Below are 56,195 nucleotides of genomic sequence, written 5' to 3' on the forward strand. Positions count from 1 at the left end.
CGGCGCCGGCGGCCGCGCCGTAGCGGTACTCGGCCCACGCCGCGGCGTCGGCGTCGTTGCCGACCCACAGGGGCCGCTGCAGGCGCGTCGCGAGGTCCTGGCGCAGCGTCGAGTTCCGCCAGGCCAGGTGCGGGCTGAACAGGACGGTGTCCCCGGTGCGGTCGAACCAGCCGGCCGCGCCCACGCCGACGCCGACCAGCGGCCCGCCGTGCCAGAGCGCCAGCTCCTCCACCACCGCGGCGATCGCGTTCTCGGTCTCCACCACCGAGGCCCCCGGGGTCGCCCGGCGCGCGGTCGCGAGGACCGTGCCGTCGGGGGCCACGACGCCGCCGGCCACCTTGGTGCCGCCGATGTCGATGCCCAGCGCGGGCAGCTCGGCGGCGTCGGAGGAGTCGGACACTCAGGCGATCTCGATGCGCTGGACGACCGGCTCCGCGGGAGCCTCCTGCTCGGGCTCGGGCTCGGGCCGCGGGGGCGTCGCCGACTCGGCGAACGACCGCAGCGCGGCCGACGCGGCATCCAGCAGGTCGGCCAGCGCCGCGGTGACCTCCGGGCGCTCGCCGCGGACCACGGCCGCGACCTGGCACACCGGGCACCAGGTGCAGTCGGCCGCGTGGGCGCCGGCGCCGTCCGCGGGGACCCGCCCCTGCCCGAGGGCGTCCCCGAGGCCGGCGGCCAGCCGGCGGGCCTGCTCCAGCCAGTCGGCGGGATCGCTCATGTCCTGCTCCCCTCGGCGGCCAGCAGGTCGGCCGGCCACTGCTGCGGATCGGGTGTGAAGGTGACCTCGAGCCGGGCTCCGGCCGTGCCGGCGTCGGCGAGGTGGCCGGCGGTGACCACGCAGCGGCGCAGCAGCGCGTCGAGCCGGATGGAGCGGCGGGCGCCGGCCACGGTCACCACGAGGTCGTCGCCCCAGCGGGTCAGGTCGAGCCCCTCGTGCCGGGCGAAGGGCAGCGGCAGCACCAGGCGCCGGCCGCCGTCCGCCCGCTCCGTGACCCGGCTCAGGGGCGCGGCGGGCACCGGCCCGTCCTCGCCGGGCAGCAGGGCCGCCAGCTCGTCGGCGTCCGCGGGCGCGGTCGCGGTCTCCTCGACGCGGCGCACCGGGGCCAGCTCGGCCAGCGCCGCGAGGACGGCGTCCTGCTCGGCCCGCCGGCGGGTCCACCACTCTCCCTCCCCGGCGGGCAGCACCCGGGTGAGGACGGCGGTCGGCCGCTGCCCGTGCAGGGCCAGGGCGGTGACCGCGGCGCGCAGGGCCGGCACGGCGTCGGGGCGCGGCGCGGCCACCAGCCGGACCTCGGTGGTGGCCGGGTCGCCGAGGTCCACGGCGGCGATGAGCTGCTCCAGCCCGGGCACCGCGGCCAGGGCGACGTCGACCGGCCCCCGCTTGGCGGTCCCGGCACGGACGGCGGCGGTGCGGACGGCGCCCAGCATGCGCAGCCGGGTGGGCAGGGCCTGGTCCAGCCACCAGCGCAGCGCGGCCGGCAGCCCGACCAGCGCCGTCCCGGAGGCCAGCGGGCCGGCGTCCACGACGACCGTGTCGGCCTCGTCGCCGGCGGCGGCGCGGCCCAGCCGGGCCAGCAGCGCGGGCTCGAAGCTCCCCGGCAGGGGCACCACGGAGCTCGCGGGGGGCAGCCCGAGGCCGGGCGCGGCCGCGGACAGCTCGCCGGCCACCGCGGCCCACAGGGACTCCAGGCCGGCCAGCGGCTCGACCAGGGCGACGGTCAGGTCGGGGACGTCGGTGGGCGCCGGCGCCGCACGGGTCAGCAGCAGCGTGCGGCTCCCGGCGCGCGCGGCGCGGACCGCGGTGGCCGCGGCCAGGGTGGAGGTGCCGGCCCCACCGAGCCCGGTGAGGAGGAGGGTGCGCACGCCGGCTCAGGCCTCGACGCGCTTCTTGAGCTCCTTGAGAGCCGTGTCGAGGATGACCTTCTCCGCCCGGCGCTTGAGCATGCCGATCATCGGCATGTTCACGTCCACCGCGATCGCGTACGTGACCTGCGTCCGGCCCGGCGCGATCTCGGTCAGGGTGTACGAGCCGTCCTGCCGCTTCATGAGCTTGCTCTGGACCAGGGACCAGGAGACGTGGCGGTCGCCGTCCCAGGTGTACTGGAGGACGTAGTCGTCGCTCAGCACGGTCGCGTCGATGACGAAGCGGACCTGGCGGGCGCGACCGTCGGGACCGGCCTCCACGACCTCCACCGTCTTCGCGGCGGCCACCCACTGGGGATAGGCCGGGAAGTCGGCGATGACCGCCATGACGTCGGACGCCGGCGCCTCGACGGTGATCGACTGGGTGGACTGGTCGGCCATGCGCAGCAGGCTAACCGCTCCGCCGTTCCCCGCAGGGGGTGACGCCGGGCAGCTCGTACTCACGGGTAGGGCGTCAACCGCTAGATTCGGGCAGGTACCGCGACCGGGGAGCCAGGCGACGGGGCCGGGCCCGGGCGGGGAGGAGAGGACCGAGCGTGCGCGAGTTCAGCGTCCCGGCGACCACCGAGGTCGGCCCCGACGAGGCCATCCCCGACCTGCTCGCCAGCAACGTGACCCAGCACGGCGGCGAGGTGGGGCTGCGGGTCCAGCGCGACGGCCGGTGGCAGGACGTCACCTGGCGGGAGTTCGGCGCGCAGGTCGCCGGCGTCGCCAAGGGCCTGGTCGCCTCCGGCGTCGCCCCCGGTGACCGCGTGGCCCTGCAGGCCAAGACCCGGTACGAGTGGACGGTCCTCGACTTCGCCATCTGGGCCGCCGGCGGGGTCGTCGTCCCGGTCTACGAGACCTCCAGCCCGGACCAGGTCGCCTGGATCCTGTCCGACTCCGGCGCCACGGCGGCCGTCGTCGAGCGGGCCGAGCACGCCGCGGCCGTCGAGTCGGTGCGGGACCAGGCGCCGGAGCTGGTCAACGTCTGGGTCATCGACGACGACGCCATCGGCACCCTCACCGCGGCCGGCGCCGACGTCCCCGACAGCGAGCTGGCGGCCCGCCGGGCGACGCTGACGTCGGCCAGCGCGGCGACGCTCATCTACACCAGCGGCACCACCGGCCGGCCCAAGGGCTGCGAGCTCACCCACGCCAACTTCCTGTTCGAGATCGGCAACGGGATGAGCCTGCTGAGCCGGCTGCTCAACGAGCAGGGCTCGCTGCTGCTGTTCATCCCGCTGGCGCACGTGCTGGCCCGCGTCCTGGAGGTCGGTGCGGTGAAGACCCGCACCGTCCTCGGGCACAGCCCCGACGTCTCGAACCTCGTGGCGGACCTCGGCGCGTTCCAGCCCACGTTCGTCCTCGCCGTCCCCCGGGTGTTCGAGAAGGTCTACAACCAGGCGAAGGCCAAGGCCGAGGGCGACGGCAAGGGCAAGATCTTCGACCGGGCGGCGCAGGTGGCCATCGACTGGTCCCGCGCCCAGGACTCCGGCCGTCCCGGCCTGGCGCTGCGCGCCCAGCACGCGCTGTTCGACCGGCTGGTCTACGGCAAGCTGCGGGCCGCGCTCGGCGGCCGCTGCCTGGGCGCGGTGTCCGGCGGTGCCCCGCTCGGCGAGCGGCTGGGCCACTTCTTCCGCGGCATCGGCGTCACCGTGTACGAGGGCTACGGGCTCACCGAGACCACCGCGGCCGCCTCGGTCAACCACGACGCCGCCTTCCGGATCGGCACCGTCGGCCGGCCCCTGCCCGGCGTGCAGGCCGCGATCGCCGACGACGGCGAGATCCTCATCCGCGGCGGCATCGTCATGCCCGGCTACTGGCGGAACGAGCAGGCCACGCGGGAGGCCATCGACGCCGACGGCTGGTTCCACACCGGCGACCTCGGCGACATCGACAGCGACGGCTTCATCCGGATCACCGGGCGCAAGAAGGAGATCCTGGTGACCGCGGGCGGCAAGAACGTCGCCCCGGCGGTGCTCGAGGACCGGCTGCGGGCCCACCGCCTGGTCAGCCAGTGCATCGTCGTCGGGGACCAGCGGCCGTTCATCGCCGCGCTGGTCACCCTCGACGAGGAGGCGCTGCCGACCTGGCTGGAGGCGAAGGGCAAGCCGGCCGGCACGACGGCCGCCGACCTCACCGACGACGCCGACGTCCTGGCCGAGATCGAGGCCGCGGTCGCCGAGGCCAACAAGGCGGTGTCCAAGGCCGAGGCGATCAAGAAGTTCCGCGTGCTCGGCGCCGACTTCACCGAGGCCAACGGCATGCTCACGCCCAGCCTGAAGCTCAAGCGGGCGGTGGTCATGAAGGAGTTCGACGTCGAGGTCGAGGCCCTCTACCAGAAGGACGCGGCGGCTCCCCACCCCTCCTGACGGGACGCTGCCGTCGGGGCGTCAGCCCTCGAGGAGGTCGGCGAAGGTCGCGGCGATGGTCGTCCACGACCACCGCTGCTCCACCACCGCGCGGCCGGCGGCGCCCATGGTCCGGGCCCGCTCGGGGTCGTCGAGCAGGCGGGTGACCGTCGCGCCGACGTCCTCCGGTGAGCGCGGGTCGGCGACGACGTGCCCGGTGACGCCGTCCTGCACCGTCTCCGGCGCCCCGCCCGAGGTGCCGGCGACGACCGGCAGGCCGCAGGCGGCGGCCTCGAGGTAGACCATGCCGAGGCCCTCGACGTCCAGGCCGCCCCGGCGGGTGCGGCACGGCATCGCGAACACGTCGCCGGCGGCGTAGTGCTCGGGCAGCTGGGCCGGCGGCACCGCGCCGGTGAGGACGACGGAGTGGCCCAGGCCCCGCTGCGCGATCGCCCGCCGCAACCGGCCCTCCAGGGGGCCGCCGCCGACGAGCAGCAGCCGCGCGCCGGGGTGGCGCGCCAGGACCCGCGGCCACGCGGCGACCAGCACGTCCTGGCCCTTGCGGGGCACCAGCCGCGACACGCAGACGACCACCGGCGCCTCGCCGAGCCCGTACCGCGCCCGGACCGCGCTGCCGTCGCCGGCGGGGCTGAAGTGGTCGACGTCCACCCCCGGAGACAGCTGCGCCATCCGGGTGACCCCGCCCAGCGCCGGGCCCAGCCGTCCGGCGGTGTAGGCGCTGATGTAGGTGAGGACGTCCAGACCCCGCGCGATGCGCCGCATCAGGCCCCGGGCGCCCGGGAGCGCCACCCAACCCGTCTCGTGACCGTGGGTCGCCCCGACCAGGTGGCGGACGCCGGCGGCGCGCAGGGCCGGGGCGAGCAGGCCCAGGGGGGCCGCGGCCCCGAAGAAGGCGGTGTCGCAGCCGTGGCGGGTGGCGAGGTCGGCCGCTGCCCGGGCGGTGGCGCGGGTGGGCAGCAGCATCCCGGTGGGCCGGCGCACCACCGGGTACGGCAGCGCCGCGTCGTACTCCTCCCAGCCGGGCGACCGGGAGGCCAGCACGACGAGGGACTCCGGGGGGCGGCGGGCCAGCAGGGCGGCGACGAAGGTCTGGATGCCGCCCTGGCGGGGCGGGAAGTCGTTGGTGACGACCAGCGTCCTCACCCGGCGTCCTCCAGCCGCTGCCAGTCCTGCGCGAAGGCGATCCGCTGCGGGCCGGTCGGGTGCGAGCCGAAGAACCACTGCCAGGCGGCCGGCGGCGCGGGGTCGGAGAGGTTGGCCGCGGCGAGCCGGTTCTGCATCGTGATGAAGGCCTGGGCGTCCCCGGTGAGGTCGAGGGCGTGCAGGTCGGCGCGGGCCTCGAGGTGCCGCGACACGACGTTCTGCACCGGGGTCGCGACCAGCGTGCCGACCGCGATGAGGAACAGCACCAGCGGAACGACCCGCGGATCGCCCGGCGACTCCGCGCCCGCCCGCCGCAGCAGCGGGGTCCAGGACAGCAGCCAGCCCAGCGCGGCCACCGCCGCAGCCGCACCGAGGGCGCCCATGAGGGTCCCGGTCAGGTAGTCGTCGGTGGCGACGTGGCCGAGCTCGTGTCCGACGATCGACTCGATCTCGGCGTCGGGCAGCCGGTCCAGCGTCGTGTCGTACAGGACGATCCGGCGGGTCGCCCCGAAGCCCGAGACGTAGGCGTTGAGCGCCGTCGTGCGCCGGGAGGCGTCGGCGACCAGCACGTCCTCGGCGGGGCTGCCGCTCTCCTCCGCGAGCGCCAGCAGGTCGGTGCGCAGCTGCCCCGCGGGCAGGGGCTGGAAGCTGTTGAACGCCGGCTCGACGACCACCGGGTAGAGGAACGTGCCCACCAGCACCAGGACGGCGGCACCCCCGGAGGCCCAGGCCCACCAGCTCCGCGGTGCGCGCCGGGCCAGCCAGACGAGGGCGAGGAGGAGCACGGCGGTCAGGGCCGCGTCGATGGCGGTGGAGACGGCGACGTCCCGGCCCCACAGCGGCCAGCTGCGCGTCGAGAGGCCGTACCGGTGCCGGACGACCTCGCCGTAGGCCGACAGGGGCAGGGTCACCAGCCGCCCGAGCAGCGACAGCACCAGCGTGCCGAGGAGGACCTGCCAGGCCCAACCCCCGCCCAGCGGCCGGGCGACCGCCCGGACCAGTCGCGCGCCGAGCGGCGTCAGCGCCAGGACCGCGGAGACGGTCAGGCCCAGCACGAGGGAGGCCAGCGACGCCGGCCGCAGTGCGGCAGCGAAGGACTCCGCGCGGTCGACGACGGCGGCGGGCACGCCCGCGCCGGGGCGGACCGGCGTCGCACCGCCGGTCGGCTCGGCCAGGACCGTCCACGGCGTCCGGAGGGCGATGACCAGGACGAGCGCCAGCCCCAACACACCCGCGACCAGCAGCGCGGCCCGGCGGGCGCTCACCCGGCCGATCCTAAGAGGACCCCCTGCCCCCCACCGCTCGCAGGCTCGCGGCGGGCCCCTGCAGAGGGCCAAGGGCCAAAGCGGGACCCCGTTCCCCACCCTTCGCAGGCTCACGGCGGGCCCCTGCAGAGGGCCAAGGGCCAAAGCGGGACCCCGTTCCCCACCCTTCGCAGGCTCACGGCGGGGCCCGGACCGGGCCAGGAGCCGAGGCGGGACCCTCTGCCCCCCACCGCTCGCAGGCTCACGGCGGGGCCCTGCAGGGAGTCCGTCCTCAGACGAGGCGGCGCATGGCGGTGATGCCGCCCATCGAGTCCACGCCCACGACCTTCACCGGCTGGCTGGACGTCGAGGCGTGCACCATCTGCCCGTTGCCGATGTACATCGCCACGTGGCTGACCGGGCTGAAGAAGAAGATCAGGTCTCCCGGCTGGAGGTCGGCGCGGGAGACCGCCCGGCCCATGGTCGACTGCATGCGGCTCGAGTGCGGGAGGCTGACGCCGGCCGCGGCATAGGCGTACTGGGTGAGCCCGGAGCAGTCGAAGGAGTTGGGGCCGCCGGCGCCCCAGACGTAGGGATCCCCGACCTGCGCCAGCGCCGTGTCGACGGCGGCCTGCGCGGCACCGCTGGCCGCGGGCGCCGGTGCCGCGGCGGCCACCGGCTGGCCGGAGTGGGCCGTCTGCACCTGCTGCTGCTGCGGAGCGGACAGGGCGGCGTACTGCCCCCGGTAGTCGGCGATGTCCGCCTCGAGCCCGGACTGGCGAGCGGTGACCTCGTCGAGGGCCCCGCGGGCGGCCGCCGCCGCAGCATCGGCGTCGGCCTGGGCCCGCTCGGCTGCGGTGGCCGACTCGGCGACCTGCGCCAGCACGTCGCCGGCGTGCCCGGCGAGAGCGTCGAGCGTGGCCAGCTGCGAGACGAAGTCGTCGGCCGAGTCGCTGGTCGTCATCAGGTCGAACTCGGACAGGCTCCCGCCGGTGAACGCCGCGCGGGCCACCTGGCGGATCTGGCCGTCCAGCGCGCCGAGCCGGGCGTCGGCCTCGGCGGCGACACGGTCCGCGTCGGCGGCGGCAGCCTCACGCTGGGCGAGGGTCTCCCGCGCCTCGTTGACCTGCTCGCTGACGACCTCCAGCTCGTGGCCGGCCCGGGCGACGAGCTGGGCGGCCTGCGCGGCGCTGCCCGCCTGCTCCGGATCGGCGGTGGCCGTCCCTGGCAGCAGGGTCAGGGCCAGGCTGGCGGTGGCTCCCACGACGAGCCCGCGGCCGAGGCGGCCGGCGGTGGTGGGGCGGCGGGAGGTGACCGGGAGGTCGGGGTGGAGCGGATCAGGGGCATGCCCCAGGGCAGGGTGAGGGGTCGCCACGGGCGGCGGCTCTCCGTTTCTTCCTCAGCGACCGCCTACCGAGTTAGCTGACGGGTTCGGGCTGGGAAGACGTGCCCTATCTCTGCGTGCCGGCGGGCCGGCGCGTGTGCTCCGGCGGACCGGCGCACGCGAGAACTCACCCCAGTGCTGCGGTGGGTCCCCGGTTCACCCTCGACGCCAGGGAGCGCGTCGGGCGATTCGGCGGTGACCGGCCGAGGCCACCTCTGTACGGGTGACGACCTCCCGGCCGGACCGGCTCACCGTACGGACGTGGTGCAGGTGTGACAAACGAGGGCCGCGTGGACTGTGGGAACTCCCACACCGGCCCGGCGCGCCGCCCCGCTCCCCGCGCGCCGCTCGCGGAGCGCCGGACGGGACCTGCCTGCGCCCGCTCACCCGGTGCGCCGCCGCCGGTCTCCGGTGCCGCGAGGCGAGGCCTGGTGGCGCAGCGGTGGCACCAGGCCGCCCTCGGCCAGCGCCCGCACGGCGCGGCGCTCGACCTCGTCGAACTCCACCACCACGCCGGGCGCCGGGACGACGACGTCCTCGGCGGTCTGGGCGCGCGCCGTCATGGGCACCACGGTGGGATCGGCCCCCTGCCAGCCCGGTGGCGCCCCCAGCAGCACGGTGACGACGCAGTCCGTGCAGCCGGTGCCGCGAGCGGTGCAGGTGTCGCAGTCGATGAACATCAACCCACTCCTCTGCTGACCGGCCCTGGTCGCGGGGGCCGTCCCTGGCCCCGACCGGTCTGAGCAGCACGCTAGGGACGGGCACCGACAGTTCCGGACGGTCGCGCACCGCGGGCCCCGGGGGATCCAGCGTCCGCCCGGCGCGCGTCCCCGGGACTGTCACTCCCCCGACCTAGCGTCCGCCCCGTGCCCTCTTCCCCCGCCCGGCCGGCCGGGATCGCCGCCGGGACAGTCGCACGAGCCGCCGCCGGGCTGCCGCGCTACGAGCAGGCCACCATCGAGGAGCTGGGCACCCCGCTGGCGGAGGTCACGTTCGTCGTCGTCGACCTGGAGACCACCGGGGGGTCTCCCAAGGACAACGCGATCACCGAGATCGGCGCGGTCAAGGTGCGCGGCGGAGCGGTCCTCGGCGAGTTCCAGACCCTGGTCGACCCGGGCCGCGAGATCCCGCCCTACATCAGCGTGCTCACCGGAATCACCACCACGATGGTCACCGCGGCCCCGCGCATCGGCGCGGTCCTGCCCGCCTTCCTCGAGTTTGCCCGCGGCGCGGTCCTCGTCGCCCACAACGCCCCCTTCGACCTCGGCTTCCTGAAGGCCGCGTGCGCGGAGAACGGCATCGCCTGGCCGGCCGCTGCCTCGGTCGACACCGCCGTCCTCGCCCGCCGGCTGCTCACGCGCGACGAGGTGCCCAACTGCAAGCTGGCCACCCTGGCGCCCTACTTCCGCGCCGCCAGCGAGCCCTGCCACCGCGCCCTGGCCGACGCGCGGGCCACCGTCGACGTGCTGCACGGGCTGTTCGAGCGGCTGGGCCCGCTCGGCGTCTCCACCCTGGAGGAGCTGACCGGCCTCACCCGCCAGGTCGACCCCGACCGGCTGCGCAAGCGGCACCTGGCCGACGGCGTCCCCTCCGGCCCGGGCGTGTACCTCTTCCGCGGGCCCCGCGACGAGCCGCTCTACGTCGGGACGTCGAGCGACCTGCGCAGCCGCGTCCGCAGCTACTTCGGTGCCGGCGAGCAGCGCAGCCGGATCACCGAGATGGTCGCCCTCGCGCAGCGGGTCGACACCATCTCCTGCGCCCACGACCTCGAGGCCGCCGTCCGGGAGCTGCGGCTGATCGCCGAGCACAAGCCGCGCTACAACCGCCGTTCCCGCTTCCCCGAACGCGCCCTGTGGGTCCGCCTCACCGAGGAGCCCTTCCCGCGGCTGTCGGTGGTCCGCCGGGTGCGCCCGGGGGCCGGGGTCTTCCTCGGGCCGTTCCCGGACCGGCGGGCGGCCGACGCGGCGGTGGCCGCCATCCACGAGTCCCTCCCGCTGCGCCAGTGCACCGGCCGGCTGTCGGTGCGGGTGCTCGGCACCGCCTGCGCACTGGCGGGCATGGGGCGCTGCGGAGCGCCCTGCACCGGCGCCCAGTCGGTCGACGAGTACGCCGGCATCGCCGACGTCCTGCGCGCGGCGGTCGCCTCCGACCCCCGGGCCCTGCTGGCACCGCTGCTGTCCCGGGTGGACCGGCTGGCCGCCGACGAGCGCTACGAGGACGCTGCCGTCCTCCGCGACCGCGTGGCGGTCCTCGTGCGGGCGGTGCGCCGCCGGCAGCGGCTCGAGTCGCTGGCGGCGGTCCCCGAACTGGTGCTGGCGCGGCCGGCCTTCGAGGGCGGCTGGCAGCTGTCCGTCGTCCGCCGGGGACGGCTGGTCGCCGCCGGCTGCGCCGAACGCGGGGCGTCGGTCCGGGCCACCCTCGAGGGGCTGTTCGCCACCGCCGAGACCCCGCTCGGTCCCGAGGACGAGCTGGCCGCGTCCGTGGACGAGACCGAGCTCGTGCTGCGCTGGATGGAGAAGCCGGGCACCCGGCTGGTGCAGGTGTCCGGCACGCTCGCCTGCCCGGCCCCGGGCACCGGCGGGTTCAGCGACTTCCTCGACCGCGTGGAGGCCGGCCGCCACGAGCGCGACCCGTTCGCCGACGGCCGCGCCCTCGGCACCCGCGCGCGTCCCGAGCGGATCACCCCGGGGCCGCACAGCACCTCCCGGCCACCCGTGGCCCGGCTAGCATCGCCGGCGTGATCACCGCCATCGTCATGATCGACGCGGCCACCGACTCGATCCCCGAGGTGGCCCAGGCCGTCGCCGACCTCGACGGGGTGAGCGAGGTGTACTCGGTCGCCGGCGACGTCGACCTGATCGCGGTGGTGCGGGTCCGCGAGTTCGAGCACATCGCCGACGTCGTGGCGGGGCGGATCAACAAGGTCCCCGGCGTCCTGGAGACCGACACCCACATCGCCTTCCGCGCCTACTCGCGGCACGACCTCGAGGCGGCGTTCTCCATCGGCTTCGACACCGCCGACTGAAGGAAGACCCCCTCCCCCCGCCAGGGGACCGTTCGGGGCGGGCCTAACCGCGGAGCGTCCGGCTGACGTCCACCCAGCGGTCCAGCAACTCCCCGGCCCGCCCGTCGTCCACGGCCCGGGCCGCCCGCTCCAGGCCCGCGGCCAGGGCGTCGTGCAGGCGCACGCTGCGCCGGTCGTAGGCGGCCAGGGCCGCGGCGGCGTTCAGCAGCACGGCGTCGCGCACGGGCCCCTGTTCCCCCTGCACGACGCGCCGGAAGACGTCGGCGTTGAACGCCGGGTCCCCGCCGCGCAGCGCGTCCTGCGGGGGCGGCGCGATGCCGAGCGCCGACGGGTCGACCCGGTCCGGTTCCACCTCGCCGTCGCGCACCACCCACACCTGCGAGGTCGTCGCGGTGGTGAGCTCATCGAGGCCGTCGTCGCCCCGGAAGACCAGGGCCCGCATGCCCCGTCGGGCCAGCACGGCGGCCATGACCGGCGCCATCCGCAGGTCGGCGCAGCCGACGGCGGCGGCCACCGGCCGGGCCGGGTTGCACAGCGGCCCGAGGAAGTTGAACACCGTCCCGATGCCCATCTCCTTGCGCGCCGGTCCCGCGAAGCGCATGCCGGGGTGGAACACCGGGGCGAAGAAGAAGCCGATGCCGGCCTCCTGCACGCAGCGGGCCACGCCCGCGGCAGGGAGGTCGATGACGACGCCGAGCGCCTCGAGCACGTCGGCCGCGCCGGAGGACGACGACGCGGCCCGCCCGCCGTGCTTGGCCACCGGCACGCCCGCCGCCGCGGTCACCACCGCGGCCATCGACGAGATGTTCACCGTGTGCGCGCCGTCCCCGCCGGTGCCGACGATGTCGACGCACTCCAGCGGCAGCCGCACCGGCGTCGCGCGGTCGAGCATCGCGGCCGCCAGGCCGGCGACCTCCTCCGCCGACTCCCCCTTGGCCCGCAGCGCGACGGCGAAGGCGGCGATCTGGGCGGCGGTCGCTTCCCCGGTCATCACCTCGCGCATCGCCCAGGCGGTGTCCTCGGCCGAGAGGTCCTCGCGGGCCAGGAGGCGGGTGTAGAGCGACGGCCAGGTCGGCCCGCCGGGAACGGTGCCCGCGCTCACGGCCGGACGGCCGGCCGCCGCCCCACGCGGTCGCGCAGCACGGCGGCGACGACGTCGGGGGCGGTGAGCGGGTCGACCGGGAAGGGCAGCGTGGCCTCGGCCCGCGACCAGTGGGCCAGCCAGCGGTCGGGCTGGCGGGCGATGAGCACGCAGACGGCCGGCCGGTCGGCGACCTCTTCCTCCAACTGCCGGCTGAGCGCCAGCCCGCCGGTCGGGCGCGCCTCGCCGTCCAGGATGCAGAGGTCCACGCCACCGCCGTCCACGGTCTCCACGACGTCCTCACCGGTGGCGCACTCGACCCAGGTGATCGGTCCGACGTCCCGCGCCGGGCGGCGCCCCACCGCGGTCCGGACGGCGGCCCGCACCTCCGGCCGGGAGCTGTAGACCAGGACGGTGGCCGGTGCGGCGTCGATCACGTGTCCTCCTCGCGGCGCGGGGTGCCCGGTGCGCCGGCCGGCGGCCCGCACACCCGGGCGAGCCTAGTGCCCGCGGGGGACGCCGCCGGGCACGCGCCGACACACGTCTCGGGCAGGTCACGGTGCCGCCACACCGGCCACCCGCGGTCGTGGCCGAGCGGGGGCCGATGCCATGATGGCCCCGTGACAACGGCTCCCGTCGCGAGCGGCACCTTCGACACCTCCCGGGTGCACTCCCTGACCCGACCGAACATGGTCAGCGTCGGCACGATCATCTGGCTCTCGAGCGAGCTGATGTTCTTCGCCGGGCTGTTCGCCATGTACTTCACCGCGCGCGCCCGCGCCACCGAGGGGTGGCCGCCGGAGCCGACGGAGTTGAACCTGCCGTACGCGCTGACGTTCACGATCATCCTGGTGGCCTCCTCGGTCACCTGTCAGCTCGGCGTCTTCGCCGCGGAGCAGGGCAACGTGTACGGCCTGCGCCGCTGGTTCACGATCACCTTCGTGATGGGCCTGACCTTCGTGCTCGGTCAGGCCTACGAGTACGTCCAGCTCGTGGAGGAGGGGACGTCGATCTCGTCGTCCACCTACGGGTCGGTCTTCTACCTGACGACGGGCTTCCACGGCCTCCACGTCATCGGTGGTCTCGTCGCGTTCGTCTACCTGCTCATCCGGTCCACCATGGGCCGTTTCACGCCGGCACAGGCGACCGCCGCGATCGTGGTCTCCTACTACTGGCACTTCGTCGACGTCGTGTGGATCGGGCTGTTCGCCACGATCTACCTGATCCGCTAGGGAACCGGTGTCCACCACGAACCCGCAGTCCGACGCCCCGTCCGCCGACGAGTCCTCCCGCGGCCCTCGCCGCTGGTCCCGCCGGGTGGTCGAGGGCAGCCCCGCTGCCGCGGCCCGGGCCCGCCGCCGCTCCAAGCACCGCCGCCGCGTCGTCAACGTCGCCGGCCTCATGGCCGCCCTCGTGCTGACCGGCGGTCTCTACTCCTTCCTGTCCCCGGCGTACGCCACGGACGAGGGGACGGGCGGCGAGTCCTCCGCCGAGGCCGCCGGCCGCGAGCTGTACGAGCGCAGCTGCATCACCTGCCACGGCGAGAACCTCGAGGGCGTCCCCAACCGCGGGCCCTCGCTCGTCGGCGTGGGCGAGGCGGCCGTCTACTTCCAGGTGCACACCGGGCGCATGCCGCTGGTCCGCCAGGAGGCCCAGGCGCCGGACAAGCCGGCGGTCTTCTCCGACGAGGAGATCGACCAGCTGATGGCCTACGTGCAGGCCAACGGCGGCGGCCCGACCCTGCCCTCCGGGGACCTGCGGGACGGCGACCTGGCCGAGGGCGGCGAGCTGTTCCGGCTCAACTGCGCGTCCTGCCACAACTTCGTCGGTGCGGGTGGCGCGCTGTCCTCCGGCAAGCGGGCCCCGAGCCTGAACGACGTCAGCGACATGGAGATCTACACCGCGATGCTCAGCGGACCGGAGAACATGCCGGTCTTCGGGGACAACCAGCTGACCCCCGACGAGAAGCGGGCGATCATCAACTACGTGCAGACCATCCAGGGTCAGGCCGACCCCGGCGGTGCCGGCGTGGGCCGCATGGGCCCGGTCGCCGAGGGCCTGGTCATCTGGGTCGTCGGCATGGCGGCCCTGCTGTTCGGGGTCTTCTGGATGGGGAGCAAGGCGTGACCGCCCTCCCGACCGACACAGCCCAGCGACCGCTGACCCTCAGCGTCGGCGAGGAGGAAGCGTGAGCGCGCGCGACACCCAGCCCGGATCGGCCGGCGGCGCGGACGTCGCCGGACCGCTCCACGGCGGTCCGGACGACGACTACACCCCCGAGCAGCTCGCGGCGCTGCCCCGCGAGGAGCTCGACCGCCTCGGCGCCCGGTACGACGGCGTGGAGATCCTGCACGTCGACCCGGGTCCCGAGCCGGGCTCGCCGATGGAGAAGCGCGCGGTCCGGCAGATCGGGCTCACCTTCGCCCTCGCCGGGGTGGCCGCGTTCGCCTTCGTGGTCGTCTACGTCGGCTCCGGCTGGTTCCTCCCCGACTGGCACTGGGACATCACCGAGGGCGGCTGGAGCGCGCTGTTCACGCCCATGCTCGGCGCGCTCATGGGCCTGTCCCTGGCCCTCGTCGGCGTCGGCCTGGTGCTCTACACCAAGAAGCTGCTGCCGCACGAGACGGCCGTCCAGGACAAGCACGACGGATCGCACTTCGACCGCGTGACCACCGGCGCCACGCTGGTCGGCGGCCTGCACAACAGCGGCCTGGCCCGGCGCAAGCTGATCACCCGCTCGCTGCTGTTCATGGGCGGTGGCCTGGGGCTCATGCTCGTCATGCCGCTGGGCGGGCTGATCCGGAACCCCAACACCGGCGACCCGCTGGGTACCACCAGCTGGGCCGACGGCGTGCGGCTGGTCCGCGACGACGGCACCCCGATCCGTCCCGGCGACCAGCAGCCCGGCTCCATCGAGACCGTCTTCCCGGCGGTCCCGGGCGGGAACCGGCAGTCCGACGCCGCCACCATGCTCTTCCGGCTCCGCCCGGAGCAGGTGGCGGTGGACCGCCCGCGCGAGGGCCAGGCCGACTTCGGTTACGGCGACTACGTGGCCTACTCGAAGATCTGCACCCACGCCGGCTGCCCGGTGTCGCTGTACGAGCAGGAGACCAGCCGGATCCTCTGCCCGTGCCACCAGTCGCAGTTCGACATCACCCAGGGCGCCAAGCCGGTCTTCGGCCCGGCGACCCGCCCGCTGCCGCAGCTGCCGATCACGGTCGACGACGAGGGCTACTTCGTCGCCCGCAGTGACTACATTGAGGCGGTAGGCCCCACCTACTGGAACCGGGAGCGCATCTGATGGCTCGCACCGCCACAGCGCCGGGTGTCCCCACCACGCGACTGGGCAAGGCCGCGCTCGAGGTCGACGACCGGCTCATCGTCGCCGGTCCGCTGCGCCGCACGCTCAACAAGGTCTTCCCCGACCACTGGTCGTTCCTGCTGGGCGAGATCGCGCTCTACGCGTTCATCATCCTGCTGCTGTCGGGCACCTACCTGACGTTCTTCTTCGACGCCTCCATGCGCGAGGTCGTCTACGACGGCTCCTACGCGCCGCTGCGCGGCGTGGAGATGTCGGCGGCCTACGACTCGACGCTGGAACTGTCGTTCGACGTCCGGGGCGGGCTGTTCATGCGGCAGCTGCACCACTGGGCGGCGCTGCTGTTCGTGGCCGCGATCGTCGTCCACCTGCTGCGCATCTTCTTCACCGGTGCGTTCCGGCGTCCCCGTGAGACCAACTGGCTGATCGGCATCGCCCTGCTGGTCCTGTCCTTCGCCATGGGCTTCACCGGCTACTCGATGCCCGACGACCTGCTGTCCGGCACCGGCCTCCGGATCGTCTCGGCGATCATCCTGTCGATCCCGGTCGTCGGAACGTGGGTGCACTGGGCGGTCTTCAACGGCGACTACGTCGGCGAGCACATCGTCGGGCGGATGTACATCGTCCACGTGCTCATCGTCCCGGCGATCATCCTGGCCCTGATCGCGGTGCACCTGCTGATCCTGGTCAAGCAGAAGCACACGCAGTTCCCCGGCCCCGGGCGCACCGAGCACAACGTGGTCGGCAACCGGCTCTTCCCCACCTTCGCGGGCAAGGCCACCGGCCTGCTCTTCATCGTGTTCGGCGTCTGCGCCGCGCTCGGTGGGCTCGTGCAGATCAACCCGGTCTGGCTGTGGGGGCCGTACAACCCGGCGCAGGTGTCGGCCGCGTCCCAGCCCGACTGGTACGTGATGTTCCTCGACGGCTCGACGCGTCTGTTCCCGGCCTGGGACCTCAACCTGCCCGGGAACTACCAGATCCCGGCGCTGTTCTGGCCCACCGTCGTGCTGCCCGGCATCATCTTCACGCTCATGGCGCTCTACCCGATGATCGAGCGGAAGCTGACCGGCGACACCGCGTCGCACCACCTGCTGCAGCGTCCGCGCGACGTCCCGGTGCGCACGTCGCTGGGCGTCATGGCGCTGACGTTCTACATCGTGCTGCTGCTCTCGGGCGGCAACGACGTCATCGCCGAGAAGTTCGACATCAGCCTCAACGCCATGACGTGGGCCGGCCGGATCGGCCTGATCATCCTGCCGCCGATCGCGTACGTGCTCACCTACCGGCTGTGCCTGGGCTTCCAGCAGCACGACCGCGAGGTGCTCGAGCACGGCATCGAGACCGGCGTCATCCGGCGGCTGCCCCACGGTGAGTTCATCGAGGTGCACCAGCCGCTGGGCCCGGTCGACGAGCACGGCCACGGCGCGCTGGCCTACGGCGGCGCTCCGGTGCCCAAGCGGATGAACCACGTCGGCGGCGCCCGCCGGGCCATCCGCGGGTTCTTCCGCCCGATCGAGCAGCCGGCGCAGGTCGAGCTCGAGCAGCGGCGCGAGGACCACGGTCAGGCCGCGGCGGAGACCGCGCGGGAGCTCACCTCCTCCGGTCGCCCGGCGGACGGCGGCCGGCCGCAGGAGCCGCGCGACTGATCCACCCGGCACCACGCCAGGAGGGCCCCGACGGAGCGATCCGTCGGGGCCCTCCTCGCGTGTAGGGGGACGGCGCGGCCCACGACCCCCCGGCGTCAGTCCAGGAAGCCCGCCAGGGCCGCGACGAACGCCCCCGGGTCGTCCAGCCAGGGGCAGTGCCCGGCGCCGGGCACCACGACCACCTCCCCGCGCGGGAACAACCGGGCGCAGTCGGCGGCGCGCACCGGGGGCAGCCCGACGTCCCACCCCCCGGCGACGACCAGGACCGGTGCGTCCAGCCGGGCCACGGTGGAGCGGACGTCGCCGGGGTCGAACGCCCCGGGCGCGTAGTACCGGGCCGCCGCCTCGTCGTTGCGCGCGCTCTCCCCGCGGGCGGAGTGCTCCCGGGTGTCGTCGTCCCAGCGGCCGTAGCTGAAGGGCGTGATCGCCGCCCAGTCCGCCTCGGTGGCGGTCCCCGCCCAAATCCGCTCGAAGGCGGCGAAGGCGTCGGCGAACCACGGCTCCCCGCGCCGCTGCTCCGCCAGCGCGCGGCGGTCCGCGTCGAGGACGTCCACGCCGAGCGCCCGCGGGCTCGGGGTGACCAGCGCGAGGCGGCCGACGCGGTCGGGGTGCCGAACGGCGTAGAGGAGGGCCAGCGTCCCGCCGGCCGAGTGCCCCGCGAGGTCCAGCCGGTCCAGCCCCAGGTGCCGGCGCAGCGCCGCCACGTCGCCCACCTGCCGGTCACACCGGTAGGTGGCGGGGTCGTCCGGTACGTCGGACCGGCCGGTGCCCCGCGGGTCGAGCAGCACGAGCGTGCGCCGTGCGGACAACCCGCCCAGGTCCCCGAGGTAGCCGCAGTCCTGCATCGGCCCGCCGGGCAGGACGACCAGGGGCGGCCCCTCCCCGACCAGCTGGTAGACGAGCCGGGTGCCGTCGGGGGCCTCGAACGTCTCCACGCCGGGAGCCTCGCACGGACGTGCAGCCGGAGCGCCCGGTCGACGGCGGATCCCTCGCGCCACCGGTGGGCGACACGGCGAGGGCCCCTCCCCGCTGAGCGGGGAGGGGCCCTCGACCGAGGCGGAGCCGGGCTCAGCTGTGCGCGTTCTGCCCCACGTAGTACTCGAACAGCAGCCCGCCGATGGTGATGAGCAGCGCAGCGGCCGCGAGCAGGATCAGCCACGCGTAGAAGAACGCCAGCGCCACACCCATCAGACCCGCGGAGGCCGCCAGCGCGAAGGGCCAGTAGCTGCTCGGGCTGAAGAAGCCGAGCTCACCGGCGCCGTCGGCGATGTCGGCGTCCTTGCGGTCCTCGGGACGGGCGTCGATGCGGCGCGAGATGAACCAGAAGAACCCGCCGATGAGCAGCGTCAGCCCGCCGGACAGCACCAGCGCCGTGGTGCCGATCGGCTCACGGGACCACACGCCGTACACGACCGCCGCGATGAGGCAGAACACCGCGATGCCGTTGAAGATGAGCGCCTCGACCTTCACGGCCGTCCCTCCTGCTGCGTGGTGTGGAGTGCGTGTGCGGGTCGCCGGTCAGCCATCGGCCTGCTGGGCGTCGTCCACGAGGTCCCAGGCCTGCGTGGACTGGGACTCCCCGGGCTGGCCGATGCTCTCCAGGGCGTCGAAGGTGCTCAGCCCGGACTCGCGCGCGGCGAGGTAGTCGTCGTAGTCCTCGGGCGAGACCGCGCGCACCTCGAAGTTCATGTACGCGTGGTAGGTGCCGCACAGCTCGGCGCAGCGCCCGACGAAGGCGCCCTCCTCGCGGACGGTCACCTCGAAGACGTTGTCCCGGCCGTTCTCGTTGCCCGGGATGACGTCGAGCTTGAAGAGGAACTCCGGCACCCAGAACGAGTGGATGACGTCGGCCGAGGCGAGCTCGAACCGGATGGTGCGATCGGTGGGCAGCACGAGGATCGGGATCTCCTCGCTGTTGCCGACGGTGTTGACCGGCTCGCCGTCGTCCCCGGTGGTCTCCGGGTAGACGAACTGCCAGTTCCACTTGAAGGCGTTGACCGCGATGGTGACGTCGGGGTCCTCGCTGCGGTCCTGGACGCGGTTCTGCACCGTCACCGTGAAGAAGAACAGGACGGCGATGATGATGAACGGGATGATCGTGTAGACGATCTCCAGCGGCAGGTTGTACGCCGTCTGCTTCGGGAGCTCGTCGCTGCGCTTCCGGTGGCGCACGACCGACCAGAGGATCAGGGCCCACACGCCGAAGCCGACCACCAGCGCGGCGATGACCGACCAGATCCAGAGGTTGCGCATGTCGACGGACTCGTCGGTGATGCCGTCGGGCCAGCCCCAACGCCAGAACTCGTTGTTCGGCGTGCACCCGGTGAGAGCGACCGCCCCCAGGAGACCGAGCGCGGCGACCCGCGCGAGCCTGCTGCCTCGAGCCACTGCTCGCTGCCTCCTCGTCCTCCGTCCGGACGTCCCGGACGGTCCTCCCGGCGACCGCCAGCCGGGGGCCCGGCAGACGGCTCCTGCGCCGACCACAGTCTGGGGCGAGACTAGCCGACCCCGCAGGGCGGCCGACCACCGGAGACGGGCCCCCGGCGGGTCGCGGCGCGGGCACCCTCGCGCAGCCCTCCCCCGGCCCCGCCGCCGCGCCGGAACAGGCCGGCCGCGGCGGTGAGCCGCCTCACCGGGGAGCCCGGACTCCGGGCTGCGCCGGTTACAGTCGGGGCCGTGTTCTCCCGGCTGCTGACCCCCCGGTGGGTGCTCGCGCACCTCGTGGTGGCGGCGCTGTTCGTCGCCACGTTCTTCCTCGGGTACTGGCAGCTGACCAAGGCCGAGGCCGGCGGCGGCGCGGTGAACTGGAGCTACGCCCTGCAGTGGCCGCTCTACGGCTTCCTGGGCCTGTGGTTCTACGTCAAGATGTGCCGCGAGGAGATGCACCGCGACCCCGACGCCGACGAGCCGGGCGCCTCCCTGGTGCTGTACCAGCGCCCCCGCATCGACACCACCGGCGATCCCGAGCTCGCCGCCTACAACGCCTACCTCGCCGAGCTGAACGAGAAGGCGCTGGGCCAGCGGGGGAACCGTGACCGCTGAACCGTCCGGCGGCACCAGCACGCTCCCCCGCGCCCTGGCCCGCCGCGTCGGCCAGGGCATCCCCGCCGCGCTGCTGCGGTACCGGGTCATGGCCTGGGTCGTCGGCGTGCTGCTGATCGCCCTGGTCCTGGTGGCCGTCCCGCTGAAGTACGCCGCCGACCTCGACCAGCCGGTCGCGGTCATCGGCACCCTGCACGGCTGGCTCTACTTCATCTTCTTCCTGGTCGCCTGCGACCTGGCCCTGCGTGCCCGGTGGACCCTCAAGGGCGCGGTCCTCGTGCTGCTGGCGGGCACCGTCCCGATCCTGTCCTTCGTCGCCGAGCGCATCGCCACCCGCAAGACCCGCGCCGGCGAGCGCGTCTGACCCCGTCCCGGCTCCGAGCCGGGACACGAACCGACCCCCCGGAGACCTGCGCCTCATGTGCGGCCTGCTGGCATACCTGTCCACCGACGCCGACCGGGTCGGCGACTCCCACGTCTCCGGTGTGCAGGAGGCACTGCACTGCCTCCACCACCGCGGCCCGGACGACACCGCCGTCTGGGCGGACTCGCGCGTCGTCCTCGGCTTCAACCGGCTGTCGATCATCGACGTCGAGGGCAGCCCCCAGCCGCTCCCCTACGCGCAGGACCGCTACCGCATCCTGTTCAACGGCGAGATCTACAACTACGTCGAGCTGCGCGAGGAGCTGGCCGCGGCCGGCGCGCAGCTGAGCACCCACGGCGACACCGAGACCATCGTCGCCGGATACCACCTGTGGGGGCAGGACGTCGTCCGCCGGCTGCGGGGGATGTTCTCGTTCGTCATCTGGGACACCGCGACCCGGACGGCGTTCGGCGCGCGCGACCCGTTCGGCATCAAGCCGCTGTTCACCGCCCGGCTGGCCGACGGCGGGCTGGTCTTCAGCTCCGAGAAGAAGGCCGTCCTCGAGATGCTCGGCGGCAGCGAGGCCGCGGGCGGGGTGGACCCCGCCTCGCTGCAGCACTACCTCACCCTCCAGTACGTGCCCGAGCCGGCCACGCTGCACCGCGGCATCCGGCGGATCGAGAGCGGCACCAGCTTCACGGTGGTGGACGGCGAGCTGCACACCAGCCGCTACTTCCACCCGACCTTCCGCCCGCAGCCGGTGCCGGCGGGACGGGAGCAGGAGCTCTACGACCGGATCGCGGCCGCCCTCGACGAGTCGGTGGCCAAGCACATGCGCGCCGACGTCACCGTCGGCTCGTTCCTGTCCAGCGGCATCGACTCGACCGCGATCGCGGCCCTGGCGCACCGCTACAACCCCGACCTGATGACCTTCACCGTCGGGTTCGAGCGCGAGTCGACGTCCGAGGTGGACATCGCCGCGGAGTCGGCGGCCACCCTCGGGGTGGCGCACGTGCCGGTGGTCATCACCGCCGAGCAGTTCGCGGCGGCGATCCCCGAGGTCGTCTGGTACCTCGACGACCCGGTCGCCGACCCCGCGCTCGTGCCGCTGTACTTCGTGGCCCGCGAGGCCCGCAAGCACGTCAAGGTGGTGCTCTCCGGCGAGGGCGCCGACGAGCTCTTCGGCGGCTACACGATCTACCGGGAGCCGCTGAGCCTGGCCTGGGCGCAGCGCTTCCCCGGGTTCGCCAAGCGCGGGATGGCGGCGCTGTCGCAGCGGCTGCCCGACGGGATGCGCGGCAAGGACCTGCTGCGGCGCGCCTCGATCCCGCTCGAGGAGCGGTACTACGGCAACGCCCGCAACTTCTCCGGGGCGGAGCTCGCGCAGCTGATGCGCGGGCACGACACCGACCTGTCCCACGTGACGGTCACCGAGGCGCTCTACCGGCAGACCCGCGAGGCCGGCTACGACGACGTCACGGCGATGCAGTACGTCGACCTGTTCACCTGGCTGCGCGGCGACATCCTGGTCAAGGCCGACAAGATGACCATGGCCAACTCGCTGGAGCTCCGGGTGCCCTTCCTGGACCCGGAGGTCTTCGCGCTGGCCAGCACCATCCCGCTGGACCAGCGGGTGCCGCGCGGGAGTGACGCGACCAAGTACGCGCTGCGCCGCGCCATGGAGCAGATCGTCCCGGCGCCCATCCTGAACCGGCGCAAGCTGGGCTTCCCGGTGCCGACGGCGGACTTCCTGGCCGGCCCGCTGCACCAGTGGGCCCGCGACATCGTCACCGACAGCCAGACCGACGAGTGGCTGGACCGCGGCCACGTCCTCGACCTGCTCGACCGCCTGCGCACGGCCGACGTGCCCAGCAAGCGGATCGCCCGCCAGGTGTGGGAGGTGCTGGTCTTCATGGTCTGGCACGGGATCTTCGTCGAGCAGCGGATCAAGCCCGACATCCCCGAGACGGTCTACCCCGTTCGGCTCTGAACGCGACGGTGCCCCGGTCCCTCAGAGGAGGGACCGGGGCACCGTCGCGTCGACCCCCTGCAGGGGGTCTCCTCCCTCAGTGGAAGGAGTCGCCGCACGCGCAGGAGCCGCCTGCGTTCGGGTTGTCGATCGTGAAGCCCTGCTTCTCGATGGTGTCGACGAAGTCGATCGTCGCGCCGCCGAGGTAGGGCCCGCTCATCCGGTCCACGATGACCTCGACGCCGCCGTACTCGTACGTCTGGTCGCCGTCGAGGAACCGCTCGTCGAAGAAGAGCTGGTAGCGCAGGCCCGAGCAGCCGCCGGGCTGGACGGCGATGCGCAGCCGCAGGTCGTCGCGGCCCTCCTGGTCCAGCAGCGCCTTCACCTTGGCGGCAGCCGGGTCGCTCAGGATGACGCCGGTCGTTCCGGTGTCCTGCACCGTCATGTCTGTAGTCCTCCCACGTTCGAGGGTGCCGGGAGCGGCACGTCCTGCTCCAGGCAAACACCGCCGGAGCGGGTCCTCTTCCACTGTACGGCGGAGAACCTCCGCGGAGAGCGGGGAACGGCCGAGGTCACCCGTAGACTCGGGTGCGTGAAGCTCCGCCTGCCCGGGCGCCGGGACCGTGCCGAGGCCGCGTCCGCCCCCGCCGACGACGCCGCCGTCCAGCTGGTCAAGACCGGCGGCAAGGGCCGTCCCACGCCCAAGCGCACCGAGGCGCAGGGACGCCGTCCGGGCCCGCCCCCGCCGCCTCCCACCACCCGCAAGGAGGCCTACAAGCGGATGCGGGAGCAGCAGGCCGCCGGCCGCGTCGCCGCCCGCGCCGGTGGGCTCCGGGGCGACGACAGCCACCTGCCCGCCCGCGATCGCGGCCCCGTCCGGAAGCTGGTGCGCGACGTGGTCGACGCCCGGCGCAACGCCGGCAGCTTCTTCCTCGTCGTCGCCGGGCTGGTGCTGATCGGCTACTTCATCCCGAGTCCCGCGGTGCAGAGCTACACCGTCTTCCTCTGGTTCCTGTTCTTCCTGGTGATCATCGCCGACTCCTTCGTGCTGGGCCGGCGGATCAAGCGCAAGGTCCTCGAGCGCTTCCCCGACGGGGACCACCGGATGCGCGGCCTGGTCTGGTACGGCATCAGCCGGTCCACGATGGTCCGCCGCTGGCGGTTCCCGAAGCCCGAGGTCCGGCTGGGCGCCGAGGTCTGAGAGAGGACCCCCCGCCTCGCACGCTCGGCGCGGGACCCTGCGCCGGGGCCGACTGACGGCCTCGCACTAACGTCGGCTCCGTGGAATCCAGACGACTCGGCCGCTCCGGCCTCTCCATCTCGGCGATCGCCTACGGCAACTGGCTGACCCACGGCGGGCAGGTCGAGGAGGACGCCGCCCACGCCTGTGTGCGGGCCGCCCTCGACGCGGGCATCACGACCTTCGACACCGCAGACGTCTACGCCGGCACCCGCGCCGAGTCGGTGCTGGGCCGCGCGCTGGCGGGTCAGCGCCGCGAGGGCCTGGAGGTCTTCACCAAGGTCTACTGGCCGACCGGCCCCGGGCACAACGACCGCGGCCTGGGCCGCAAGCACGTCATCGAGAGCTGCCATGCCTCCCTCCGGCGGCTGCAGACCGACTACGTCGACCTCTACCAGGCGCACCGCTACGACCCGACGGTGCCGCTGGAGGAGACGATGACCGCCTTCGCGGACCTGGTGCGGGCGGGGAAGGTCCTCTACATCGGCGTCTCGGAGTGGCGGGCCGACGAGATCGCCGCCGGCGCCGAGCTGGCCCGCGACCTCGGCATCCAGCTGATCAGCAACCAGCCGCAGTACTCGATGCTCTGGCGGGTCATCGAGGACGAGGTCGTGCCGACCAGCGAGAAGCAGGGCATCTCGCAGATCGTCTGGTCGCCGCTGGCGCAGGGCGTGCTCACCGGCAAGTACCAGCCGGGGCAGCAGCCGCCGAGCGGGAGCCGTGCCGCTCACGAGGAGGCCGGGGGCTCCATCCGGCGCTTCCTGCGGGACGACGTCCTGACCCGGGTGCAGCAGCTGCGCCCCGTCGCCGACGACCTCGGCCTGTCCATGGCGCAGCTGGCCGTCGCCTGGGTGCTGCAGAACCAGAACGTGGCCGCGGCGATCATCGGGGCGAGCCGCCCGGAGCAGGTGCAGGACAACGTGGCGGCGGCCGGGGTCACCCTCGAGCCCGCAATCCTGGCCCGCATCGACGAGGTCCTCGGCGACGTCGTCGAGCGCGACCCCGCCAAGACCGCCCGCGGGTGAGCCCGGCCTGGCCGCCACCGGCCTACGTGGCGGCCAGGCCCATCGGGCCGTAGACCTCGCTGTCGCCGTCGAAGAGCGTCACGGTGGCCACCCCGCGCTCGAGCAGCAGGCGCCAGTGCTCCCCCAGCCAGGACTCCGCGTCGCCCTGGTTGTCCGACTCCGCGAGCACCACGCCGACCGACGCCGGGTCGACCTCCGCCCCCGAGGGGTCCTCCAGCCGCCAGTACCAGCTCATGCGACGAGGCTAGTGGCCGCCTCGCCCCCGTTCGGCAGGTGTGACCTGCGTCGGGTTATCGCACGGGTCGCAGCGGGCATGTCACGTCCTCGAACCCCCAGACCAGGGACCGGAGGACCGATGACCCAGCCCACCACCGCGGGTGCCAGCCGTGCGGCCGCACCACCTCCTCCGCCGGAGGACGCCTCGACCGGTCAGCTGATCGGTCAGCTCACCGAGCAGATCTCCCGCCTCGTCCGTGACGAGGCCCGACTGGCTCAGGCCGAGGTCACCCAGAAGGCCAAGCGGCTCGGCGTCGGCGCCGGCCTGTTCGGCGGGGCCGGCCTGTTCGCGTTCCTCGGGCTGGCCACCCTCGTCGCGACGGCGATCCTGCTGCTCGACCTCGCGCTGCCCGCCTGGCTCGCGGCGCTGATCGTCGCCGTCGTGCTGTTCGCCATCGCCGGCGTCCTGGCCCTCGTGGGCAAGAAGGACGTCGAGAAGGGGTCGCCGCCGGTCCCGACCGAGGCGATCGCCAGCACCAAGGCCGACATCGCGACCGTGAAGGAGAGTGCACGCCGGTGAGCACGCCCAGCAGCTCGAGTGCCGCCGGCAACGGCGCCCCGAACGACCCCGACGCCATCAAGGCCGAGATCGAGGCCACCCGCGAGCAGCTCGGCCGCACGGTCGACGAGCTGTCCCACCGGCTCGACGTCCCCGCGCGGGCCAAGGAGGGCGCCTTCCGCGCCCGCGACACCGCCGTCGAGACCTACAAGGAGAGCCCGCCGGCCGTCATCGGCGCCGGCGCGGGCGTGGCCGCCCTCCTCGGGCTGCTCGTCTGGCGGCGGCGGACCCGGGACAGCCGCCGGGCCAAGCGCGCCGCCAAGCGCGAGGCCAAGGCCCTCGCCGCCCGCCGCGCGGCGGCCCAGAAGGCCGCCGCGAAGAAGACGGCGAAGGCCCGCAAGGCCGCCGCGAAGAACGCGGCCAAGACCCGCAAGGCCGCTGCGAAGGCTCGCAAGTCGGCGGCGAAGGCGCGGACGTCGACGGCGAAGACCGCCCGCACGGCCCGCAGGACCGCGAGGAGGACGAAGTGAGCAGCAAGGGAGCCAAGCTGGCCTACCGCCCCATCGGTCTGCTCGGCGGCATCCTCGCCGGCGTGGTCTCCGGCACGATCTTCAAGCAGGTGTGGAAGCGGGTCTCCCACGAGGAGGACGCCCCCGACGCGCTGCAGAGCGAGTACCGGATGCGCGAGATCGTGCTGGCCGCCGCGCTGCAGGGAGCCATCTTCGCGGCGACCAAGGCCGCCATCGACCGGCTCGGCGCCCAGGGCTTCACCAAGCTCACCGGCAGCTGGCCCGGCGACTGACGTGTCCGGGACCCGACACCACGAGAGCGCCGTCGATCGCATCCGCGAGCGGGTCGAGGAGAAGGCCGCCCGGCGCGCGGCGGCCCAGGCGGAGGCCGAGCGCGCGGCCTCGGCGGACTCGGTCGGTGCCGCCGACGGGTCGGCTGCCGGGGCGCTGAGCGAGCGGCAGCTGCCGGGCATCACGGCGGAGAAGCCCACCGCCATCCCGCTGCGCGGCTGGCAGCAGATCGTCAAGCGGGCCTGGGCGGAGAACAAGGCCGACAACATGCCGATCATCGCCGGGGGCGTCGCCTTCTTCGCCTTCCTGGCCATCTTCCCGGCGCTGATCGCGACCATCTCGATCTACGGCCTGGTGGCCTCGCCGGAGGAGGTGACCGAGCAGATCCAGTCGGTCTCGGCACAGCTGCCCGAGAGCGCGCAGGAGATCCTCACCGAGCAGCTGACCTCGATCACCAGCAACAGCGGCGGCGCGCTCACGGTCGGGCTCATCGTGTCGATCCTCGCCGCGCTGTGGAGCGCCTCCGGCGGCGTGAGCAACTTGATCACCGCGGTGAACATCGCCTACGACGAGGTGGAGACCCGGAACTTCATCAAGCTCCGGGCGACCTCGCTGGGGCTGACGCTGGGCGCGATCGTCTTCGTCCTCATCACGATCACGCTGGTCGCCATCGTCCCGGCGGTGCTCGAGGACCTCCCGCTGGGCGTGGTGGGCACGGTGCTGGCCCAGGTCGTCCGGTGGGTGCTGCTGCTCGGGGTGTTCGCCGGCGGGCTCGCGGTGGTCTACCGCGTCGCGCCGGACCGCGACTCCCCCCGGCTGCGGTGGGTCAGCATCGGCTCGATCGTCGTCACGCTGGTGTGGGCGGTGGTCAGCGTCGGGTTCGCCTTCTACGTGGACAACTTCGGGTCGTACAACGAGACCTACGGCGCCATCGCCGGCGTCATCGTCCTCATGCTGTGGTTGTACCTGACCTGCTACCTGGTGCTCCTCGGCGCGGAGATCAACGCCGAGGCCGAACACCAGACCGCCCAGGACACCACCTCCGGCGCCCCCGTGCCCATGGGCGAGCGGAACGCCGTGGTGGCCGACACGCTGCCCGACAAGCCGGTGCCGTCCAAGGAGGACAAGGACCCGACGCGCAAGAACCGTTAGGCCTCATCGCACGTGCGAGGGCACGAAGGGCGGCCGCACGACCTCCACGGTCTGCGGCCGCCCGCGCACGTCGACGGCGAGCTCGGCGCCCTCGACCGCGCCGGCGACGGCGTCCAGGAGCGCCAGCGCGATCCCGGTCCGCAGGGACGGCGAGAAGGTGCCGCTGGTCACGGTCCCGACGCGGTGGCCCTCCCCGTCCAGCACCGCCATGCCCGGGCGCGGGATCCCCCGGCCCGTGGCCCGCAGTCCCCACAGCAGGCGGTCCGGGCCCCGCTCCCGCTCGGCCAGCAGCGCCTCGCGGCCCCAGAACGCCGGCTTGTCCCAGCCCACCGCCCAGCCGGCGCGGGCCTGGTTGGGCGTGATGTCGTGCGACAGCTCGTGGCCGTGCAGGGGGTAGCCCATCTCGGTGCGCAGGGTGTCCCGGGCGCCGAGGCCGCACAGCCGCAGCCCCTCGTCGGAGCCCACGTCGACCAGGACGTCCCAGAGCTCGGCGGCCGGCGCTGCCTCGACGAGCACCTCGTAACCGTGCTCCCCGGTGTAGCCGGTGCGGCAGACGGTGACCTCGGCCGAGCCGCCGCCGGTTCCGGTCACGAACGACATGTAGGGCAGCTCGCCCGGCAGCCCGAGGAAGGACAGCACCTGCGCCGACTTGGGCCCCTGGACGGCGAGCACGGCGATCTCGGTGTGCCGGTCGACGACGGTGACCCCGGACGGCGCGGCGTCGGTGAGCCGGGCGACGACGTCATCGGCGTTGGCCGCGTTGGGCACCAGCAGGACGTCGTCGGGTCCGTGCAGGTAGACGAGGAGGTCGTCGACCACCCCGCCGGCCCGCGGGTCGCCGTCGGGCAGGCAGCACATCGTGTACTGCGCCTGCCCCGGACCGATCCGGGCGAGGTCGTTGGTCAGGCAGGCGTCGACGAACGCGGCGGCCCCCACCCCGCGCACGGTCACCGTTCCCAGGTGGGAGACGTCGAACAGGCCCACGCCGGTGCGGACGGCGGCGTGCTCGGCGAGCACGCCTCCACCGGCGTACTCGATCGGCATGGACCAACCCCCGAAGTCGGCCAGCTTGGCGCCGGCCGCGACGTGCCTCTCGTGGAGGGGGGAGGTGAGCGGGGTCACGTCCGGCACGCTAGCCCTCCTCGCGGCACCGGGCGGCGCCTCGGCGGGGCCCGCCGTGAGCTGGCGGACGGTGGGGGCGGGGGGTCCTTCTAGGATCGAGCGGTGCCGCCGCCGATCACCGCCACCGACCGCCCGCTCGAGAAGCTCTCCGCCGACGCCGTGGTCGTCGGGATCGGCAAGGGCCCCCACGGCCTGCTGCCCACCCCCGGCGCGGAGGCCGTGGACCGACTGCTGGGCGGCCGCCTCCTGCCGGCGCTGGCCGACCTGGGTGCGCGTGGCGGAGCCGACGAGGTCACCCGGGTGGCCAGCCTCGGGCAGGGCCCCTTCCCGGTGGTGGCGGCCGTGGGGCTCGGCGCCCCGGAGGCGGCCGGCGGCTACGGGACCGAGGCCGTGCGCCGGGCCGCCGGTGCGGCCAGTCGCGCGCTGAACGGCCGCAGCTCGGTCGTCACGCTGCTGGCCGCCGTCGGCGGGACGCCGGACGCTGCCCGCCTGCACGCCGTGGGCGAGGGCAGCCTGCTGGGCGCCTACGAGTTCACCGCCTACAAGTCCGACCTGCCGGCCGGCCGACCGACCCCGCCGCGGGAGTTCGCCGTCGTCGTCCCCGACGCCGGCGACGCGCGGGCACCGCTGGCCCGTGCGCGCGCCGTCGCCGACGCGGTGACCCTGGTGCGCGACCTGGTGAACACCCCGCCCAACGACCTCTTCCCCGCCGAGCTCGCCGACCGCGGCGCGGCCGCCGGGAAGAAGGCCGGCCTCTCGGTGGAGGTGCTGGACGAGGACGCGCTCGCCGCCGGCGGGTACGGCGGCATCCTCGCCGTGGGCGGGGGCTCGGTGCGCAAGCCGCGGCTGCTGCGCCTGACCTACAGCGGCAAGAAGGCGCGCGCGAAGATCGCCCTGGTCGGCAAGGGCATCACCTTCGACAGCGGCGGGCTCTCCATCAAGCCGGCGCTGAAGATGGAGGACATGAAGAGCGACATGGCCGGTGCCGCGGCCGTGATCGCCACCGTCTGCCTGGTCGCCGACCTCGGGCTGCCCGTCGAGGTCACCGCCACCGTGCCGATCGCCGAGAACCTGCCCAGCGGCACCGCCTACCGCCCCGCCGACGTCGTCACCTTCCGCAACGGCAAGAAGGCGGAGATCACCAACACCGACGCCGAGGGCCGCGTCGTCCTCGCCGACGCGATCTCCCGTGCGGCCGAGGACTCCCCCGACTACCTCCTGGAGACCGCGACGCTGACCGGCGCCCAGCTGGTGGCGCTCGGCTCGCGCACCGCGGGCGTGATGGGCAGCGACGAGCTCCGCAACGCCGTGGTCGCCGCCTCGCTGCGCAGCGGTGAGTCGATGTGGCCGATGCCGATGCCCGCCGAACTCCGCAAGGGGCTCGACTCGCCGGTCGCGGACTTCGTCAACGCCAACGCCGACCGGATGGGCGGCATGCTCGTCGGTGCCCACTTCCTCGCGGAGTTCGTGCCCGAGGGCCTGCCCTGGGCGCACATCGACATCGCCGGGCCCAGCTACAACACCGGCGCCCCGTGGGGCTACACGCCCAAGGGCGGCACCGGCGTGCCGGTCCGGACCCTGCTGGCGACCATCGAGGACCTGATCGCCACGTCGTGACGTCCTGGAAGGGCCGCCGGCAGGGGCCCGCGACGAGCTAGCGAGTCGTGGGGGGCCGGTGGTTCTCGTCCCAGTCTCGCATCCGCTGGGGATAGCCGGTGACCTGTGCGTCGTAGACCGGGATGCCGAGGTCCCGGGACAGCCGGCGCGCGGTGTCCGGGCCGTCGATCCGGCGCCGGGTCCACTCCCCGTCCGCAGCGACCAGCACGATCGTGGTCTCGGTGACCGCCGTGCGGGGCTCGACGTAGCCCTCCACGCCGCGGCGGGTGGCGACGAACTGCTCGAGGTGGCTGACGTCGGCCCGGGCAGCGCCGCGGTCGAGCGTGCCCCGGCTGTCGGTCGGGGACTGACGTCCCCGCAGGCGACCCCACAGTCCCATGTCCGCTCCCGTCCCCAGCAGCCGCGCGGCCGCGACACCCGCTGGCAACGGCACCCCCGGCCGCCCGGTTCCCGGAGTGGCAGGATGAACGTGGACGTTCCCCCGCCCGCGTGAACGCAGACGGGCCCCTGCATCGAGGAGAACTCGTGAGCGCACCCACCACGCCTGCCGACCTGGTCATCCTCGGTGGTGGCTCGGGTGGCTACGCCGCCGCACTGCGTGCGGCCGAGCTCGGCATGTCCGTCGTCCTCGTCGAGCGCGACAAGGTCGGTGGCACCTGCCTGCACCGCGGCTGCATCCCGACCAAGGCCCTCCTGCACGCCGGTGAGGTCGCCGACCTGGCCCGCGAGGGCGAGCAGTTCGGCGTCAAGACCTCGCTGGCCGGCATCGACATGGACGGGGTCAACGGCTACAAGGACGGGGTCGTCTCCCGGCTCTACAAGGGTCTGCAGGGCCTGATCAAGAGCCGCAAGATCAACTACGTCGAGGGTGAGGGGCGGCTGGTGTCCCCCACCGCCGTCGAGGTCAACGGTCAGCGCTACGAGGGCAAGCACGTCCTGCTGGCCACCGGCTCCTACGCCCGGTCGCTGCCCGGCCTCGAGGTCGACGGCACCAGGGTCATCACCAGCGACCACGCGCTGAACATGGACCGGGTGCCGGCCTCGGCGATCATCCTGGGTGGCGGCGTCATCGGGTGCGAGTTCGCCAGCGCATGGAAGTCCTTCGGCGTCGACGTCACCATCATCGAGGCCCTCCCCCACCTGGTCCCGCTCGAGGACGAGGCCTCCTCCAAGCTGCTCGAGCGCGCCTTCCGCCGCCGCAAGATCGGTTTCGAGCTCGGCAGTCGCTTCTCCGGCGTGCAGAACACCGAGAACGGCGTCAAGGTCTCGCTCGAGAACGGCAAGGAGTTCGAGGCTGAGGTCCTGCTCGTCGCCGTCGGGCGCGGGCCGGTCAGCCAGGGGCTGGGCTACGAGGAGGCCGGGGTGGCCATGGAGCGCGGCTACGTCCTGGTGGACGAGTACTGCCGCACCAACGTCCCCACCATCTCCGCCGTCGGCGACCTCATCCCCACCCTGCAGCTGGCCCACGTCGGGTTCGGCGAGGGCATCCTCGTCGCCGAGCGGCTCGCCGGTCTCAACCCGGCCCCCATCGACTACGCCGGGGTCCCGCGCATCACCTACTCCGACCCGGAGGTGGCCTCGGTCGGCCTCACCGAGGCGCAGGCCAAGGAGCGCTACGGCGAGGTCGAGACCCTGGTCTACGACCTGGGGGGCAACGGCCGCAGCCAGATCCTCAAGACGGCCGGCGCGGTGAAGCTGGTCCAGGCCGTGGACGGGCCGATCGTCGGCGTGCACATGGTCGGGAGCCGGGTCGGCGAGCTCATCGCCGAGGCCCAGCTCATCTACAACTGGGAGGCCGAGGCCGACGACGTCGCCAGCCTCATCCACCCGCACCCGACGCAGAGCGAGGCCCTCGGCGAGGCGCACCTCGCGCTGGCCGGCAAGCCCCTGCACGTGCACGGCTGATCCCGCTCGACCCCCCACCCACCCCCCGCGAGAAGGAGCCCTCCCCCGATGCCGACGTCCGTCACCATGCCCGCCCTGGGCGAGAGCGTCACCGAGGGCACGGTCACTCGCTGGCTCAAGCAGGAGGGTGAGCAGGTCGAGGTCGACGAGCCCCTCCTCGAGGTCTCGACCGACAAGGTCGACACCGAGATCCCCTCGCCGGCCGCCGGCGTCCTGACGAAGATCCTCGTCTCCGAGGACGAGACGGTCGAGGTCGGCGCCGAGCTCGCCGTCATCGGCGGGGACGGCGCCGGTGGCGGCGGGGGTGGCCCCGCGTCGGCCGAGGACGCCGACACCACCCCGCAGACCCCCGCCCAGCAGGTCGAGGACGCGGGCCGGTCTCCCGAGCCGGAGACGCAGCCGGCCCCCGCCGCCGAGACCCCCGCCGCCGAGACCCCCGCCGCCGAGACCCCCGCACCGGCCACCGCAGACGGCGGGCAGGGGGACGGTGGGCAGAGCGGCGGCGGCCAGGGTGGCGGGGCGGGCACCCCGGTGACCATGCCGGCCCTCGGCGAGAGCGTCACCGAGGGCACGGTCACCCGCTGGCTGAAGTCCGTGGGTGACGAGGTGTCCGCCGACGAGCCGCTGCTCGAGGTCTCCACCGACAAGGTGGACACCGAGATCCCGGCGCCGGCGAGCGGCACCCTGCTGGAGATCACCGTCGGCGAGGACGAGACGGTCGAGGTCGGCGCTCAGCTGGCCGTCATCGGGACCGGCGCCGCCGGTGGTGGTGGCGCGCCGGCACCCGCGCAGGCCGCTCCCGAGCAGGCCGCTCCCGAGCAGGCCGCCCCCGCGCAGGCCGCTCCGGCCCCGGCCGCTCCGGAGGAGCCGTCGACGGCCAAGCCGGCCTCCGAGACCCCGGGCGCCGACTACGGCTCCAGCGGTGCGCTGCCCACCAAGTCCCCGACGTCCGCGCCCCCGCCCGCCGCTGCGGTCGCCCCCCAGGCACCGGCGGCGCCGTCGGCGCCGGCCCAGCAGCCCGCCGGCGACGGAGGCGGTCAGTACGTCACGCCGCTGGTGCGGCGGCTCGCCGCCGAGCACGGCGTCGACCTCTCGTCGGTGAGCGGCACCGGTGTCGGTGGCCGGATCCGCAAGCAGGACGTTCTGGCGGCCGCCGAGGCCGCCTCCGCGCCGGCTCCCGCGGCCGCGCCGAGCCAGGCCGGCCGCACCGCGCCGAAGCCCTCGCCGGCCGCCATGCCCGACACGTCGCTGCGGGGCCGCACCGAGAAGCTCTCCCGCCTCCGCACCGTGATCGCCCGGCGGATGGTGGAGTCGCTCGCCGTCAGCGCCCAGCTCACCACGGTGGTCGAGGCGGACGTCACGGCGATCGCGCGGCTGCGGGACCGGGCCAAGCGGGACTTCGAGGCGCGCGAGGGCGTCAAGCTCTCGTTCCTGCCGTTCTTCGCCAAGGCCGCGGTCGAGGCGCTCAAGGCCCATCCGGCGGTGAACTCCTCGCTCGACCTCGAGGCCGGCACGGTCACCTACCACGACAGCGAGAACCTCGGCGTCGCGGTGGACACCGAACGCGGCCTGCTGGTGCCGGTCATCAAGGACGCCGGCGACCTGAGCCTGGGCGGCATCGCCCGCAAGATCGCCGACCTCGCGGAGCGGACCCGCACCAACAAGGTCACGCCCGACGAGCTGGGCGGCGGCACCTTCACGCTGACCAACACCGGCAGCCGCGGGGCGCTGTTCGACACGCCGATCATCAACCAGCCGCAGGTCGCGATCCTCGGCACCGGCACCGTGGTGAAGCGTCCCGTCGTCGTGCAGGACCCCGATCTCGGTGAGGTGATCGCCGTCCGGTCGATGGTGTACCTGGCGCTCACCTACGACCACCGGATCGTCGACGGGGCCGACGCCGCCCGCTTCCTCACCACCGTGAAGGAGCGACTGGAAGCCGGGCAGTTCCACGGCGAGGTGGGACTCGCCTGATCCGCTCCGATCGGGGCCCCGGCAGCAGCCGGGGCCCCGATCGCGCACGACCCGTCCGGGGCTGAGCCGAGGAGACACATGAAGGTCGCGGTCACCGGTTCCTCCGGGCTGATCGGAGCCCGGCTCGTGCCGGCGCTGCGGGCGGACGGGCACGAGGTGTTGCGGCTGGTCCGCCGCACGCCGCGAACGGCGGACGAGCACCGGTGGGACCCCCAGCACCGTCGGATCGACCCGGCGCTGCTGCCCGACGTGGACGCGGTCATCAACCTCGCCGGGACCCCTATCCGTCCCCGGCCGTGGACCACCGGCTACAAGCAGCAGTTGCGGTCGAGCCGGCTGGAAGCGACCAGCACGGTGAGCGAGGCGCTCGCCGACGCGCTCCGCGCCGACCCCTCGCGCCCGCGCGTGCTGCTGTCGGCCTCGGCCGTCGGCTTCTACGGCGACACCGGCGCCCGGGCCGTCGACGAGGACAGCCCACCGGGCACCGACTTCCTCGCCCGCCTGTGCACCGAGTGGGAGGCGGCCACCGCCCCCGCGGCCGAGGCCGGGGTCCGGGTGACGCACCTGCGGACCGGCCTCGTCGTCGGACGCGGCGCCCCCCTCATGCAGATCCTGGGGCTGGTCTTCCGCGCCGGAGTGGGCGGCCGCATGGGGAGCGGGGAGCAGTACTGGCCCTGGGTCAGCCTCGACGACGAGGTGGCGGCGATCCGCTTCCTGCTCACCGCCGACGTCGCCGGTCCGGTCAACCTCACCGCTCCGACGCCGGTGACCAACGCCGAGTTCGCGCGCCGCCTGGGCCGCGCCGTGCGCCGGCCCGCGGTGCTGCCGGTCCCCCGCGTGGCCCTCTCCCTCGCCCTCGGGGAGTTCGGCCGCACGGGTGTGCTGGCCGGTCAACGGGCCCTCCCCCGGAGGCTGACGGAGGCCGGGTACGACTGGGTCCACCCGGACCTGGACGACGCGTTCCGCGCGGCGCTGTCCCGCGCCTGACTCACGAGGTCCGCTCCGCCGAGTCCAGCCGCCACCCGCCGTCACCGAGCACCAGGGTCATCCGCACCTCGGCCTCGCCGCGGGCGTCGACCGACCGCCGCGCCGGCCCCTCGGGTGCACCGACCGGGACGACCTCGTAGGCCGGCCACGTGTCGACCACCTGCAGGGTCACCCGTCCCTCGACCGCACCGCCGTCCACCACGGTCGCCCGCAGCACCGCCGGGGTGAAGCCGCGCAGGGTCTCCCCCGCCGTGACCAGCCCCGCGACGGTCACCCGGTCCGCGTCGAGCAGCGGGCTGCCAGGGGCGTGCACCTCCTCGAGCAGGTCCGCCGACCCCGTGCGGAAGGCGGCCGCCCGGCGCCCGTAGAGCTCGGTGAGGCGGTCCGTCCACGCCTCCGCCGAGTTCTCCCCCACCTCGTCCTCCACTGGGGGAGCCGGAGCCGGCTCGGGTGGTGGGGACGTCCGCGGGGTGCTGGCCGCGCGGTCGGCCAGCTCCGCGGCGCGGGGAGCCGCGCCGGTCTCGGCCCACCATCCGCCGAGCCACACCACTGCGAGGAGGACGACGGCGGCGGCTGCCACGGCAGCGGTGCGCCGGGTCGCCACGGCTGGCAGGCCGGCCGGGAGCCGGAGGCGGCGGCCACCGGGCGCCGGCGGCGAGTCCGGAGGACGGTGCCGACCGGGGACCTGGTGCGTGAGCTCGGTGCGCGGGCCCCGGCCGGTCCCGGCGAGGTCCGCGTCGAGGACGCCCGGAGCCGGCAGCCGCACGGGTTCGGGCCGGCAGGCGTGCCGCAGGTCGAGGGCGAACGCCGCAGCCGAGCCGCGCTCGTGCGGATCCAGCGCCAGCCCCCGGCTGACGACCTCCAGCAGTTCCGCGGGGGCGCCGGGGGCCAGCCCGGCGAGGTCGGGGAGGGATCCGTCGGCTGCGACCCGCAGGGTGTCTGCCGGGGTGGCCGCGTTCCAGGGCGCGACCCCCGTGAGCGCGTGGAAGGCCGCGGCAGCCACCCCGAAGACGTCGGAGGCCGGCCCCGGTGCGCCGCCGCGGGCCACCGTCGGGTCGACGTAGGCAGGGGTGACCTCCTCTGCTGCGGCCTCCCCCAGCACCTGGGCGACCCCCAGGTCGGTCAGGACCGGGCGCCCCTCGGCGGTGAACACGATGTTGCCGGGCGACAGGTCGCCGTGCATGACGCCGTGCTCGTGGGCGTGCGCCAGCGCGGCGGCCACCGGGGCGATGGCCGTGACCACCTCCCCCGGGCGCAGCCGTCCCCTCCGGTGCAGCAGGGCGGCGAGGCTGCCCCCGGCGAGCAGGTCCAGGACGAGGGCGACCCGCGGCGGAGCGCCACGGCGGGGCTGGTGGACCACCTCGACGAGCCGGACCAGGTGCGGGTGGTCGAGCTGTCCCAGCAGGGCCGCCTCGCGCGCCTGCCGCTCCGGGTCCCCCGCGACGAGCACCTTGACCGCCACCGGCGGGCCGCCGGCGCGCGGCACCGCCCGCCACACCTCGCCGGACCCACCGCGACCCAGCAGCTCCTCCAGGCGGTACCCGGGGACGACGGGGACGTCGGAGGGCTCGTGGGTCGACATGGCTGGGCACCGTAGGCGCTCCGCCACGCGGGCCGCTCCCGTCGTCCACAGGGGGCGATGCCGTCCACAGCTTCCGGACCGGACAGGTGACCGGGCGCCGGTCGGCCTAGGTTCGGAGCCATGTCGCTGCCTCCCCGTGCCGAGGTCGTGGTCGTCGGCGCCGGGCTCGCGGGGCTGTCGGCGGCGACGAGGCTGGCGGCGGCCGGCTGCGACGTCCACGTCCTCGACGCGGCCGACCACCCGGGTGGACGGCTGGCGACCGAGCGGGTGGACGGGTTCGTCGTCGACCGCGGCTTCCAGGTCCTCAACACCGGCTATCCGCGCGCGGCCGACCTCGACCTGCCCGCGCTGGAGCTCGGGTGGTTCTGGCCCGGGGCGGTCCTCCGCGTGGACGGGCACGCCCACCGCCTCGTCGACCCGCGGCGCCGGCCGGCCGGCCTGCCCGCCACGCTCCACGCTCCCGTCGGCTCACCGCTGCGCAAGGCGGCGATCGCGGCGTACTCCGCGCACGCCGGGTACACACCCGTCGACCGCCTGCTGCGGGCCCGGGAGGTCTCGGCCGAGCAGCGGCTGCGCACGGCCGGGGTCGGGGACGCCGCGCTCGAACGCCTCTTCCGGCCGTTCCTCGCCGGGGTCCTGCTCGAGGACCGGCTGGAGACCTCGAGCCGGTACCTGGACCTGCTGTGGCGCAGCTTCGCCCGCGGCGCGATCGGCCTCCCGGCCCGCGGCATGCAGGCGGTCGGCGAGCAGCTGGCCGCGCGGGTGGGGGCCGGCCGGGTGCACCTGGGCGTGCGGGCGACGTCGGTCGCGGGTGACGCCGTGACGACGACCGCCGGTCCCGTCCGGGCGGAGGCCGTGGTCGTCGCGACCGACGCGGACACGGCCGCGGGGCTCGTGCCGGGCCTGACCGCGACCGCACCCCGGCAGGTCACCACCCACCTGCACGTCCTGCCCTCCTCGCCGTGGCCGTCCCCGCTGATCGTGCTCGGCACCCCCTCCGGCCGGCTGGTGAACAGCGTCGTGCTGACCGACGCCCAGCCCGCCTACAGCCGGGACGGGCGGGCCCTGGTCGCCAGCTCCAGCCTGCTGCCCACCACCGCCGCCGAGGTCCGCGACGAGGTGGCCGCGCTGCACGGGGTCGGCGCGGCCGACCTCGACCACCTGACCTCGCTGACCGTGCCGCGGGCCCAGCCCGCGGCGCTGCCTCCGCTGCAGCTGCGCCGCCCGGTGGACCTGGGCGGCGGTCTGTACGTCTGCGGGGACCACCGCGACACGCCGTCCATCCAGGGCGCGATGGCCAGCGGCGCCCGCGCCGCCCGCGCCGTCCTGCGCGCCCTGCGGCCCACCGACCGAGGAGCTGCCTGACCGTGCCCGCGTCCGCACCGACCATCCTGGCGACCAGCATGGGGTTCCGCTCCCGGGGCCGCGGTCCCTACGACTGGACGCCCGGTCCGGTGTTCGACCTCGCGGTGGAGCTGGCCGGGGCTCCCGAGCGGCCCCGGCTGTGCTACCTCGGCACGGCCACCGGGGACGACCCCGTCCGGGTGGCCGGCGTCTACGGCGCCTTCGCCGGCAGCCGCGTCGAGGTCAGCCACCTCAGCCTCTTCCCCATGCCGACCGTTCCGGACCTGCGCGCGCACCTGCTGTCCCAGGACGTCGTCTGGGTCGGCGGGGGCAGCGTGGCCAACCTGCTGGCCGTGTGGCGGGTGCACGGGCTCGACGAGGTGTTCCGCGAGATCTGGGAAGCCGGGGTCGTGCTGGGCGGGGTGTCCGCCGGGTCGCTGTGCTGGCACGTCGGCGGGACCACCGACTCCTTCGGGCCGGACCTCCGGCCGGTGACCAACGGGCTGGGGCTCATCCCCACGTCCAACGGCGTCCACTACGACTCGGAGGAGCAGCGGCGCCCGCTCTACCACCGGCTGGTGGCCGACGGCACGCTCCCGGGCGGTCACGCCACCGACGACGGCGTCGGGCTGGTGTACCGGGGCACCGACCTGGTGGAGGCCGTCGCCGACCGGCCCGACGCCGGGGCCCACCGCGTCGAGCGGGGGCCCGACGGCAGCGCGGTGGAGAGCCGCATCGAGCCGCGGCGGCTGCCGGAACGCCGGGCCTAGGCTGGTCACCGTGAGCGCGCTCGAGGTCCTGCGGCTGGGTCTGGTCGACTACGAGGAGGCGTGGGCACGGCAGCGCGAGTTGCACGCCCGCGTGGTGGACGGCTCCGCTCCGGACACCCTCCTCCTGCTGGAGCACCCGCCGGTCTACACGGCCGGGAAGCGCACCGAGCCGCACGAGCGACCCTTCGACGGCACGCCGGTGATCGACGTCGATCGCGGCGGCAAGATCACCTGGCACGGGCCGGGGCAGCTGGTCGGCTACCCCATCGTCCGGCTGGCCGACCCCGTCGACGTCGTGGCCCACGTGCGGCGCCTCGAGGCGGCCCTCATCGACGTGTGCGCCGGCCTGGGGCTGGCGACCGAGCGGGTCGACGGGCGCAGCGGTGTGTGGGTGCGGGCCGACCAGCGGGGTCCGAACCGCAAGGTCGCCGCGATCGGCGTCCGCGTGGCCAGGGGTGTCACCATGCACGGGTTCGCCCTCAACTGCGACCCCGACATGTCGGCGTTCGGCAACATGATCCCGTGCGGCATCGTCGATGCCGGCGCCACGTCCCTGACCACCGAACTGGGCCGCGACGTCCCCGTCGCGGAGGCGATCGACCCGGTCGAGGCCGCGATGCGGCGGGTGCTGTCCCCCGTCCCCGCCTGACGACCTCGCTGCAGGGGCCCCGTCCCGGGGGCCGGGGCGGGGCCGCACACCGAGCGGTGGGGGCAGCGAGGTCCTGGCTCAGCCCAGGACGAAGTTGACCAGCCGCCCCGGCACGGCGACGACGCGACGCACGGTCCGGTCGGTCAGGTGGCCGGCGATCTTCTCGTCGGCGCGGGCGGCGGCCTCCAGCGCGGCGGCGTCGGCGTCGGCCGGCACCGTCACCTGCGCCCGCACCTTGCCGTTGACCTGGACGGCGACCTGCACCGTGTCCTCCACCAGCCACCGCGCGTCCGCGGCCGGGAACGGCGCCCACGCCGGGGACTCGGTGTGGCCCAGCCGCGACCACAACTCCTCGGCGATGTGCGGGGCCAGCGGCGCGACCAGCAGCACCAGCGGCTCGACCACCGACCGCGGGACCGGTGAGTCCGCGCCGTACACCGACGTCAGGTGATTGGTCAGCTCGGTGATCCGGGCGATCGCGATGTTGAACCGCAGCGTCGCCATGCCGTCCCGCACGCCGTCGATCGTCTTGTGCAGCGCCCGCAGGGTCTCCTCCGACGGCTGCACGTCCTCGGCCGCCCGGACCGCGCCGGTCTCCTCGTCGACCACCACGCGCCAGATCCGCTGCAGCAGCCGCTGCGACCCCACGACCGCCTTGGTCTCCCACGGCCGGGACTGCTCCAGCGGGCCGGTCGACATCTCGTACACGCGGAACGTGTCGGCCCCGTAGGCGCCGATCATCTCGTCCGGCGTGACCATGTTCTTCAGGCTCTTGCCGATCTTCCCGTACTCGCGGTTGACCTCGGCGCCCTGGTGGAAGAACCGGCCGTCCCTCTCCTCCACCTCGGCGGCGGGCACGTAGAAGCCCCGCTCGTCGGTGTAGGCGTGGGCCGAGATGTAGCCCTGGTTGACCAGCCGGCGGAACGGCTCCTCGCTGGAGACGTACCCCAGGTCGAACAGCACCTTGTGCCAGAACCGCGCGTACAGCAGGTGCAGCACCGCGTGCTCCACACCGCCGACGTAGAGGTCCACGCCGCCGACGTCGCCGTCCCCGCGCGGGCCCAGCCAGTAGCGCTCCAGCTCGGGGTCGACCATGCGCTCGTCGTCGCCGGGGTCCAGGTAGCGCAGGTAGTACCAGCAGGACCCGGCCCAGTTGGGCATCGTGTTGGTCTCACGCCGGTACGTGCGCGGCCCGTCGCCCAGGTCCAGCTCGACCGTCGTCCAGTCGGTGGCGCGGGACAGCGGCGGCTCCGGCGCGGACTCGGCGTCGTCGTCGGCGAAGGTCTTCGGCGAGTAGTCGTCCACCTCCGGCAGCAGCACCGGCAGCATCGACTGCGGAACGGCGACCGGCAGGTCGTGCTCGTCGTAGACGATCGGGAACGGTTCACCCCAGTAGCGCTGCCGGCTGAACAGCCAGTCGCGCAGCTTGTAGGTGGTGGTCGCCTCGCCGTGGCCCTTCGCCACCAGCCACTCGGTCATGCGGGCGATCGCGGCGGCCTTGTCCAGGCCGTCCAGCGAGACCTCGTCGTTCGACGAGTTGATCATCGGGCCGGCGCCGGTGTACGCCCCGCCCGCGAAGTCCGCCGGCGGCTGCACGGTGCGGACCACGGGCAGCCCGAAGGCCCCGGCGAACTCGAAGTCGCGGGTGTCCTCCCCGGGGACGGCCATGATCGCGCCGGTGCCGTAGCCGGTCAGCACGTAGTCGGCGATGAACACCGGCAGCTCGCGGCCGTTCACCGGGTTGACGGCGGTGATGCCCAGCCACACCCCGGTCTTCTCCCGGCCGGTGTCCTGGCGGTCCAGCTCGGAACGGCGGGACGCCTGGCGCTGGTACTCCCGCACGGCCTCGGCCGGCGTGGCCGCTCCCCCGGTCCAGCGCGGGTCGGTGCCGTCCGGCCACGCGTCCGCGGTCAGCGTCCCGACGAGCGGGTGCTCGGGCGCCAGCACCATGTAGGTCGCGCCGAACAGCGTGTCGGGCCGGGTCGTGAAGACCTCGATCGTCTCGGCGCCGGCGGCGAAGCGGACCTTCGCACCGGTCGAGCGGCCGATCCAGTTGCGCTGCATCAGCTTCAGCGAGTCCGACCAGTCCATCCGGTCCAGGTCGTCGATCAACCGGTCGGCATAGGCGGTGATCCGCATCATCCACTGCTTGAGCGGACGCCGGAACACGGGGAAGTTGCCGCGTTCCGACCGGCCGTCGGCGGTGACCTCCTCGTTCGAGAGCACCGTGCCCAGGCCGGGGCACCAGTTGACCGGCGCCTCGTGCAGGTAGGCCAGCCGGTGCGCGTCGACGACCGTCCGCCGCTCGACGTCGGACAGCTCGGCCCACGGCCGGCCCGACGGGTTGGTGCCAGGTACGGGCTGCCGCGTGCCGGCGTCCAGCTCGGTCACCAGCTCGTCGATCGGGCGGGCCTTGCCGGCGGCGTCGTCGAACCAGCTGCCGAACAGCTGCAGGAAGATCCACTGGGTCCACTTGTAGTAGCCCGGGTCGATGGTGGCGAAGCTGCGGCGGTCGTCGTGGTCGACGCCCAGGCGGCGCAGCTGGGCCTTGATCGCGGCGATGTTGGCCTCGGTGGTGACCCGCGGGTGCTGCCCGGTCTGGACGGCGTACTGCTCGGCGGGCAGGCCGAAGGCGTCGTAGCCCATCGGGTGCAGCACGTTGTCGCCGTCCATGCGGCGGAACCGGCTGGTGACGTCGGTGCCCAGGTAGCCCAGCGGGTGTCCGACGTGGAGGCCGGCGCCCGAGGGGTACGGGAACATGTCCATCACGAAGAACTTGGGCCGGCCGGCGACCCGCTCGAACCCCTCGCTCAGCCGGCCGCACGGGTTGGGCGTGTGGAACGTGCCCTCGGCCTCCCAGCGGTCCTGCCAGGCGAGCTCGATCCGCTGCGCCAGCGCCGGCGTGTACCGGTGCGGCGGGACGCCGTCGCCGGTGGGATCGGTGATCGGCGGGCTGGCGGGCTGGCTCACGGGGTGCTCCTGGGTCGCGGGTGCCGGGGGCGGACATCAAAAAACCCCTCGCACAGGAGGGGTCGCCGCGCCGGCCGTGGAGAGGGCGTCAGCGCGGCCGGTGGAGGAGGAACCGCCCGGTCACGGCCTCAGCCTACTCCGGCGGTCCACCGGGTTCCTGGCCCGGCCGGGGACCTCGACCTCCACCTCAGGTCGAGGTCCCCGCGGGCGCGCGCCGGTCACCTGACCTGGGGTGCCACCTCCGCGGCGACGAGGTCCAGGTGGTCCAGGTCGGCGAGGTCGAGCACCTGCAGGTACACCCGCGACGCGCCCGCCTCGGCGTAGCGGCCGAGCGTGTCGACCACCTCGGCCGGCGTTCCGGCGGCACCGTGCGCCCGCAGCTCCCCGGCATCCCGCCCGATGGCGGCGGCCCGGCGGGCCAGCTCGGCCTCGTCCCGGCCGACGCACAGCACCAGCGCGGAGCTGTACACCAGGGACGACGGGTCGCGGCCGGCCTCCGCACACGCCTCGCGCACCCCGGCGAACAGCCGGGCGTTGTCCTCGACCGACGCGAAGGGCACGTTGAACTCCCCGGCGTACCGGGCGGCCAGCCGGGGCGTCCGGCGACGGCCGCGGCCACCGACGAGGATCGGGATCCCGCCCTCCTGCACCGGCTTCGGCAGCGCCGGCGACCCGCTGACCCGGTAGTACCGCCCCTCGTGGGCGAACGTCTCCCCCGGCGGCGTCCCCCACAGCCCGGTGATGACCGCCAGCTGCTCCTCGTAGCGGTCGAAGCGCTCGCCGAGCTCAGGGAACGGGATGCCGTAGGCCTGGTGCTCCTCCTCGTACCAGCCGGCGCCGATGCCCAGCTCCACGCGACCGCCGCTCATCTGGTCGACCTGGGCCACCGAGATCGCCAGCGGACCGGGCAGCCGGAAGGTCGCGGCCGTCATCAGCGTGCCGAGCCGGATGCGGCTGGTCTCCCGGGCGAGGCCGGCGAGGGTGACCCAGGCGTCGGTCGGCCCGGGGAGGCCGTCCCCGCCCATCGCCAGGTAGTGGTCGGAGCGGAAGAAGGCGTCGAACCCGGTCTCCTCGGTCCGCCGCGCGACGGCGAGCAGGTCGTCGTAGGTGGCGCCCTGCTGGGGCTCGGTGAAGATGCGTAGCTGCACCCGCGAACGCTATCCAGGTCCGCCGTCGACCGCTCCCACCCGGGGTGTGCCCGTCGCGGCGAGCGGGCAGGATGGCCGCCGACACGATCAACCGGAGGTGCATCCCGTGTTCCGCAAGAAGACACACGGCCAGATCATCGGCGAGGAGCTCACGGAGGGCCTGAGCCACATCGGGACGGCGGTGGCCGAGGCGGGCCGGGCGGCGGCGGAGCAACTGGCACCGCGCGTCGAGGCCGCTCGCGAGGCGACCGGCCCGACAGTGGTGGCCGCGAAGCTGGCCGTCGCGCCCAAGGTGGCGGCCGCGGTGGCCGTCGCCGCCCCGGCCGTCGAGGCGGCGCGTGACGCCCTGGCGCCCCGCGTGGAGGCCGCGCGCGAGGCGCTCGCCCCCCGCTACGAGGCGGCCGCCCCGCGCGTCGTCTCGGCCGTGACCGCCGCCCAGGTCGCGGCGACCAAGGCCGCCGCCGACCTGGGACCGCGGCTGGAAGCGGCCCGCGACGTCGCCACCAAGACGCTCGAGAAGGACGTCGGCCCCAAGCTGACCGCCGCCCAGGCCGCGGCGCTGGCCTACGCCGCGCCACGGGTCCTGGCCGCACGCGAGGCCGTGCTGCCGGTCTTCGAGAGCGCCCGCGAGTCGGTCACCGCCAGCCTGGGTAACGCGCTGGAGGAGCTCGACCTGCGCCGGGCGGAGTTCACCGCGACCACCAAGGCGGCGAAGAAGGACGTCCGCAAGCGGCGGCGCAAGCTCGAGAAGAAGGCGGCCAAGACAGCGGCCAAGGTCCGGCGCACGCCCGTCGTCGACGCCGGGACGCGGCGGTGGCCGTGGCTGCTCGCCGTCCTCGCCGTCGGCGCGGCCGCCTTCGCCGTCCTCCGCCGGCGCAAGGACGACGACCTGTGGAACCCCGCCCCCGCCGGGGACGGTCCCGTGCCCAGCTACCGAGAGGACCCCGTGCCCAGCTCACCGAGCAACTCCGGCAAGACCGTCTCCACCGCCCAGACGACCCCCGGCGACGCCACCCCGCCGGACACCGACGCCGGTTCGTGGGCCCAGCAGTCGGCCCCCACCGAGTCCCCGGGACCCACCACTCCCGGCACCGCCACGACGAGCTCCAACGACCCGGCCCTGGACACCGCCACGGCCTCGCCGAACGACCAGCCGCAGACCGCCAGCGGCGGCATCGGCTCCGACGCGGACGACGAGCGCAACCCGTCGACCTGATCGCACCCCGCACGGCGACGGCGCCTGCCCGGTCGGGCGGGCGCCGTCGCACGTCGGGGGTACCGTGGCCGATCATGAGCGAGACGGTGGCCCCGACCCCCTCCGCGGACTCCCCGATCGCGCCGTCCGGTCGCCGGTTGCTGCGGCTGGAGGTCCGCAACAGCCAGGTGCCGATCGAGCGCAAGCCCGAGTGGATCAAGACCCGGCTCAAGACCGGCCCCGAGTACACCGAGCTCAAGTCGCTGGTGCGCCGCGAGGGCCTGCACACCGTCTGCGAAGAGGCCGGCTGCCCCAACATCTACGAGTGCTGGGAGGACCGGGAGGCCACCTTCCTCATCGGCGGTGACCAGTGCACCCGGCGCTGCGACTTCTGCCAGATCGACACCGGCAAGCCCGCCGCCTTCGACGCCGACGAGCCGCGCCGGGTCGCCGAGAGCGTGGCCACCATGGGCCTCAGGTACGCCACGGTCACCGGCGTCGCCCGCGACGACCTGCCCGACGGCGGTGCCTGGCTGTACGCCGAGACGGTCCGCCAGATCCACGCCGCGCTCCCCGGCTGTGGCGTCGAGCTGCTCATCCCGGACTTCAACGCCGACCCCGACCAGCTGGCCGAGGTCTTCTCCTCCCGCCCCGAGGTGCTCGCCCACAACGTCGAGACGGTGCCGCGCATCTTCAAGCGGATCCGCCCCGGCTTCCGGTTCGAGCGGTCCCTCGCCGTCCTCACTGCGGCGCGGGAGGCGGGCCTGGTGACCAAGTCCAACCTCATCCTCGGCATGGGTGAGGAGCCCCACGAGGTCGTCGAGACGATGCAGGCCCTGCACGAGGCGGGCTGCGACCTGCTGACCATCACCCAGTACCTGCGGCCCTCGCCGCGGCACCACCCCGTCGTCCGCTGGGTCAAGCCCGACGAGTTCGTCGGGTTCCAGGCCGAGGCCGAGCGGATCGGGTTCCCCGGCGTGCTGGCCGGGCCGCTGGTGCGCAGCTCCTACCGGGCCGGCCGGCTGTACCAGCAGGCGGTCGAGGCGCGGGGACTCACCCGCACCATCTGAGGGAGTTCCCCGGGCCGGTCCGCGGGGACCGGCCCGGCGCGCCCCTATCCTGGGGACATGGCACGCAGCAGGTCCACCGACTCCCCCGCACCCACCGGCAAGGCCGGACGGGCCCCGACCGGACGCGGGCGGGGGGCGAGCGCCTCCGGCGCGGCGGCGTCGGGCTCGGGCGGCCGCGCACCGAAGCTGGACAAGAACGGCCGGCCCAAGGTCGGCCGGCTCAAGAAGGTGGCCAACCAGGCCAAGATGATCAAGCAGGCCTACTCGCTGACCCGGAAGAACGACCCCAAGCTGCCGTGGATCATGCTCATCGCCTTCGTGGTGGTGGCCGGCGTGATCGAGCTCATCGGCATCCTGCTCGGCTCGCCGTTCCTGTTCCTGCCGATCGCGATCCTGCTGGGTCTGCTGGCGGCGCTCGTCATCTTCGGCCGCCGCGCCCAGGGCTCGGCGTACCGGCAGGTCGAGGGGCAGCCCGGCGCGGCGGCGTGGGTGCTCGAGGGCATGCGCGGTGACTGGCGCGTCTCCTCCGGCGTCGCCGGCACCACCCAGCTCGACGCCGTGCACCGCGTCCTCGGCCGCCCCGGTGTGGTGCTCGTCGGCGAGGGCGCCGCGTCCCGCGTGCGGCCGCTGCTGGCGCAGGAGAAGAAGAAGGTCGCCCGCGTGGTCGGCGACACCCCGATCTACGACATCCTCGTCGGCGACGAGGAGGGGCAGGTGCCCCTGCGCAAGCTCAGCGCGCACGTCATGAAGCTGCCCCGCAACCTCTCCGGCGCGGAGCTCAACGCCCTCGGCAAGCGGCTGTCGGCGCTGGGCGGCGCCCGCATGCCGGTGCCCGGTGGCCCGCTGCCCGGCGGGCGGCAGATGTCGGTGAGCCAGCGCCAGGTCCGCCGCCGCTGACCCCTCCCCCCAGGCATAGGAAGCACTACCCACGTCGGCGCGGCCGCTGACGCGGGGAGAGCTTCCTTCGCCTCCTCAGGCGCGGACGACGGCGGTGTCGGTGAGCCGGTCGTGCAGCCCGCGGCCGTCGGCGTCCACCACGAGCGCCGGCACGAGCAGCACGAGCAGCGCCGTCCGGACGACGGCCCGCCACAGCGCCAGCCGCTCCCCCGGCCGCGGGTGCGCCAGCCGCAGCCCGAGCAGCCGCATGCCGGGGGTCTGACCGACCAGGGTCAGCGCCCCGACCGTGACCAGCGCGAAAGCCAGCAGGCTCCAGTTGCCCGGCAGCTCCGGCGCGGTGAACAGGCCGGCGACGAGCGCCGAGGCGAGCGCGTCGACCAGGAACGCGCCGATCCGGCTGGAGAAGGTCGCCAGCGAGCCGGGACCGTCGGCCGGCAGCCCCAGCGAGGCGCCCCGGCGGCGCTCCTGAGAGGGTGGCTGCGCGTTCCCGACCATGACCGCCAGGGTAGGACCCCCGCCGGGCCGGCTCGTGTGCCCGCCCGGGAGCGCCCGGCGACACGCCCGGCCGTTGTTACCGGCCTGAAACACCGGAGACACTGGTGGGCAACTCCCGGCTCGTAGTTTGCGGTTCGGCCATCCGCCCACTCCCGGAGGATCGATGTTCACCAGTCCCGACGAGGTCGCCGCCTACATCCGCGACAACGACGTCGAGTTCGTCGACGTCCGCTTCTGCGACCTCCCCGGCGTCATGCAGCACTTCACCATCCCGGCGTCGACGTTCGGCGAGGACACGTTCTCCGAGGGGCTCGGCTTCGACGGCTCCTCGATCCGCGGGTTCCAGGCGATCAACGAGTCGGACATGCTGCTGCTGCCCGACGCGAACAGCGCCTTCCTCGACCCCTTCCGCCGGCACAAGACGCTGAACGTCAACTTCTTCATCCACGACCCGATCACGCGCGAGGCCTACAGCCGCGACCCGCGGAACGTGGCGAAGAAGGCCGAGGCCTACCTGGCCAGCAGCGGCATCGCCGACACCGCGTACTTCGGCGCCGAGGCGGAGTTCTACATCTTCGACTCGATCCGGCACGGCACCGGCATCAACGAGGGCTACTACCACATCGACGCCGTCGAGGGTTCCTGGAACACGGGCTCGCTGACCGGCGAGAACGGCGGCCCCAACCTGGGCTACAAGACCCGGCCCAAGGGCGGCTACTTCCCCGTCGAGCCCTACGACCACCAGAGCGACCTGCGCTCGACCATGATGGCCAACCTGACCAAGGCCGGCCTCGAGCTCGAGCGGGGCCACCACGAGGTCGGCACGGGCGGTCAGGCGGAGATCAACTACAAGTTCGACACGCTGCTGCGCTCGGCCGACAGCCTGATGCTGTTCAAGTACATCATCAAGAACACGGCCTGGGCCGAGGGCAAGAGCGTCACCTTCATGCCCAAGCCGCTGTTCGGTGACAACGGCTCCGGCATGCACTGCCACCAGAGCCTCTGGATGGACGGCGAGCCGCTCTTCCACGCCGAGACGGGCTACGCGGGCCTGTCGGACATGGCGCGGCACTACATCGGTGGCCTGCTCAAGCACGCGCCGTCGCTGCTGGCGTTCACCAACCCGACCGTCAACAGCTACCACCGCCTGGTGCCCGGCTACGAGGCGCCGATCAACCTCGTCTACTCCGCCCGCAACCGCTCGGCCTGCACCCGCATCCCGATCTCGGGCGACAGCCCCAAGGCCAAGCGCATCGAGTTCCGCGTGCCCGACCCGTCGGCCAACCCCTACCTCGCCTTCTCGGCGATGCTCATGGCCGGCCTCGACGGCGTCAAGAACAAGATCGAGCCGCCGGCCCCGGTCGACAAGGACCTCTACGAGCTGCCGCCCGAGGAGGCCCTGGGCATCGAGAAGGTGCCCGCCTCGCTGGACGCCGTCCTCGACCGGCTCGAGGTCGACCACGACTACCTCGTCGACGGTGGCGTCTTCACCCCCGACCTGATCGAGACGTGGATCGAGTACAAGCGGGAGTTCGAGATCGACCCGATCCGTCTCCGCCCGCACCCGCACGAGTTCGCGATGTACTACGACATCTGAGTCCGGGGGGCGACAGCGTCCCTGACCGGCACGTTCCGCAGCCCCCGCCCGGGTCCCGGGCGGGGGCTGCGCCGCGTCCGGTACCGGGCGCGCGCATCGCCGTGACCGGCGGGACGGGGAGAACCAGGCAGCGACGGCGGACGCCCGCGCGGTCCCGAGCGCTCAGGCTCCGACGGCGGTGCCGCAGATCCCGCAGACCTCGAACTGCCGGCGCCGCCAGCGGGCGACGGGGACGAAGAACACCGTGAGCTGCCTGGACTCCCGGATCCGCTCCCAGGTCGTGGTGTTGTGGCAGTGCGGGCAGGTCCGGACCTCCCCGGGGCCGAGGTGTACCTGCCGGGAGCCGAGACCGAAGACGAACAGCACCCCGCCAGCGTAGGGAGCGCCTCCCGGTGGGCGGGGCACGGGAGCGGGACGGCGGACCGAGCGATGACTTCCGGCGGCCGGCCGGGTCGGTGCTGGGAGAGCTGGATCCGTCCCGAGGAGGACATCGTGGAACTCGACCGGGCAACGGTGTGCCTGCCCATCAAGGACCGTTCGGTCTCCCACGCCTTCTACACCGCCCTCGGGTTCGCAGCCGTTGGCGAGCCGGGAGACGACGGCCTGCCCGAGCCGCTGCAGTTCGAGATCAGCGCCGGCCTGCGGGTCATGCTGATCCCGGCCGTCGGCTTCGGCTGGGTGGTCGGTGGCCGGCGTCGGGCGCCGCGCAGTTCGCACGAGTGCCTCGTCGTGGTCGGGCGGGCCACCGAGGCCGAGGTCGACGAGCTGATGCACCGCGCACGGGATGCCGGGGCCGACGTCGTCTTCGAGGCCGGGAACCAGACCTGGGGCCCCGATCCGGGGAACCAGCGGAGCCCGGACGCCTACGCCGGCGCGTTCGCCGATCCCGACGGCCACATGTGGCAGGTCAGCCGCGCGGACGGCGTCCTGATCCGCTGAGCCGGGCGCGCACCGCGGCGCAGGCCGGGGACCGGGAGCGGCGGGCCGCCGTCAGGGTTCGATCAGCCCCGCGCGGATCGCGTACCGGGTGAGCTGGGTGCGGTCGCGCATCTCCAGCTTGGCGAGGATGTTCGCCCGGTGCCGCTCGACGGTCTTGACGCTGATCACCAGCAGGTCCGCGATCTCCTGCGAGGACCGGCCCTCGGCGATCGACTTGACCACCTCCGCCTCGCGCGCGGACAGGATGCTGCCGGGCAGGCGTTCCCCCCGGGCCGCCCGCTGGAGGTACTCGCGCATCAGCGCGGTCAGCGCCTCGGGGTAGATGAACGGCTCCTCGCGCATGACCGCGCGGCAGGCCTCGACCAGGTCCCGGTCGGCCACCGACTTGAGGACGTAGCCGGAGGCGCCGGCCCGGAGGGCCTCGAAGAAGTACTGGTCGTTGTCGTACATCGACAGCAGCAGGATGCGTGTGGCCGGGAAGCGCCGGGACAACTCACGGGCGGCCTGCAGGCCGGTCAGCCGGGGCATCGCGACATCGAGGACGGCGAGGTCGATGGCGTGCACGCGGGCCAGCGCCAGTGCCTCCGCGCCGTCCCCGGCCTCGGCGACGACGGTCAGGTCCGGCTCGTTGTCCAGGATCAGCCGGACGCCGCGGCGCACGAGGGCGTGGTCGTCGGCCAGCAGGATCCGGGTGCTCGACGGAGGGGTCACCGGGCGCCGCCCTCTGGCCGGGGTACGGGGAGGAGCAGCCGCAGCTCCGTGCCGCCGTCCTCGTGGGGGCCGACGGTGAGGGTCGCGGCGACGAGCATGGCCCGCTCCCGCATGCCGCGGATCCCCGCCCCCTCGGAGCTTCCGCCCAGCCCGCCGCCGTCGTCGGTGACCCGCAGCTGCACGGCGTCGCCGGCGAAGGTGGGGGTCAGGTCGACGCAGACGCGTCCGGCGCCGGCGTGCCGGGCGACGTTGGTCAGCGCCTCCTGCGCCACGCGGTAGACGACCAGTTCGGCGTCCGGGCCGAGCGGGGGGAGGTCGGCGGACAGCCGACGGCACACGTCGGCGCCGGTGAGGCGAGCGTGCTCGGTCACCAGCGACGTGAGGGCGCTGACCAGACCCAGGTCGTCGAGCACCCCCGGCCGCAGCCGCCGGACCACCTGCCGCACCTCGTCCAGGCAGGCCCGCGCGGTCTCCTGCACGAGCAGCACCTCCTGGTGCAGCTCCCCCGGCGCGCGGTCGGCCACCCGCCGCAGCCCCAGGAGGACGGCGGTCAGGCTCTGCCCGACCTCGTCGTGCAGTTCCTGGGCGACCCGGCGACGCTCGGCCTCCTGGGCGGCCAGCGCCTGTCCGCTGGAGGCGGCGCGCTCGGCCTCCAGGCGCTCGATCATCGCGTTGAAGCTGCCGATGAGGTGCGACGCCGGTCCGCTGCCCTGCTCCGGGAGGCGCTGGCCGGGGCGCAGCAGGTCAACGTCCTCCATGAGCAGCCGCAGCCGGTCGAGCGGCCCGATCATCGCGCGCAGCAGCAGCCCGTTGGCCACCAGGATCACGGTCAGGCCGACGGCCAGCACCACGGCCTCGCGGGCGAGCACGGGCGTGGAGACGGTGGCCGGGGACGCCGCCAGGATCGCGGTGCCGACGGCGAAGACGGCGCCGTTGACCAGGCACACCCGCCAGAACAGCGGCAGGCCGCGACCGGCCCCGAGCCGGAACCCCTGTGCCATGGATCGCCCCCACCGCCCGGCTGCCCGTGATCGTCGCTGTCGAGCCTCGGGCACGGGACCCGGTCGGCCAAGGGCCCGCGGCCAAGATGGGGCCCAGCACCCATCCCCCGCCCGCCGCACCGGAATGGGTGGTGCCACGGATTCCGCCCCGCCGCCGGGCCGGTGAGGATCGTGCGACCGGTGAGCACAGGCGGTGGCGGACGTCCACGAGGAGGGGCCGGGTGCACCACGTCGCTGAGGCACTCCTCGCTCTCGGCGGCGCCTTCCTCGTCTGTGGCCTGCTGGCCCGGGCCGGTGTGCCGATCGGGCTGCCCACGATCCCGCTGTTCATGCTGGCCGGAGTGCTGCTGGGGCCGCACACGCCGGGCTTCGTCCTGGTCGGGGAACCGGCGGACCTGGAGCTGGTCGCCCGTCTCGGCCTGGTGTTCCTTCTCTTCTACCTGGGGCTGGAGTTCTCGCTCGACCAGCTCACCTCCGGCGGGCGGCGGCTCGGCCTGGCGGCCGCGGTCTACCTGAGCCTGAACATCGGCGGTGGGCTGGCCCTGGGCTTCGCGCTCGGCTGGGGGACGTCCGAGGCGTTCGTCATCGCCGGCATCGTGGGCATCTCCTCGTCGGCCATCGTGACCAAGCTGCTGGTGGAGACCCGACGGCTCGGCAACCCCGAGACCCGCGTCATCCTCGGCATCGTCGTCATCGAGGACCTGTTCCTCGCCTTCTACCTGGCCCTCCTGCAGCCGGTGCTGGGCGGCGCCTCCGGCGTGGTCGAGGCCGTCCTCGGCATGGGCGTCGCCTTCGCGTTCCTGCTCGTGCTGTGCGTGGTGGCGCGGCACGGGACCCGGTGGGTCAGTGCCCTGATGCGCACCAGGGACGAGGAGATCGTCGTCGTCCTGGCCCTGGGACTGGCGATCACCACGGCCGGCGCCGGGGAGCACCTGGGGGTCTCCGACGCCATCGGCGCGTTCATGATCGGCCTGATCCTGGCCTCCACGCCCACCGCCCGCCGGCTGCGGCAGCTGACGCATCCGCTGCGCGACGGCTTCGGCGCGATCTTCTTCTTCCACTTCGGCCTGACCATCGACATCGGCGACGTCGTGGCCGTGCTCCCGCAGATCCTCGCGGCCGCGGGGACGACGGTCGTCCTCGCGGTGGTGGCGGGCATCGTCGCCGCACGCCTGCACGGCCTCGGTCGCCTGGGAGCGGCCAACATCGGCCTGACCGTCCTGACCCGCGGCGAGTTCTCGCTGGTCCTCGCCTCCCTGGCGCTGGCCGCCGGGCTCGACTCCCGGCTGGGGTCCTTCGCCGCCGGCTACGTCCTCGTCCTCGCCGTCCTCGGCCCCATCGCGGTCTACTCGTCGCCGCGCCTGGCCCGCGGGATCCCCCGGCGCCTGCTGCCCGGTGTCCCGGAGCCGGCGCGGGGGTCCACCGGCGTGCCGCTCGACCTGGACGTCGGCACCTCGTCGCTGCACGAGCTGGGCACCGACCTCCTGCAGGTCCGGGTCCTGCCCGGTTCCCGCCTGCACGGGGTGTACATGAACGAGCTCCGCCTCCCCGAGGGCGCGACACCGGGCCTGATCGCGCGCGACGGGACGACCGCGGCGGTCGCACCGCACACCCGGCTGCGCACCGGCGACGTCCTGCTGGTCTTCACCCGGCCCGCCCAGCGGCACGACACCGAACGCCGGATCCTCGCCGTCCACCGCAGCGGCCGGCTGGCGCACTGGCTGGGCGACAGCGGCAGCTGAGCGCCCGCCACCGGGACGACGCGGTCCGGGTGTCAGCAGCAGCGGCTGGCCGGGATCCGCTCCAGCGCGTCGGACCGGCGCCGCTCGAACTCGCGCCGGCTCATCGGCTCGTGCCCGTGCGCGGCGCAGTGCCTCAGGTAGTCGTCCCAGCGGGCCTCGCCGGTGAACTCGCGCAGGTACCAGCGCACCCCGCGCCACACCCGGACGGCGAGGTCCCCGCTCATCCGGCACCGCCGTCGGACGGCGTGCCGCGACCGGCTCCGACCAGGCGCTCGTGCTCGGCGATCGCCCGCTTCTCCTCAGCGGTCGGGAACAGGCCGGAGGGCTCGACGAGCTCCGACGGCACGGCCGGCTCCTCGGTGGTCGGCACCGGCCCGCGGGACCGGATCGCCCGGGCGATGACGAACACCGCGTTGCCGACCACGACGAGGGTCAGCAGCGCGAACAGCGCCTGCAGCACCCCGTTGAGGGTCGAGTTGAAGACGACCTGGTCCATCTGCCCGGCGTCCTGCGCGGGCGCCAGCAGCTCCCCCGCCGCCTGCGCGTCGGCGTACCGCTGGCGCTGGGCGAAGTAGCCGACCGCCGGGTCGGAGGAGAACACCTTCTGGAAGCTCGCCGTCATCGTGACCACGAGGTCCCAGACCAGCGGGATGCCGGGGACCCAGGCGTACTTCAGCTTGCCGTGCTTGATCAGGAGCACCGTCACCAGCGTGAGGGCGATGGCGGCCAGCAGCTGGTTGGAGATGCCGAACAGCGGGAACAGCTGGTTGACGCCGCCCAGGGGGTCGGTCACCCCCACGTAGAGGATGTAGCCCCACAGGCCGACGGTGATCGCGCTGGCGACGATGTTGCCGGGCCGCCAGGACAGGTCGCCGAACTTCTTCCAGACGTTGCCGATGGTGTCCTGCAGCATGAACCGGCCCACGCGGGTGCCGGCATCGACGGCGGTGAGGATGAACAGCGCCTCGAACATGATCGCGAAGTGGTACCAGAACGCGGCCATCCCGGCGCCGAACGCGTCGGACAGGATGTTGGCGATGCCGACGGCCAGCGTGGGCGCGCCGCCGGTGCGGGAGACCAGGGTCGGCTCCTGCACCGCTGCGGACGCCGCCGCGAGGTCCTGGGCCGTCGTGTCGAAGCCCAGCCCGTTGACGTAGGCCGCCGCCGACTCCACCTCCCCGCCGGTGGCGCCGGCCGGTGCGTTCATCGCGAAGTACAGGCCCTGGTCGATGACGACGGCCGCGATGAGCGCGCTGATGGCGACGAAGGACTCCATGAGCATGCCGCCGTAGCCGATCAGGCGGACCTGGCTCTCCTTGGCCACCATCTTCGGCGTCGTGCCGGAGGAGATCAGCGCGTGGAACCCCGACAGGGCGCCGCAGGCGATGGTGATGAAGACGAACGGGAACAGCGACCCGGCGAACACCGGGCCGGTGCCCTCCCGGGCGAACTCGCTGATCGCGTCGGCCTGCAGCACCGGGCGGGCGAGCAGCAGCCCGATCGCCAGCAGGACGATGACGCCGACCTTCATGAACGTGGACAGGTAGTCGCGCGGGGTGAGCAGCAGCCACACCGGCAGCACCGAGGCGACGAAGCCGTAGACCACCAGCGCGAGGACCAGCCACTCCTTGGACAGCGTCAGCGCCTCGCCGAGCCCGGTGTCGTCGATCCAGCCGCCGCCGATGACCGCGAGCAGCAGCAGGACGACGCCGATCGCGGTGGCCTCGAGCACCCGGCCGGGCCGGAGGGTGCGCAGGTACACGCCCATGAACAGCGCGATCGGGATGGTCAGCGCGATGGAGAAGACGCCCCACGGCGACTCGGCCAGCGCGTTGACCACGATCAGCGCGAGCACCGCCAGGATGATGATCATGATGGCGAAGACCGCGATGAGCGCGGCGATGCCGCCGACGATCCCGATCTCCTCGCGGACCATCTGGCCCAGGCTCTTGCCGTTGCGGCGCATCGAGAAGAACAGGACGGTCATGTCCTGCACCGCGCCGGCGAAGATGACGCCGACGATGATCCAGATCGTCCCCGGCAGGTAGCCCATCTGGGCCGCGAGCACCGGGCCCACCAGCGGGCCGGCGCCGGCGATCGCGGCGAAGTGGTGCCCGAAGAGCACCCGCCGGTCGGTCACGTCGAAGTCGACGCCGTTGTGCAGGCGCTCGGCCGGCGTCGCCCGCCGGTCGTCGACCTGGAGCACTCGACGGGCGATGAACTTCGAGTAGAAGCGGTAGGCGATCGCGTAGGAGCTCAGGGCGGCGAAGAGGATCCACAGCGCCGACACCGTCTCCCCGCGGGCGAGCGCGAGCACGGTCCAGGCCACCGCGCCGACCGCCGCCACCAGCAGCCAGACCACCACGCTCTTCAGCGACGGGCGACGGCGGACGTCCCCACCCGGCGGCCGGCCGCCGGTGTCGTCCCTGCTGACGGTCGTCGACATGAGCGCCTCCCTGCAGGTCAGGCAGCGCCCGGACGACGCTGCCCGTGGTCACGACGATCATCCAAGGACGGCGGCCGGCCCACCACTCAACGAGACCCGATCGTGTCCCCCGTGTGCGCGGCCCGACCTAGGCCGAACCCCAGACCTCCTCGGCGACCTCCACCACGAGGCGCAGCTTGGCCGCCTGGTCGTCGGGGGTCACCGCGTTGCCCTCGACGGTCGAGGAGAAGCCGCACTGCGGGGAGAGCGCCAGCTGCTCGAGCGGCACGTACCGCGCGGCCTCGTCGATCCGCCGCTTGAGCTCGTCCTTGCTCTCCAGCTCGGGGCGCTTGCTGGTCACCAGCCCGAGCACGACGCGCTTGCCCGGCGGCACGAACCGCAGCGGCTCGAAGCTGCCGGACCGCGCGTCGTCGTACTCGAGGAAGAAGCCGTCGACGTCCAGGCCGCCGAACAGCGCCTCGGCGACGAAGTCGTAGCCGCCCTCGGCCGCCCACGAGGAGCGGAAGTTGCCCCGGCACAGGTGGATCGTCACCGCGAGCCCGTCGGGC

At 74.0% G+C, this 56,195-nt stretch carries 56 protein-coding genes and 1 riboswitch (2 of these 57 running past the window's edge); of the genes, 29 read left to right on the forward strand and 27 right to left on the reverse strand.

Going from position 1 to position 56,195, the window contains the following annotated elements:
* The 4 genes in view from PGN05_RS12005 to PGN05_RS12020 are tightly spaced (at most 6 nt apart) and all read right to left on the reverse strand, a layout consistent with a single transcriptional unit that may run on beyond the window.
* A protein-coding gene (locus PGN05_RS12005; RefSeq protein ID WP_419752774.1) for an ROK family glucokinase crosses the window boundary here: on the reverse strand, positions 1-400 show its 5' end (the start). It extends 638 nt beyond the left edge of the window; 400 of the gene's 1,038 nt are visible here — the first part of the coding sequence; the start codon lies at positions 398-400; the stop codon falls past the left edge of the window.
* Entirely contained in the window at positions 401-718 is a 318-nt protein-coding gene (locus PGN05_RS12010) for a hypothetical protein (RefSeq protein WP_419752775.1), read from the reverse strand.
* Positions 715-1,863 carry an ArsA family ATPase gene (locus PGN05_RS12015; protein ID WP_419752776.1) on the reverse strand — a complete coding sequence of 383 codons (1,149 nt, stop codon included), beginning with the start codon at positions 1,861-1,863 and terminating at the stop codon, positions 715-717. Before PGN05_RS12015 ends, PGN05_RS12010 begins: the two co-directional genes overlap by 4 nt.
* A 6-nt stretch (positions 1,864-1,869) precedes the next feature.
* On the reverse strand, positions 1,870-2,304 hold the full coding sequence (locus PGN05_RS12020) for an SRPBCC family protein (protein ID WP_419752777.1): 435 nt from the start codon (positions 2,302-2,304) through the stop codon (positions 1,870-1,872).
* A 155-nt stretch (positions 2,305-2,459) separates the two neighbouring features.
* Here PGN05_RS12020 and PGN05_RS12025 point away from each other — a divergent pair, with 155 nt between their 5' ends.
* A complete protein-coding gene (locus PGN05_RS12025; protein ID WP_419752778.1) occupies positions 2,460-4,277 on the forward strand; it encodes an AMP-dependent synthetase/ligase in 1,818 nt (605 codons plus the stop codon).
* 21 nt (positions 4,278-4,298) lie between these two features.
* Here PGN05_RS12025 and PGN05_RS12030 read toward each other — a convergent pair whose 3' ends face one another.
* The 4 genes from PGN05_RS12030 to PGN05_RS12045 form a co-directional block, all read right to left on the reverse strand.
* On the reverse strand, positions 4,299-5,420 hold the full coding sequence (locus tag PGN05_RS12030; protein ID WP_419752779.1) for a glycosyltransferase family 4 protein: 1,122 nt from the start codon (positions 5,418-5,420) through the stop codon (positions 4,299-4,301).
* Positions 5,417-6,685 (reverse strand): M48 family metallopeptidase, encoded by a 1,269-nt coding sequence (locus tag PGN05_RS12035; RefSeq protein WP_419752780.1) that lies wholly within the window; start codon positions 6,683-6,685, stop codon positions 5,417-5,419. The genes PGN05_RS12030 and PGN05_RS12035 overlap by 4 nt, the downstream gene beginning before the upstream one ends.
* A gap of 271 nt (positions 6,686-6,956) precedes the next feature.
* Positions 6,957-7,928 carry a C40 family peptidase gene (locus PGN05_RS12040; RefSeq protein ID WP_419752781.1) on the reverse strand — a complete coding sequence of 324 codons (972 nt, stop codon included), beginning with the start codon at positions 7,926-7,928 and terminating at the stop codon, positions 6,957-6,959.
* A gap of 127 nt (positions 7,929-8,055) precedes the next feature.
* Positions 8,056-8,253, reverse strand: a riboswitch (cyclic di-AMP (ydaO/yuaA leader).
* Positions 8,254-8,431: 178 nt separating this feature from the next.
* Positions 8,432-8,728 (reverse strand): hypothetical protein, encoded by a 297-nt coding sequence (locus tag PGN05_RS12045; protein ID WP_419752782.1) that lies wholly within the window; start codon positions 8,726-8,728, stop codon positions 8,432-8,434.
* Positions 8,729-8,914: 186 nt separating this feature from the next.
* Between PGN05_RS12045 and PGN05_RS12050 the strand changes: the two genes are divergently transcribed.
* Positions 8,915-10,789, forward strand: a complete 1,875-nt coding sequence (locus PGN05_RS12050; protein ID WP_419752783.1) for a DEDD exonuclease domain-containing protein — start codon at positions 8,915-8,917, stop codon at positions 10,787-10,789.
* Positions 10,786-11,073 carry an Lrp/AsnC family transcriptional regulator gene (locus tag PGN05_RS12055; protein ID WP_419752784.1) on the forward strand — a complete coding sequence of 96 codons (288 nt, stop codon included), beginning with the start codon at positions 10,786-10,788 and terminating at the stop codon, positions 11,071-11,073. Before PGN05_RS12050 ends, PGN05_RS12055 begins: the two co-directional genes overlap by 4 nt.
* 43 nt (positions 11,074-11,116) lie before the next feature.
* Here PGN05_RS12055 and trpD read toward each other — a convergent pair whose 3' ends face one another.
* Positions 11,117-12,175, reverse strand: coding sequence for an anthranilate phosphoribosyltransferase (trpD, locus tag PGN05_RS12060; RefSeq protein ID WP_419752785.1), 1,059 nt, complete (start codon positions 12,173-12,175; stop codon positions 11,117-11,119).
* Positions 12,172-12,591, reverse strand: a complete 420-nt coding sequence (locus PGN05_RS12065) for a hypothetical protein (RefSeq protein WP_419752786.1) — start codon at positions 12,589-12,591, stop codon at positions 12,172-12,174. Before PGN05_RS12065 ends, trpD begins: the two co-directional genes overlap by 4 nt.
* Positions 12,592-12,774: 183 nt before the next feature.
* Here PGN05_RS12065 and PGN05_RS12070 point away from each other — a divergent pair, with 183 nt between their 5' ends.
* The 4 genes from PGN05_RS12070 to PGN05_RS12085 all read left to right on the forward strand — a co-directional run bounded on the left by PGN05_RS12070 (position 12,775) and on the right by PGN05_RS12085 (position 17,119).
* Positions 12,775-13,386 carry a cytochrome c oxidase subunit 3 gene (locus PGN05_RS12070; RefSeq protein WP_419752787.1) on the forward strand — a complete coding sequence of 204 codons (612 nt, stop codon included), beginning with the start codon at positions 12,775-12,777 and terminating at the stop codon, positions 13,384-13,386.
* A 7-nt stretch (positions 13,387-13,393) separates the two neighbouring features.
* Positions 13,394-14,281, forward strand: coding sequence for a c-type cytochrome (locus tag PGN05_RS12075; protein WP_419752788.1), 888 nt, complete (start codon positions 13,394-13,396; stop codon positions 14,279-14,281).
* Positions 14,282-14,342: 61 nt separating this feature from the next.
* Positions 14,343-15,455, forward strand: a complete 1,113-nt coding sequence (locus PGN05_RS12080; protein WP_419752789.1) for a ubiquinol-cytochrome c reductase iron-sulfur subunit — start codon at positions 14,343-14,345, stop codon at positions 15,453-15,455.
* Positions 15,455-17,119 (forward strand): cytochrome b, encoded by a 1,665-nt coding sequence (locus PGN05_RS12085; protein ID WP_419752790.1) that lies wholly within the window; start codon positions 15,455-15,457, stop codon positions 17,117-17,119. The genes PGN05_RS12080 and PGN05_RS12085 overlap by 1 nt, the downstream gene beginning before the upstream one ends.
* Positions 17,120-17,214: 95 nt before the next feature.
* On the opposite strand, the gene PGN05_RS12090 is transcribed toward PGN05_RS12085, so the two are convergent.
* The 3 genes from PGN05_RS12090 to coxB form a co-directional block, all read right to left on the reverse strand.
* Positions 17,215-18,054, reverse strand: a complete 840-nt coding sequence (locus PGN05_RS12090; RefSeq protein ID WP_419752791.1) for an alpha/beta fold hydrolase — start codon at positions 18,052-18,054, stop codon at positions 17,215-17,217.
* Positions 18,055-18,187: 133 nt separating this feature from the next.
* Complete coding sequence (locus PGN05_RS12095) at positions 18,188-18,589, reverse strand: cytochrome c oxidase subunit 4 (protein WP_419752792.1); 402 nt, start codon at positions 18,587-18,589, stop codon at positions 18,188-18,190.
* Between the two features lie 48 nt (positions 18,590-18,637).
* Complete coding sequence (coxB, locus tag PGN05_RS12100) at positions 18,638-19,507, reverse strand: cytochrome c oxidase subunit II (RefSeq protein WP_419752793.1); 870 nt, start codon at positions 19,505-19,507, stop codon at positions 18,638-18,640.
* A gap of 288 nt (positions 19,508-19,795) precedes the next feature.
* Between coxB and PGN05_RS12105 the strand changes: the two genes are divergently transcribed.
* From PGN05_RS12105 to asnB, 3 genes are read left to right on the forward strand one after another with little or no spacing between them, the layout of a single operon-like run.
* On the forward strand, positions 19,796-20,161 hold the full coding sequence (locus tag PGN05_RS12105; RefSeq protein ID WP_419752794.1) for a metalloprotease: 366 nt from the start codon (positions 19,796-19,798) through the stop codon (positions 20,159-20,161).
* Positions 20,151-20,525 (forward strand): DUF3817 domain-containing protein, encoded by a 375-nt coding sequence (locus PGN05_RS12110; protein ID WP_419752795.1) that lies wholly within the window; start codon positions 20,151-20,153, stop codon positions 20,523-20,525. The genes PGN05_RS12105 and PGN05_RS12110 overlap by 11 nt, the downstream gene beginning before the upstream one ends.
* A gap of 55 nt (positions 20,526-20,580) precedes the next feature.
* Positions 20,581-22,515, forward strand: coding sequence for an asparagine synthase (glutamine-hydrolyzing) (gene asnB / locus PGN05_RS12115; RefSeq protein ID WP_419752796.1), 1,935 nt, complete (start codon positions 20,581-20,583; stop codon positions 22,513-22,515).
* Between the two features lie 76 nt (positions 22,516-22,591).
* Here the strand turns inward: asnB and PGN05_RS12120 are convergent, their stop codons facing one another.
* Complete coding sequence (locus tag PGN05_RS12120) at positions 22,592-22,939, reverse strand: HesB/IscA family protein (RefSeq protein ID WP_419752797.1); 348 nt, start codon at positions 22,937-22,939, stop codon at positions 22,592-22,594.
* 147 nt (positions 22,940-23,086) lie between these two features.
* On the opposite strand from PGN05_RS12120, the gene PGN05_RS12125 reads away from it, so the two are divergent.
* Both PGN05_RS12125 and PGN05_RS12130 read left to right on the forward strand, forming a co-directional pair.
* The gene (locus PGN05_RS12125) at positions 23,087-23,695 is read left to right on the forward strand and encodes a DUF3043 domain-containing protein (RefSeq protein WP_419752798.1); all 609 of its coding nucleotides are present in this window, start codon (positions 23,087-23,089) and stop codon (positions 23,693-23,695) included.
* An 80-nt stretch (positions 23,696-23,775) separates the two neighbouring features.
* Positions 23,776-24,759 carry an aldo/keto reductase family protein gene (locus PGN05_RS12130; protein WP_419752799.1) on the forward strand — a complete coding sequence of 328 codons (984 nt, stop codon included), beginning with the start codon at positions 23,776-23,778 and terminating at the stop codon, positions 24,757-24,759.
* A 22-nt stretch (positions 24,760-24,781) separates the two neighbouring features.
* Here the strand turns inward: PGN05_RS12130 and PGN05_RS12135 are convergent, their stop codons facing one another.
* Positions 24,782-24,994 (reverse strand): hypothetical protein, encoded by a 213-nt coding sequence (locus PGN05_RS12135; RefSeq protein WP_419752800.1) that lies wholly within the window; start codon positions 24,992-24,994, stop codon positions 24,782-24,784.
* 120 nt (positions 24,995-25,114) lie between these two features.
* Here PGN05_RS12135 and PGN05_RS12140 point away from each other — a divergent pair, with 120 nt between their 5' ends.
* Genes PGN05_RS12140 through PGN05_RS12155 form a run of 4 tightly spaced genes read left to right on the forward strand, consistent with a single transcriptional unit; the run spans position 25,115 to position 27,486 of the window.
* Positions 25,115-25,555, forward strand: coding sequence for a phage holin family protein (locus tag PGN05_RS12140; RefSeq protein ID WP_419752801.1), 441 nt, complete (start codon positions 25,115-25,117; stop codon positions 25,553-25,555).
* On the forward strand, positions 25,552-26,064 hold the full coding sequence (locus PGN05_RS12145; RefSeq protein ID WP_419752802.1) for a DUF3618 domain-containing protein: 513 nt from the start codon (positions 25,552-25,554) through the stop codon (positions 26,062-26,064). The genes PGN05_RS12140 and PGN05_RS12145 overlap by 4 nt, the downstream gene beginning before the upstream one ends.
* Positions 26,061-26,336, forward strand: coding sequence for a DUF4235 domain-containing protein (locus PGN05_RS12150; protein ID WP_419752803.1), 276 nt, complete (start codon positions 26,061-26,063; stop codon positions 26,334-26,336). Before PGN05_RS12145 ends, PGN05_RS12150 begins: the two co-directional genes overlap by 4 nt.
* 1 nt (position 26,337) lies before the next feature.
* On the forward strand, positions 26,338-27,486 hold the full coding sequence (locus tag PGN05_RS12155) for a YihY/virulence factor BrkB family protein (protein ID WP_419752804.1): 1,149 nt from the start codon (positions 26,338-26,340) through the stop codon (positions 27,484-27,486).
* 3 nt (positions 27,487-27,489) lie between these two features.
* Here the strand turns inward: PGN05_RS12155 and gcvT are convergent, their stop codons facing one another.
* Complete coding sequence (gene gcvT, locus PGN05_RS12160; protein WP_419752805.1) at positions 27,490-28,608, reverse strand: glycine cleavage system aminomethyltransferase GcvT; 1,119 nt, start codon at positions 28,606-28,608, stop codon at positions 27,490-27,492.
* A 102-nt stretch (positions 28,609-28,710) separates the two neighbouring features.
* Between gcvT and PGN05_RS12165 the strand changes: the two genes are divergently transcribed.
* Positions 28,711-30,225, forward strand: coding sequence for a leucyl aminopeptidase (locus PGN05_RS12165; RefSeq protein ID WP_419752806.1), 1,515 nt, complete (start codon positions 28,711-28,713; stop codon positions 30,223-30,225).
* 37 nt (positions 30,226-30,262) lie between these two features.
* On the opposite strand, the gene PGN05_RS12170 is transcribed toward PGN05_RS12165, so the two are convergent.
* Positions 30,263-30,604, reverse strand: coding sequence for an oxidoreductase (locus PGN05_RS12170; RefSeq protein ID WP_419752807.1), 342 nt, complete (start codon positions 30,602-30,604; stop codon positions 30,263-30,265).
* 146 nt (positions 30,605-30,750) lie between these two features.
* Here PGN05_RS12170 and lpdA point away from each other — a divergent pair, with 146 nt between their 5' ends.
* The 3 genes from lpdA (at position 30,751) to PGN05_RS12185 (ending at position 35,091) form a co-directional block, all read left to right on the forward strand.
* Positions 30,751-32,130, forward strand: a complete 1,380-nt coding sequence (gene lpdA, locus PGN05_RS12175; protein WP_419752808.1) for a dihydrolipoyl dehydrogenase — start codon at positions 30,751-30,753, stop codon at positions 32,128-32,130.
* A 48-nt stretch (positions 32,131-32,178) separates the two neighbouring features.
* Positions 32,179-34,104, forward strand: coding sequence for a 2-oxoglutarate dehydrogenase, E2 component, dihydrolipoamide succinyltransferase (gene sucB / locus PGN05_RS12180; protein WP_419752809.1), 1,926 nt, complete (start codon positions 32,179-32,181; stop codon positions 34,102-34,104).
* A 78-nt stretch (positions 34,105-34,182) separates the two neighbouring features.
* Positions 34,183-35,091 (forward strand): TIGR01777 family oxidoreductase, encoded by a 909-nt coding sequence (locus PGN05_RS12185; RefSeq protein WP_419752810.1) that lies wholly within the window; start codon positions 34,183-34,185, stop codon positions 35,089-35,091.
* Position 35,092: 1 nt separating this feature from the next.
* Here the strand turns inward: PGN05_RS12185 and PGN05_RS12190 are convergent, their stop codons facing one another.
* Positions 35,093-36,673: a serine/threonine-protein kinase gene (locus tag PGN05_RS12190; RefSeq protein ID WP_419752811.1), complete on the reverse strand. Its 1,581-nt coding sequence runs from the start codon at positions 36,671-36,673 to the stop codon at positions 35,093-35,095.
* Positions 36,674-36,793: 120 nt separating this feature from the next.
* On the opposite strand from PGN05_RS12190, the gene PGN05_RS12195 reads away from it, so the two are divergent.
* The 3 genes from PGN05_RS12195 to lipB are packed head-to-tail and all read left to right on the forward strand — an operon-like array spanning position 36,794 to position 39,436.
* A complete protein-coding gene (locus PGN05_RS12195; protein ID WP_419752812.1) occupies positions 36,794-38,038 on the forward strand; it encodes an NAD(P)/FAD-dependent oxidoreductase in 1,245 nt (414 codons plus the stop codon).
* Between the two features lie 2 nt (positions 38,039-38,040).
* Positions 38,041-38,787, forward strand: a complete 747-nt coding sequence (locus tag PGN05_RS12200; RefSeq protein WP_419752813.1) for a Type 1 glutamine amidotransferase-like domain-containing protein — start codon at positions 38,041-38,043, stop codon at positions 38,785-38,787.
* A 10-nt stretch (positions 38,788-38,797) separates the two neighbouring features.
* Positions 38,798-39,436: a lipoyl(octanoyl) transferase LipB gene (gene lipB / locus PGN05_RS12205; protein ID WP_419752814.1), complete on the forward strand. Its 639-nt coding sequence runs from the start codon at positions 38,798-38,800 to the stop codon at positions 39,434-39,436.
* 78 nt (positions 39,437-39,514) lie between these two features.
* Here the strand turns inward: lipB and leuS are convergent, their stop codons facing one another.
* Both leuS and PGN05_RS12215 read right to left on the reverse strand, forming a co-directional pair.
* The gene (leuS, locus tag PGN05_RS12210) at positions 39,515-42,406 is read right to left on the reverse strand and encodes a leucine--tRNA ligase (protein WP_419752815.1); all 2,892 of its coding nucleotides are present in this window, start codon (positions 42,404-42,406) and stop codon (positions 39,515-39,517) included.
* A gap of 218 nt (positions 42,407-42,624) precedes the next feature.
* Positions 42,625-43,554: an LLM class F420-dependent oxidoreductase gene (locus tag PGN05_RS12215; RefSeq protein ID WP_419752816.1), complete on the reverse strand. Its 930-nt coding sequence runs from the start codon at positions 43,552-43,554 to the stop codon at positions 42,625-42,627.
* 106 nt (positions 43,555-43,660) lie between these two features.
* Between PGN05_RS12215 and PGN05_RS12220 the strand changes: the two genes are divergently transcribed.
* From PGN05_RS12220 to PGN05_RS12230, 3 genes are all read left to right on the forward strand, one after another.
* On the forward strand, positions 43,661-44,770 hold the full coding sequence (locus PGN05_RS12220; protein WP_419752817.1) for a hypothetical protein: 1,110 nt from the start codon (positions 43,661-43,663) through the stop codon (positions 44,768-44,770).
* Between the two features lie 74 nt (positions 44,771-44,844).
* A complete protein-coding gene (gene lipA / locus PGN05_RS12225) occupies positions 44,845-45,819 on the forward strand; it encodes a lipoyl synthase (protein WP_419752818.1) in 975 nt (324 codons plus the stop codon).
* A 57-nt stretch (positions 45,820-45,876) separates the two neighbouring features.
* The gene (locus PGN05_RS12230) at positions 45,877-46,716 is read left to right on the forward strand and encodes a DUF4191 domain-containing protein (RefSeq protein ID WP_419752819.1); all 840 of its coding nucleotides are present in this window, start codon (positions 45,877-45,879) and stop codon (positions 46,714-46,716) included.
* Positions 46,717-46,791: 75 nt separating this feature from the next.
* Here PGN05_RS12230 and PGN05_RS12235 read toward each other — a convergent pair whose 3' ends face one another.
* Positions 46,792-47,211 carry an RDD family protein gene (locus PGN05_RS12235; RefSeq protein ID WP_419752820.1) on the reverse strand — a complete coding sequence of 140 codons (420 nt, stop codon included), beginning with the start codon at positions 47,209-47,211 and terminating at the stop codon, positions 46,792-46,794.
* A 163-nt stretch (positions 47,212-47,374) separates the two neighbouring features.
* On the opposite strand from PGN05_RS12235, the gene glnA reads away from it, so the two are divergent.
* A complete protein-coding gene (gene glnA / locus PGN05_RS12240; RefSeq protein WP_419752821.1) occupies positions 47,375-48,808 on the forward strand; it encodes a type I glutamate--ammonia ligase in 1,434 nt (477 codons plus the stop codon).
* Between the two features lie 162 nt (positions 48,809-48,970).
* Here glnA and PGN05_RS12245 read toward each other — a convergent pair whose 3' ends face one another.
* A complete protein-coding gene (locus tag PGN05_RS12245) occupies positions 48,971-49,174 on the reverse strand; it encodes a zinc-ribbon domain-containing protein (protein WP_419752822.1) in 204 nt (67 codons plus the stop codon).
* Between the two features lie 126 nt (positions 49,175-49,300).
* Between PGN05_RS12245 and PGN05_RS12250 the strand changes: the two genes are divergently transcribed.
* Positions 49,301-49,747: a VOC family protein gene (locus PGN05_RS12250; RefSeq protein WP_419752823.1), complete on the forward strand. Its 447-nt coding sequence runs from the start codon at positions 49,301-49,303 to the stop codon at positions 49,745-49,747.
* A gap of 51 nt (positions 49,748-49,798) precedes the next feature.
* Here PGN05_RS12250 and PGN05_RS12255 read toward each other — a convergent pair whose 3' ends face one another.
* A complete protein-coding gene (locus PGN05_RS12255) occupies positions 49,799-50,458 on the reverse strand; it encodes a response regulator (protein ID WP_419752824.1) in 660 nt (219 codons plus the stop codon).
* Positions 50,455-51,459, reverse strand: coding sequence for a histidine kinase (locus PGN05_RS12260; RefSeq protein WP_419752825.1), 1,005 nt, complete (start codon positions 51,457-51,459; stop codon positions 50,455-50,457). The genes PGN05_RS12255 and PGN05_RS12260 overlap by 4 nt, the downstream gene beginning before the upstream one ends.
* A gap of 221 nt (positions 51,460-51,680) precedes the next feature.
* Here PGN05_RS12260 and PGN05_RS12265 point away from each other — a divergent pair, with 221 nt between their 5' ends.
* On the forward strand, positions 51,681-53,201 hold the full coding sequence (locus PGN05_RS12265) for a cation:proton antiporter (RefSeq protein WP_419752826.1): 1,521 nt from the start codon (positions 51,681-51,683) through the stop codon (positions 53,199-53,201).
* Between the two features lie 32 nt (positions 53,202-53,233).
* Here PGN05_RS12265 and PGN05_RS12270 read toward each other — a convergent pair whose 3' ends face one another.
* From PGN05_RS12270 to PGN05_RS12280, 3 genes are all read right to left on the reverse strand, one after another.
* Positions 53,234-53,425, reverse strand: coding sequence for a YbdD/YjiX family protein (locus PGN05_RS12270; RefSeq protein ID WP_419752827.1), 192 nt, complete (start codon positions 53,423-53,425; stop codon positions 53,234-53,236).
* Positions 53,422-55,647 (reverse strand): carbon starvation CstA family protein, encoded by a 2,226-nt coding sequence (locus PGN05_RS12275; RefSeq protein ID WP_419752828.1) that lies wholly within the window; start codon positions 55,645-55,647, stop codon positions 53,422-53,424. Before PGN05_RS12275 ends, PGN05_RS12270 begins: the two co-directional genes overlap by 4 nt.
* A 127-nt stretch (positions 55,648-55,774) precedes the next feature.
* Positions 55,775-56,195, reverse strand: partial view of a 5-methyltetrahydropteroyltriglutamate--homocysteine S-methyltransferase gene (locus PGN05_RS12280; protein ID WP_419752829.1) — the end only. It continues 710 nt past the right edge of the window; 421 of the gene's 1,131 nt are visible here — the last part of the coding sequence; its start codon lies beyond the right edge, outside the window — the gene reads right to left on this strand; the stop codon is at positions 55,775-55,777.

It is taken from the genome of Geodermatophilus sp. CPCC 206100 (assembly GCF_048569675.1).
Taxonomy (GTDB): Bacteria; Actinomycetota; Actinomycetes; order Mycobacteriales; family Geodermatophilaceae; genus Geodermatophilus.

What these genes read in the sequence shown, in the direction of transcription:
- PGN05_RS12010 (WP_419752775.1), bottom strand. Translation starts at nt 718, where the DNA reads ATGAGCGATCCCGCCGACTGGCTGGAGCAGGCCCGCCGGCTGGCCGCC.
- PGN05_RS12020 (WP_419752777.1), bottom strand. Translation starts at nt 2,304, where the DNA reads ATGGCCGACCAGTCCACCCAGTCGATCACCGTCGAGGCGCCGGCGTCC.
- PGN05_RS12045 (WP_419752782.1), bottom strand. Translation starts at nt 8,728, where the DNA reads ATGTTCATCGACTGCGACACCTGCACCGCTCGCGGCACCGGCTGCACG.
- PGN05_RS12085 (WP_419752790.1), top strand. Translation starts at nt 15,455, where the DNA reads ATGGCTCGCACCGCCACAGCGCCGGGTGTCCCCACCACGCGACTGGGC.
- asnB (WP_419752796.1), top strand. Translation starts at nt 20,581, where the DNA reads ATGTGCGGCCTGCTGGCATACCTGTCCACCGACGCCGACCGGGTCGGC.
- PGN05_RS12120 (WP_419752797.1), bottom strand. Translation starts at nt 22,939, where the DNA reads ATGACGGTGCAGGACACCGGAACGACCGGCGTCATCCTGAGCGACCCG.
- PGN05_RS12135 (WP_419752800.1), bottom strand. Translation starts at nt 24,994, where the DNA reads ATGAGCTGGTACTGGCGGCTGGAGGACCCCTCGGGGGCGGAGGTCGAC.
- PGN05_RS12140 (WP_419752801.1), top strand. Translation starts at nt 25,115, where the DNA reads ATGACCCAGCCCACCACCGCGGGTGCCAGCCGTGCGGCCGCACCACCT.
- PGN05_RS12170 (WP_419752807.1), bottom strand. Translation starts at nt 30,604, where the DNA reads ATGGGACTGTGGGGTCGCCTGCGGGGACGTCAGTCCCCGACCGACAGC.
- sucB (WP_419752809.1), top strand. Translation starts at nt 32,179, where the DNA reads ATGCCGACGTCCGTCACCATGCCCGCCCTGGGCGAGAGCGTCACCGAG.
- PGN05_RS12185 (WP_419752810.1), top strand. Translation starts at nt 34,183, where the DNA reads ATGAAGGTCGCGGTCACCGGTTCCTCCGGGCTGATCGGAGCCCGGCTC.
- PGN05_RS12190 (WP_419752811.1), bottom strand. Translation starts at nt 36,673, where the DNA reads ATGTCGACCCACGAGCCCTCCGACGTCCCCGTCGTCCCCGGGTACCGC.
- PGN05_RS12195 (WP_419752812.1), top strand. Translation starts at nt 36,794, where the DNA reads ATGTCGCTGCCTCCCCGTGCCGAGGTCGTGGTCGTCGGCGCCGGGCTC.
- lipA (WP_419752818.1), top strand. Translation starts at nt 44,845, where the DNA reads ATGAGCGAGACGGTGGCCCCGACCCCCTCCGCGGACTCCCCGATCGCG.
- PGN05_RS12230 (WP_419752819.1), top strand. Translation starts at nt 45,877, where the DNA reads ATGGCACGCAGCAGGTCCACCGACTCCCCCGCACCCACCGGCAAGGCC.
- PGN05_RS12235 (WP_419752820.1), bottom strand. Translation starts at nt 47,211, where the DNA reads ATGGTCGGGAACGCGCAGCCACCCTCTCAGGAGCGCCGCCGGGGCGCC.
- glnA (WP_419752821.1), top strand. Translation starts at nt 47,375, where the DNA reads ATGTTCACCAGTCCCGACGAGGTCGCCGCCTACATCCGCGACAACGAC.
- PGN05_RS12260 (WP_419752825.1), bottom strand. Translation starts at nt 51,459, where the DNA reads ATGGCACAGGGGTTCCGGCTCGGGGCCGGTCGCGGCCTGCCGCTGTTC.
- PGN05_RS12270 (WP_419752827.1), bottom strand. Translation starts at nt 53,425, where the DNA reads ATGAGCGGGGACCTCGCCGTCCGGGTGTGGCGCGGGGTGCGCTGGTAC.
- PGN05_RS12275 (WP_419752828.1), bottom strand. Translation starts at nt 55,647, where the DNA reads ATGTCGACGACCGTCAGCAGGGACGACACCGGCGGCCGGCCGCCGGGT.